The organism is Microbacterium sp. B35-04 (assembly GCF_010634885.1).
Lineage (GTDB): Bacteria > Actinomycetota > Actinomycetes > Actinomycetales > Microbacteriaceae > Microbacterium.
In genome coordinates this window covers 1-43,218 of the sequence record NZ_MWLP01000048.1, presented here as the reverse complement: position 1 = coordinate 43,218, position 43,218 = coordinate 1, and the positions used below count along the sequence as shown (strand labels likewise).

The 43,218-nt window shown below is 69.3% G+C and carries 48 protein-coding genes and 1 tRNA gene; 30 read left to right on the top strand and 19 right to left on the bottom strand.

The features are described 5' to 3' along the window. Window positions 1–35: 35 nt before the first annotated feature. Complete coding sequence (locus tag B1729_RS12715) at window positions 36–911, bottom strand: PAC2 family protein (RefSeq protein WP_163617064.1); 876 nt, start codon at window positions 909–911, stop codon at window positions 36–38. A gap of 92 nt (window positions 912–1,003) precedes the next feature. Here B1729_RS12715 and B1729_RS12710 point away from each other — a divergent pair, with 92 nt between their 5' ends. The 9 genes from B1729_RS12710 (at window position 1,004) to lnt (ending at window position 11,063) form a co-directional block, all read left to right on the top strand. Beyond that, entirely contained in the window at window positions 1,004–1,717 is a 714-nt protein-coding gene (locus B1729_RS12710; RefSeq protein WP_204318916.1) for an HAD family phosphatase, read from the top strand. Next, window positions 1,714–2,730 carry a tRNA (adenine-N1)-methyltransferase gene (locus tag B1729_RS12705; protein ID WP_163617065.1) on the top strand — a complete coding sequence of 339 codons (1,017 nt, stop codon included), beginning with the start codon at window positions 1,714–1,716 and terminating at the stop codon, window positions 2,728–2,730. The genes B1729_RS12710 and B1729_RS12705 overlap by 4 nt, the downstream gene beginning before the upstream one ends. 9 nt (window positions 2,731–2,739) lie before the next feature. Then, the gene (locus tag B1729_RS12700; protein ID WP_163633045.1) at window positions 2,740–3,702 is read left to right on the top strand and encodes an FKBP-type peptidyl-prolyl cis-trans isomerase; all 963 of its coding nucleotides are present in this window, start codon (window positions 2,740–2,742) and stop codon (window positions 3,700–3,702) included. A 46-nt stretch (window positions 3,703–3,748) separates the two neighbouring features. Beyond that, entirely contained in the window at window positions 3,749–4,744 is a 996-nt protein-coding gene (locus B1729_RS12695; RefSeq protein WP_163633043.1) for a WYL domain-containing protein, read from the top strand. Between the two features lie 16 nt (window positions 4,745–4,760). Further along, window positions 4,761–5,723: a WYL domain-containing protein gene (locus tag B1729_RS12690; RefSeq protein ID WP_163617068.1), complete on the top strand. Its 963-nt coding sequence runs from the start codon at window positions 4,761–4,763 to the stop codon at window positions 5,721–5,723. Between the two features lie 66 nt (window positions 5,724–5,789). After that, window positions 5,790–6,038, top strand: a complete 249-nt coding sequence (tatA, locus tag B1729_RS12685) for a twin-arginine translocase TatA/TatE family subunit (protein WP_163617069.1) — start codon at window positions 5,790–5,792, stop codon at window positions 6,036–6,038. 66 nt (window positions 6,039–6,104) lie between these two features. Beyond that, the gene (gene tatC / locus B1729_RS12680; RefSeq protein WP_163633041.1) at window positions 6,105–6,872 is read left to right on the top strand and encodes a twin-arginine translocase subunit TatC; all 768 of its coding nucleotides are present in this window, start codon (window positions 6,105–6,107) and stop codon (window positions 6,870–6,872) included. After that, complete coding sequence (locus B1729_RS12675) at window positions 6,869–9,409, top strand: DEAD/DEAH box helicase (protein ID WP_163633039.1); 2,541 nt, start codon at window positions 6,869–6,871, stop codon at window positions 9,407–9,409. The genes tatC and B1729_RS12675 overlap by 4 nt, the downstream gene beginning before the upstream one ends. Window positions 9,410–9,479: 70 nt before the next feature. Further along, window positions 9,480–11,063 carry an apolipoprotein N-acyltransferase gene (gene lnt, locus B1729_RS12670; protein ID WP_239539626.1) on the top strand — a complete coding sequence of 528 codons (1,584 nt, stop codon included), beginning with the start codon at window positions 9,480–9,482 and terminating at the stop codon, window positions 11,061–11,063. A gap of 24 nt (window positions 11,064–11,087) precedes the next feature. Here the strand turns inward: lnt and B1729_RS12665 are convergent, their stop codons facing one another. From B1729_RS12665 to B1729_RS12650, 4 genes are all read right to left on the bottom strand, one after another. After that, window positions 11,088–11,471, bottom strand: a complete 384-nt coding sequence (locus B1729_RS12665; RefSeq protein WP_163617072.1) for an RNA polymerase-binding protein RbpA — start codon at window positions 11,469–11,471, stop codon at window positions 11,088–11,090. Between the two features lie 126 nt (window positions 11,472–11,597). Further along, complete coding sequence (locus B1729_RS12660; protein WP_163633037.1) at window positions 11,598–12,374, bottom strand: glycerophosphodiester phosphodiesterase family protein; 777 nt, start codon at window positions 12,372–12,374, stop codon at window positions 11,598–11,600. After that, window positions 12,371–13,384 carry an SPFH domain-containing protein gene (locus B1729_RS12655; protein WP_239525725.1) on the bottom strand — a complete coding sequence of 338 codons (1,014 nt, stop codon included), beginning with the start codon at window positions 13,382–13,384 and terminating at the stop codon, window positions 12,371–12,373. The genes B1729_RS12660 and B1729_RS12655 overlap by 4 nt, the downstream gene beginning before the upstream one ends. Continuing rightward, on the bottom strand, window positions 13,381–13,875 hold the full coding sequence (locus B1729_RS12650; protein WP_204318914.1) for an NfeD family protein: 495 nt from the start codon (window positions 13,873–13,875) through the stop codon (window positions 13,381–13,383). The genes B1729_RS12655 and B1729_RS12650 overlap by 4 nt, the downstream gene beginning before the upstream one ends. A gap of 42 nt (window positions 13,876–13,917) precedes the next feature. Between B1729_RS12650 and B1729_RS12645 the strand changes: the two genes are divergently transcribed. Together B1729_RS12645 and B1729_RS12640 are read left to right on the top strand one after the other, a co-directional pair. Further along, the gene (locus B1729_RS12645; RefSeq protein WP_163617074.1) at window positions 13,918–14,691 is read left to right on the top strand and encodes an SDR family oxidoreductase; all 774 of its coding nucleotides are present in this window, start codon (window positions 13,918–13,920) and stop codon (window positions 14,689–14,691) included. Window positions 14,692–14,694: 3 nt separating this feature from the next. Then, window positions 14,695–16,680 carry a S9 family peptidase gene (locus B1729_RS12640; protein WP_163617075.1) on the top strand — a complete coding sequence of 662 codons (1,986 nt, stop codon included), beginning with the start codon at window positions 14,695–14,697 and terminating at the stop codon, window positions 16,678–16,680. Window positions 16,681–16,749: 69 nt separating this feature from the next. Here the strand turns inward: B1729_RS12640 and B1729_RS12635 are convergent, their stop codons facing one another. Beyond that, window positions 16,750–17,307, bottom strand: a complete 558-nt coding sequence (locus tag B1729_RS12635; protein ID WP_163617076.1) for a DUF308 domain-containing protein — start codon at window positions 17,305–17,307, stop codon at window positions 16,750–16,752. A 183-nt stretch (window positions 17,308–17,490) separates the two neighbouring features. On the opposite strand from B1729_RS12635, the gene B1729_RS12630 reads away from it, so the two are divergent. Genes B1729_RS12630 through B1729_RS12620 form a run of 3 tightly spaced genes read left to right on the top strand, consistent with a single transcriptional unit; the run spans window position 17,491 to window position 19,075 of the window. Then, window positions 17,491–18,084: a sulfite oxidase-like oxidoreductase gene (locus tag B1729_RS12630; protein WP_163617077.1), complete on the top strand. Its 594-nt coding sequence runs from the start codon at window positions 17,491–17,493 to the stop codon at window positions 18,082–18,084. Next, window positions 18,081–18,806, top strand: coding sequence for a ferredoxin reductase (locus tag B1729_RS12625; protein ID WP_163633035.1), 726 nt, complete (start codon window positions 18,081–18,083; stop codon window positions 18,804–18,806). The genes B1729_RS12630 and B1729_RS12625 overlap by 4 nt, the downstream gene beginning before the upstream one ends. Beyond that, window positions 18,806–19,075 (top strand): DUF6510 family protein, encoded by a 270-nt coding sequence (locus tag B1729_RS12620; RefSeq protein WP_163617501.1) that lies wholly within the window; start codon window positions 18,806–18,808, stop codon window positions 19,073–19,075. Before B1729_RS12625 ends, B1729_RS12620 begins: the two co-directional genes overlap by 1 nt. A 16-nt stretch (window positions 19,076–19,091) precedes the next feature. Here the strand turns inward: B1729_RS12620 and B1729_RS12615 are convergent, their stop codons facing one another. After that, a complete protein-coding gene (locus tag B1729_RS12615) occupies window positions 19,092–20,012 on the bottom strand; it encodes an AEC family transporter (RefSeq protein ID WP_163633033.1) in 921 nt (306 codons plus the stop codon). A gap of 88 nt (window positions 20,013–20,100) precedes the next feature. Here B1729_RS12615 and B1729_RS12610 point away from each other — a divergent pair, with 88 nt between their 5' ends. Next, complete coding sequence (locus tag B1729_RS12610) at window positions 20,101–20,550, top strand: pyridoxamine 5'-phosphate oxidase family protein (RefSeq protein ID WP_163633031.1); 450 nt, start codon at window positions 20,101–20,103, stop codon at window positions 20,548–20,550. 721 nt (window positions 20,551–21,271) lie between these two features. On the opposite strand, the gene B1729_RS12605 is transcribed toward B1729_RS12610, so the two are convergent. Both B1729_RS12605 and B1729_RS12600 read right to left on the bottom strand, forming a co-directional pair. Continuing rightward, on the bottom strand, window positions 21,272–21,997 hold the full coding sequence (locus tag B1729_RS12605) for a Type 1 glutamine amidotransferase-like domain-containing protein (RefSeq protein ID WP_345770815.1): 726 nt from the start codon (window positions 21,995–21,997) through the stop codon (window positions 21,272–21,274). Window positions 21,998–22,167: 170 nt separating this feature from the next. Then, window positions 22,168–22,635, bottom strand: a complete 468-nt coding sequence (locus B1729_RS12600) for an NUDIX domain-containing protein (protein WP_275575848.1) — start codon at window positions 22,633–22,635, stop codon at window positions 22,168–22,170. A 130-nt stretch (window positions 22,636–22,765) separates the two neighbouring features. On the opposite strand from B1729_RS12600, the gene B1729_RS12595 reads away from it, so the two are divergent. Further along, window positions 22,766–23,098 (top strand): metalloregulator ArsR/SmtB family transcription factor, encoded by a 333-nt coding sequence (locus tag B1729_RS12595; RefSeq protein ID WP_163617082.1) that lies wholly within the window; start codon window positions 22,766–22,768, stop codon window positions 23,096–23,098. Next, window positions 23,095–23,757, top strand: a complete 663-nt coding sequence (locus B1729_RS12590; RefSeq protein ID WP_163617083.1) for a cation transporter — start codon at window positions 23,095–23,097, stop codon at window positions 23,755–23,757. Before B1729_RS12595 ends, B1729_RS12590 begins: the two co-directional genes overlap by 4 nt. A gap of 51 nt (window positions 23,758–23,808) precedes the next feature. Here B1729_RS12590 and B1729_RS12585 read toward each other — a convergent pair whose 3' ends face one another. Next, entirely contained in the window at window positions 23,809–24,168 is a 360-nt protein-coding gene (locus B1729_RS12585) for a DoxX family protein (RefSeq protein WP_163617084.1), read from the bottom strand. A gap of 37 nt (window positions 24,169–24,205) precedes the next feature. Here B1729_RS12585 and B1729_RS12580 point away from each other — a divergent pair, with 37 nt between their 5' ends. Then, complete coding sequence (locus tag B1729_RS12580) at window positions 24,206–24,730, top strand: TetR/AcrR family transcriptional regulator (protein ID WP_163617085.1); 525 nt, start codon at window positions 24,206–24,208, stop codon at window positions 24,728–24,730. Between the two features lie 41 nt (window positions 24,731–24,771). Continuing rightward, window positions 24,772–25,479, top strand: a complete 708-nt coding sequence (locus B1729_RS12575; RefSeq protein WP_163633029.1) for a GNAT family protein — start codon at window positions 24,772–24,774, stop codon at window positions 25,477–25,479. Window positions 25,480–25,527: 48 nt separating this feature from the next. Here B1729_RS12575 and B1729_RS12570 read toward each other — a convergent pair whose 3' ends face one another. Continuing rightward, the gene (locus B1729_RS12570; protein ID WP_163617087.1) at window positions 25,528–25,791 is read right to left on the bottom strand and encodes a DUF6458 family protein; all 264 of its coding nucleotides are present in this window, start codon (window positions 25,789–25,791) and stop codon (window positions 25,528–25,530) included. A 270-nt stretch (window positions 25,792–26,061) separates the two neighbouring features. Here B1729_RS12570 and B1729_RS12565 point away from each other — a divergent pair, with 270 nt between their 5' ends. The 3 genes from B1729_RS12565 to B1729_RS12555 all read left to right on the top strand — a co-directional run bounded on the left by B1729_RS12565 (window position 26,062) and on the right by B1729_RS12555 (window position 29,213). After that, complete coding sequence (locus B1729_RS12565; RefSeq protein ID WP_239525731.1) at window positions 26,062–27,360, top strand: MFS transporter; 1,299 nt, start codon at window positions 26,062–26,064, stop codon at window positions 27,358–27,360. Between the two features lie 102 nt (window positions 27,361–27,462). Then, window positions 27,463–28,377: a pseudouridine-5'-phosphate glycosidase gene (locus B1729_RS12560; RefSeq protein WP_163633027.1), complete on the top strand. Its 915-nt coding sequence runs from the start codon at window positions 27,463–27,465 to the stop codon at window positions 28,375–28,377. Beyond that, window positions 28,377–29,213, top strand: coding sequence for a PfkB family carbohydrate kinase (locus tag B1729_RS12555; protein WP_163633025.1), 837 nt, complete (start codon window positions 28,377–28,379; stop codon window positions 29,211–29,213). Before B1729_RS12560 ends, B1729_RS12555 begins: the two co-directional genes overlap by 1 nt. Window positions 29,214–29,243: 30 nt before the next feature. Here B1729_RS12555 and B1729_RS12550 read toward each other — a convergent pair whose 3' ends face one another. Beyond that, window positions 29,244–29,690, bottom strand: a complete 447-nt coding sequence (locus B1729_RS12550) for an SRPBCC domain-containing protein (RefSeq protein ID WP_163617091.1) — start codon at window positions 29,688–29,690, stop codon at window positions 29,244–29,246. Further along, complete coding sequence (locus B1729_RS12545; protein WP_163617092.1) at window positions 29,683–30,075, bottom strand: metalloregulator ArsR/SmtB family transcription factor; 393 nt, start codon at window positions 30,073–30,075, stop codon at window positions 29,683–29,685. Before B1729_RS12545 ends, B1729_RS12550 begins: the two co-directional genes overlap by 8 nt. A 90-nt stretch (window positions 30,076–30,165) precedes the next feature. On the opposite strand from B1729_RS12545, the gene B1729_RS12540 reads away from it, so the two are divergent. Beyond that, window positions 30,166–30,741, top strand: a complete 576-nt coding sequence (locus tag B1729_RS12540; RefSeq protein WP_163633023.1) for a dihydrofolate reductase family protein — start codon at window positions 30,166–30,168, stop codon at window positions 30,739–30,741. Between the two features lie 16 nt (window positions 30,742–30,757). Here B1729_RS12540 and B1729_RS12535 read toward each other — a convergent pair whose 3' ends face one another. From B1729_RS12535 to B1729_RS12525, 3 genes are all read right to left on the bottom strand, one after another. Continuing rightward, window positions 30,758–31,519, bottom strand: coding sequence for an SGNH/GDSL hydrolase family protein (locus B1729_RS12535; protein ID WP_204260007.1), 762 nt, complete (start codon window positions 31,517–31,519; stop codon window positions 30,758–30,760). A 78-nt stretch (window positions 31,520–31,597) separates the two neighbouring features. Beyond that, window positions 31,598–32,950, bottom strand: a complete 1,353-nt coding sequence (locus B1729_RS12530) for an MFS transporter (RefSeq protein WP_163617094.1) — start codon at window positions 32,948–32,950, stop codon at window positions 31,598–31,600. Window positions 32,951–33,016: 66 nt separating this feature from the next. Then, window positions 33,017–34,060, bottom strand: a complete 1,044-nt coding sequence (locus tag B1729_RS12525; RefSeq protein WP_163617095.1) for an LLM class flavin-dependent oxidoreductase — start codon at window positions 34,058–34,060, stop codon at window positions 33,017–33,019. A gap of 89 nt (window positions 34,061–34,149) precedes the next feature. Between B1729_RS12525 and B1729_RS12520 the strand changes: the two genes are divergently transcribed. Continuing rightward, the gene (locus B1729_RS12520) at window positions 34,150–34,782 is read left to right on the top strand and encodes a phosphoribosyltransferase family protein (protein ID WP_163617096.1); all 633 of its coding nucleotides are present in this window, start codon (window positions 34,150–34,152) and stop codon (window positions 34,780–34,782) included. Window positions 34,783–34,899: 117 nt separating this feature from the next. On the opposite strand, the gene B1729_RS12515 is transcribed toward B1729_RS12520, so the two are convergent. Both B1729_RS12515 and polA read right to left on the bottom strand, forming a co-directional pair. Beyond that, complete coding sequence (locus tag B1729_RS12515; RefSeq protein WP_163617097.1) at window positions 34,900–36,573, bottom strand: DUF885 domain-containing protein; 1,674 nt, start codon at window positions 36,571–36,573, stop codon at window positions 34,900–34,902. A gap of 76 nt (window positions 36,574–36,649) precedes the next feature. Further along, the gene (gene polA / locus B1729_RS12510) at window positions 36,650–39,307 is read right to left on the bottom strand and encodes a DNA polymerase I (protein WP_163633021.1); all 2,658 of its coding nucleotides are present in this window, start codon (window positions 39,305–39,307) and stop codon (window positions 36,650–36,652) included. Window positions 39,308–39,385: 78 nt separating this feature from the next. Here polA and B1729_RS12505 point away from each other — a divergent pair, with 78 nt between their 5' ends. Beyond that, window positions 39,386–39,823, top strand: a complete 438-nt coding sequence (locus B1729_RS12505; RefSeq protein ID WP_163617099.1) for a hotdog fold thioesterase — start codon at window positions 39,386–39,388, stop codon at window positions 39,821–39,823. Between the two features lie 65 nt (window positions 39,824–39,888). On the opposite strand, the gene B1729_RS12500 is transcribed toward B1729_RS12505, so the two are convergent. Beyond that, window positions 39,889–40,509, bottom strand: a complete 621-nt coding sequence (locus tag B1729_RS12500) for a response regulator (RefSeq protein ID WP_056368239.1) — start codon at window positions 40,507–40,509, stop codon at window positions 39,889–39,891. 50 nt (window positions 40,510–40,559) lie between these two features. Here B1729_RS12500 and B1729_RS12495 point away from each other — a divergent pair. The 5 genes from B1729_RS12495 to B1729_RS12475 all read left to right on the top strand — a co-directional run bounded on the left by B1729_RS12495 (window position 40,560) and on the right by B1729_RS12475 (window position 43,102). Next, window positions 40,560–40,645 (top strand) — tRNA-Leu (locus tag B1729_RS12495). 159 nt (window positions 40,646–40,804) lie between these two features. Continuing rightward, on the top strand, window positions 40,805–41,164 hold the full coding sequence (locus B1729_RS12490; RefSeq protein WP_163617100.1) for a PadR family transcriptional regulator: 360 nt from the start codon (window positions 40,805–40,807) through the stop codon (window positions 41,162–41,164). A 2-nt stretch (window positions 41,165–41,166) separates the two neighbouring features. Continuing rightward, window positions 41,167–41,532, top strand: a complete 366-nt coding sequence (locus B1729_RS12485; protein WP_163617101.1) for a DUF1048 domain-containing protein — start codon at window positions 41,167–41,169, stop codon at window positions 41,530–41,532. Further along, entirely contained in the window at window positions 41,529–42,344 is an 816-nt protein-coding gene (locus B1729_RS12480; protein WP_163617102.1) for an ATP-binding cassette domain-containing protein, read from the top strand. The genes B1729_RS12485 and B1729_RS12480 overlap by 4 nt, the downstream gene beginning before the upstream one ends. Then, window positions 42,341–43,102, top strand: coding sequence for an ABC transporter permease (locus B1729_RS12475; protein ID WP_163633019.1), 762 nt, complete (start codon window positions 42,341–42,343; stop codon window positions 43,100–43,102). Before B1729_RS12480 ends, B1729_RS12475 begins: the two co-directional genes overlap by 4 nt. Window positions 43,103–43,218: the final 116 nt, after the last annotated feature.

Sequence of the window (43,218 nt, the reverse complement as noted above, 5' to 3'; positions counted from 1 at the left end):
GCTCGCTCAACGACCGATAGCGCCGCGGATGCCGCTCAGCGGCGCGGGTCGTCGCGGCCCGGCTTGTTCGGCCCTTCGCCCGGCTTGCCGTCGGAGCGGCGGAGGTAGCGCTCGAACTCCTGCGCGATCGCGTCGCCCGAGGCCTCGGGCGAATCCCACGTGTCGCGCGTGCGCTCGAGCTGGCGGATGTAGTCGGTCATCTCCTCATCGTCCGCGGCGGCCGCGTCGATGGATGCCTCCCAGGCCGCAGCCTCGGTCGCGAGGTCGCCGCGCGGCACCGGCGCGCCGGTGAGGTCTTCGAGCTTGTCGAGCAGCGCGAGCGTCGCCTTGGGCGACGGGGTGTGACCGGCGACGTAGTGCGGCACGCTGGCCCAGAGGCTCGCCGTCGGGATGCCGGCGCGCTCCGCCGCATCTCCGAGCACGCTGAGGATTCCGACCGGCCCCTCGTACGAGCTGCGCTCGAGCTCGAGCGTGGTGCGGAGGTTCTCGTTGTCGCTGCCGGCAAACACCGAGATCGGGCGCGTGTGCGGCACGTCCGACATCATCGAGCCGATCGCGATGAAGCCGGTGATGTCCTCCCGCAACGCGATGTCGATGAACTCGGACGAGAACGCCTGCCAGGCGCGGGCCGGCTCGACACCCGTGAGCAGCCACAGCTGTGTGCCGCGGGTCGCGCGAGCGGGGCGGAGCAGCGAGGCCTCGGGCCAGCGGAGAGCGCGTCGGCCGTCGCCGTCGGCGGCGATGTGCGGACGCGTGTACTGGTAGTCGAAGTACAGCTCGGGATCCACCGAGAACACGGTCTCGTACGAGCCGCCCTCGCGCAGCTGCGTGATCGCGGAGGACGCGGCTTCGCCCGCGTCATTCCATCCGTCGAACGCAGCGACGAGAACACGACGACCCAGTCCGTCCACGGGACCCCCTCCGCCCGCATCGGCCGCAGGCTCCCTCCAGGATATGCCCCCCTCTCGACGGAGGGCCGGAGACCCGTCGGTAGGATTGCACGGTGAATGCGCCTCCTCTTGCCGCCGTCCTCTGGGACATGGACGGAACCCTGGTCGACACCGAGTCCTATTGGATGGCGGCGGAGACGACGTTGGTCGAGAGCTTCGGCGGCACCTGGTCGCACGAGCAGGCGCTGCAGCTCGTCGGTGCGGGACTGGAGGACTCGGCGAGCATCTTCCAAGCCGAGGGTGTTCGCATGGGCGTCCGCGACATCGTCGACCATCTGACCGACGATGTGATGCGCCAGCTGGCCACCACGGGCGTGCCGTTCCGCCCCGGCGCTCGCGAACTACTGGCGGATCTGCGCGCGAACGGCGTGAAGACGGCGCTGGTGACGATGTCGCTGAGTCGGATGGCGCGGGCAGTCGTGGATCTGATCGACTTCGACGCTTTCGATGTCGTCATCGCCGGCGACGACGCGACGCGCCCGAAGCCGTTCCCCGATGCCTACCTGCAGGCGTGCGAACTCCTCGGGGTCAGCCCGGGAGACGCCGTCGCGATCGAGGACTCGTCGACGGGCGTGCGCGCGGCGGTCGCATCAGGTGCGTCGGTGATCGGCGTGCCGCTCATGGTGTCGCTGACCGGGGCCGGCGCACACGCGGTGTGGGACACCCTCGACGGGCGAACCGTCGACGACCTCGCCGCCTTCCACCAGTCGCACCGCGCGCGGTTGCGCGCCGGCGGCGCCAACGACGTCGAGGAGAATGCGCGATGACCGACGAGATCACCCGACCGAGCGGCCCGTTCCGCCTCGGCGATCGCGTGCAGCTCACGGGCCCGAAGGGCCGCCTGCACACCATCACGCTGCGCGAGGACGGCGAGCTGCACACGCATCACGGCGTGCTCAAGCACACGCAGCTCATCGGCCAGCCGGACGGCTCCGTGGTCGCCAACAGCGGCGGCCACGAGTATCTGGCGCTGCGCCCGCTGCTGCGCGACTTCGTGATGTCGATGCCGCGCGGCGCCGCGATCGTGTACCCGAAGGATGCCGCGCAGATCCTCGCCGAGGCCGACATCTTCCCGGGGGCCACGGTGGTCGAGGCCGGCGTCGGCTCCGGAGCGCTGTCGCTGTGGCTCCTGCGGGCGATCGGCGCCACCGGGCGCCTTGTGTCGTTCGAGCGCCGAGACGACTTCGCAGCCGTCGCCCGCGCGAACGTCGAGACGTTCATCGGAGAGGTGCCCCCGAACTGGGACGTGGTCGTCGGCGATCTGGCCGAGGAGCTGACCGATGCGGTGGCCGCGGCATCCGTCGACCGCGTCGTTCTCGACATGCTGGCGCCGTGGGAGTGCATCGATGCGGTCGCCGATGCCCTCACACCCGGCGGCGTGGTGGTCTGCTATGTCGCCACCGCGACGCAGTTGAGCCGCGTCGCGGAGTACATCCGCGGCACCGGGCTCTTCACCGAACCCGACGCGAACGAGACCATCGTCAGGGGCTGGCACGTCGAGGGACTCGCGGTGCGTCCCGACCACCGCATGGTCGCGCACACCGGCTTTCTCATCTGGGCGCGCCGGCTGGCGCCGGGCGCCGTCGCCCCCGAGGTCAAGCGCCGGGCGTCGAAGTCGAGCTACGGCGACCAGGACGTCGAGCTCTGGACGCCCGGCGCGGTCGGCGATCGGCAGATCACCGACAAGAACCTGCGCAAGCGCGTCCGCGAGGCGGAGCGCGCGGCCGAGGGCGCCCGCCAGGCGGCTGGGCGTTCAGACGCCCCCGACGAGTCCGCCTAAACTGATCCGGTGCGCAAGATCCCCGCTGCCCTCGTTGTCCTGGGACTGGTGACCGTCGGCCTGACCGGATGCTCGCTGCCCGGCTCGTCCGACTGCTCCCGTCCCGCTGTCTCCGACGCCGACGTGATGGAGCTCATCGACGTCACGGGCGACAGCAGCGACCAGCCCGAGGTCGACATGTACACGCCGCTGCACGCGCCGCAGCTGGCCTACGAGGACGTGGTGACCGGCGAGGGCACCGCGATCACCGTGCAGAACCAGCTCATGGTCGTCGACGTCGCCCTGTTCAGCGGTGCCACCGGCGAGCCGATCGTCGCCACCGCCTACGACGGCGATCTGTCGACCGTCTCGTCCCCGTCGCAGTGGACCACGAACTTCCCCGGCTTCGAAGACGCGCTGCAGTGTGCGACCGAGGGCTCGCGTGTCGCGGTCGCCCTCTCACCCGACGACATGGCGGAGGGCGTCGCGCAGGGGTTCGGACTGACGGAGGATGACACCGCGGTGGCGGTCATCGACGTCCGCAAGGTCTACCTCGCGGCCGCCGACGGTCAAAACCAGTTCAACAGCGGATTCGGGCTGCCCAGCGTCGTGCGCGCGCCCGACGGCCGGCCCGGCCTGATCATCCCCGATGGCGCCCCGCCGGAGGACGTGGTCGTCCAGACGCTCAAGAAGGGCACCGGTGAGACGGTGACCGGTGACCAGCCGGTGCGCGTCCACTACACCGGCGTCGTCTGGGGCGAGGACGAGGCCTTCGACAGCAGCTGGGACGGCGAGCCCGCGTCGCTGACGCTCGACGGCGTCGTCCCCGGCTTCGCCCAGGCCCTCGAGGGCCAGACGGTGGGTTCGCAGGTCATGGTGGTGGTGCCCCCCGACCAGGGATACGGCGATCAGGCGCAGGGCGCGATCCCGGCGGACTCGACGCTCGTGTTCGTGATCGACATCCTCGGTCTGGACGTCGCACCCGAGGAGTGACCCGGGGGTTCGGCTGCCGTGCCGCGCGCGGCCCTAAGATAGCTGGGTGCCCGCCACTGCCGCCGCGAAGATCCCACCCGAGGAGCGCCTCGTCAACCTCGTGGTGGCCCTCATCGCGACCGACCAGGGGCTGACGAAGGACACCATCCTGACCTCCGTCGCGGGTTACCGCGAGCAGAGTGAGGCCGGGGCATCCAAGGATGCGCTCGAGAAGATGTTCGAGCGCGACAAGGAGTCGCTGCGCGGTCTCGGCGTGCCGATCGAGACGATCGGCGACTGGGTCGACCCCGACGACCTGCGCGAGGCGCGATACCGCGTGCCCACCGCCGAGTATGAGCTTCCCGAAGACATCGAGTTCACTCCTGCCGAGCTGGCGCTGCTGACCCTTGCGGGCGGGGTATGGAGTCAGAGCTCCATGTCGGACGACGCGCGCGGCGGGCTGCGCAAGATCCGGGCGCTCGGCGACCTCGTCGACGAGCCGATCATCGGCTTCTCACCCCGCCTCAGTCTGCGCGATCCCGCCTTTCCCGCGCTGCAGCAGGCGATCGAGTCCAGCCGCGTCGTCACCTTCCCGTACCTCAAGCCGGGGGAGGACGCGCCGCGCACGCGCCGCATCCAGCCACTGGCGCTGATCGAGTACGAGGGCCGATGGCACGTGTTCGGCATCGATCTCGACGTCCACGCCGATCGCACCTTCCTCCTCCAGCGCATCGTCGGGCCGGTCTCGCTCACGCGCGCGTCGTTCGACCCTGCGCTCCGCGAGGGAGCCGGAGACCGCGCCCTCGCCGGTCTCGACGAGGTCGCCGCGCGCAACTCCGCCCTCCTGGAGGTCAACCCCGGCACCGAGGCTGCACTGCGGCTCGCCCGCCGGGCGCAACCGGCCGAGCAGGGAATCCGCGTGCCGTACGTCGATGCCCACATCTTCGCCGACGAGCTCGCCTCGTACGGGCCGGAGGTGCGCGTCGTCGCACCGGTGGAGCTGCGCGATCGCGTGATCGATCGCCTCGCCGCCACCCGTGCGCTGCACGAGGGGGCGGCATGAACGCGGGGAGCCTGTCATGACCGCGAAGCGGCCGCTCGTCGCGACTGATCGCGCCGCCCTCATGCTGCAGCTCGTGCCGTACCTCATCGGCAAGGGGGAGGTCTCGCTCGCCGATGCCGCCGCCGAGTTCGACGTGTCACCCGAGCAGATGCGCTCCATGGTCGAGAAGCTCACCGTCATCGGCCTGCCCGGTGACCGGGGCTACTGGCAGATGTCGAACGACCTGTTCGACATCGACTGGGACCTCCTCGACGAGCGCGACCTCATCGTCATCACGAACGCGGTCGGTCTGGAGCGGTCCCCGAAGCTCACCGCCCGCGAGGCGGCCGCGCTGCTCGCGGGGCTGCAGCTGGCTCGCTCCATCCCGGGCGTGGGCGACACCGAGCTCTATGCCGCTCTCCTCGCGAAACTCTCTCGCGGAGCCTCCGGCACCCCTGCCGAGGTGATCCTCGCCCCGGAGCCGGTCGACGCGGTGCGCGACCTCGTGGCCGACGCCCTGAGGCGGGGTGTTGCGGTCTCCTTCACGTACAAGGCCCCCGATGCCGGTCCCACAACCCGCACCGTCGATCCCGTCAAGGTGCACATCGCCAGCGGGCAGTGGTACCTGCAGGGCTGGTGCCATCTCCGAGAGGCGATGCGCACGTTCCACCTCGATCGGGTGAGCGACCTGGAGCTCACCGGCATCCCGAGCACTCACGCGGGGGAGCAGGCGCCGGACTGGTTCGACACCGACGCCGGCGACGTGGTCGCCCGCATCCGCTTCGCGGAGGATGTCGCACCGCTGCTGGGCGACTACCTCGACCGCGCGACGCTCGCGACATCCGACGGCGTCACGATCGCGACGATGCGCGTCGCGGACGAACTGAGCCTGCGGCGCCTCGCCGCGCGCCGGGGCGGCGCCGTCGAGGTGCTCGAACCCGCCGCCGCGCGACGTGCGGTCGCCGACTGGGCCGAAGCCGGATTGGCGCAGTACCGGTGAGCGCGGCTCGGAGCCGTCGCGACAGGGTTACACTGGACCACATCCGCACCGACAAGGAGACTCCGCATGGGCGCATTCGGATGGCCGCATCTTCTGATCATCCTCGCGGTGATCCTGCTCCTCTTCGGGGCTGCGAAGCTCCCGGCCCTCGCCAAGAGCGTCGGTCAGTCCGCCCGGGTGTTCAAGGGTGAGATGAAGGCGATGAAGGACGAGGACGCCTCGGGCAAGCCGAAGGCCGAGAATGTGGCGTCGGAGACCCCGAAGGCCGACATTCCCGCGAGCCCGAGCAGCAGCACCGCAGACCCGTCCTCCTGACCCGGCGTGGTCACCACGGAGCCACCGCGCATCGGGGAGCCCGAGCAGCCTCGGCGCGATAGGCGCATGTCGCTCGGCGGGCACCTGCGCGAACTGCGGAAGCGATTCTTCATCGCTGCGGCCGGCCTCGTCGTCGGCATGGTCATCGCCTTCCTCATCAGCGGCTGGGTGATCGACCTGCTCGCGCAGCCGATCGTGCAGATCGCAAAGGAGCGGGGCGAGCAGGACATCGCCCTCAACTTCACGACCGTCGCGAGTGGTTTCGACCTGCACATGCGGATCGCCTTCGCGATCGGCCTGCTGATCTCGGCGCCGGTGTGGCTGTGGCAGATCTGGGCGTTCATCATGCCCGGGCTCACCCGCAAGGAGGTCCGCCACACCATCGGCTTCCTCGGGGCCGCGATCCCGCTGTTCATGGCCGGCCTCTACGTCGGCTGGCTCATCATGCCGCACATGGTCGTGCTGATGGCGAACTTCGTGCCCAACGACCAGGGCATCGCCCAGTTCTACGACTACGCCACGTACTACGACTTCGTCTTCAAGCTGCTGCTCGTGATCGGGGTGTCCTTCGTGACCCCGGTCTTCCTGGTCGCCCTGAACCTCGCCGGGGTTGTGTCGGGCCGCGACATCCTCAAGGGGTGGCGCGTGGCGATCATCATCATCACCGTCTTCGCGGCCATGGCGACCCCTGCCGCCGACGTCACCTCGATGCTGCTTCTCGGCGGCATCCTGTGCGTGCTGTACTTCGCCGCGGTCGGCCTGTCCATGCTGTTCGACCGGCGCAAGGCGAAGCGCGACAGGGCCGCAGGGCTCCTTCCGCCCAAGGTGTCGTGAGCGACCCCGCTCCCGCTGAGCGCTACGCGCGCGCGAGCGACGCCGCCCGGCTCGACCGCACGCACCCGCTCACGGCCGCGTTCGCGGCGGCGCAGCGGTTCACGCTCGACCCGTTCCAGATCGAGGGGTGCCGCGCGCTCGAAGACGGCCGCAGCGTGCTGGTCGCCGCGCCCACCGGCGCGGGCAAGACCATCGTCGGCGAGTTCGCCGTGCACCTGGCGATGCAGACGCCCGGAGACAAGGCGTTCTACACGACGCCGATGAAGGCGCTGTCGAACCAGAAGTTCCGTGAGCTCCAGGACGTCTACGGGCCCGACGATGTCGGCCTCCTCACCGGCGACACGAACATCAACGGCAACGCGCGCATCGTCGTCATGACGACCGAGGTGCTGCGCAACATGCTCTACGCCGATTCCCCGGCGCTGCGAGGCCTGAGGTACGTCGTCATGGACGAGGTGCACTACCTCGCCGACCGCTTCCGCGGCGCCGTGTGGGAGGAGGTCATCATCCACCTCGCGCCGAGCGTACGGCTGGTGTCGCTGTCGGCGACCGTGTCGAACGCCGAGGAGTTCGGCGACTGGCTCGACACGGTGCGCGGGGGCAGCGACGGCAACCCCGCGGTAGAGGTCATCGTCTCCGAGACGCGCCCGGTGCCGCTCGAGCAGCACGTGCTCGTGAGAGGCGACCTGCTGCCGCTGTTCGACGACCGCGCCGGCATCGCGACCGCGCAGGTGAACCAGGAGCTGATGCGCATCCGGTCGTTCAAGGGCTCGAACTTCGAGAACAACCGGCGCGCGCAGCAGCTGCGCAGCAGCGACCGCGGCGAACGCGCTCACTACGCGGGCGGCGGATACGAGGCATCCCGTCGTCGTCCGAGCCGCGGCAACAAGCGCCCGGTGCGCTCGGCGAACGTGCAGCGCATCGAGCGGCTCGATCGCCCCGACGTCGTCGAGCTGCTGTCGCGGGCGAACCTGCTGCCCGCCATCTTCTTCATCTTCAGCCGGGTCGGCTGCGACGCGGCCGTGCAGCAGGTCCGGCGCGCCGGCGTACGGCTGACGTCGCAGGACGAGCGGCTCGAGATCCGGGCCGTCATCGAGGAGCGCACCCGCAGCCTGCTCGAAGAGGACCTCGCGGTGCTGGGCTTCTGGGAATGGCGTGAGAACCTCGAGCGCGGCGTCGCGTCCCATCACGCGGGGCTGCTGCCGGCCTTCAAGGAGGTCGTCGAGGAGCTGTTCCAGCGCAAACTCGTGAAGGTCGTGTTCGCCACCGAGACGCTGGCGCTCGGCATCAACATGCCCGCCCGCACGGTCGTGCTGGAGAAGCTCGAGAAGTTCAACGGCGAGGCGCGCGTCGCGATCACCTCGGGGGAGTACACCCAGCTCACCGGACGCGCCGGACGCCGGGGCATCGACGTCGAGGGTCACGCGGTGGTCCAGTGGACTGAGGCCCTCGACCCGCAGGCCGTCGCCGCGCTCGCGTCGCGGCGCACCTATCCACTGAACTCCAGCTTCCGCCCGACGTACAACATGGCTGTCAACCTCATCGACCAGTTCGGCCGGGCGAGAGCCCGCGAGATCCTCGAGTCGTCGTTCGCGCAGTTCCAGGCGGATCGTGCCGTGGTGGGGCTCGCTCGGCAGGTGCGCGAGCAGGAGGAGTCGCTCGCCGGGTACGAGAAGGCGATGACGTGCGACCGCGGCGACTTCGCGGAGTACTCGGGCATCCGTCGTGAGCTGAGCGACCTCGAGAAGGTGAACCGCAAGGACGTCAGCGCCGCACGGCGCACCCGCGACGAGCGGCAGCGCCGCATCGCGAGCCTGCGCAAGCGCATGCTGCGGCATCCGTGCCATCAGTGCCCCGATCGGGAGCATCATGCGCGGTGGGCCGAGCGCTACTGGAAGCTCAAGCGCGAGATCGACAAGATCCGCCGTCAGATCGATACCCGCACCGGCACGGTGGCGCGCATCTTCGATCGTGTTGTCGATGTGCTCGCCGCACTCGAGTACGTCGCGGTCGCCGACGACGGGGCGACGACGCTCACCCCATCGGGGCGCACGATGCGCCGCATCTACGGGGAACGCGATCTGCTGGTCGCGGAGTCGCTGCGCCGCGGGATCTGGAAGGACCTGGATGCCGCCTCCCTCGCGGCGCTCGCCTGCTCGCTGGTGTACGAGCCGCGGCGGGACGACGCCGGTCCGGGGGAGCGGGGTCTGCCTCGCGGCGCCTTCCGGCCCGCCTTCGACGCCACGATCTCGCTGTGGCAGGAACTCCAGGACCTGGAGGAGGAGAACCGCCTTCCCGGGACCGAGCCGGTCTCGGCCGGTCTGGCGCTCGCGATGCACTCCTGGGCACGCGGCGGCACGCTCGACCGGGTGCTGACCGAGGCCGACATGGCGGCGGGAGACTTCGTGCGCTGGGCGAAGCAGACGATCGACCTGCTCGACCAGCTGTCGATCGTCGCCGACCAGCCGATCGCCGGCACGGCACGCAGGGCGCTGGATGCCGTACGGCGGGGCATCGTCGCGTACTCCACCGTCTAAAGCCCTTCGACAAGGTCAGAGACCGGGTACGGGCAAAGGGTCGCCGTCAGGCTCGCCTAGGGTGGAATCCGTGCCACCCGACGCGCCGTCCCGTCCGCCGCTGCCGCGCCCGCTGCTGCCTCTCTGGGCCGCCGTGGCGGTATCGGGGATCGGCGGGGCGCTCTTGGACGTCGCCCTCCCGTCGCTGGCGTGGTGGCCGATGGCGTGGGTGTCCGTTGCGCTGGCGCTGGTGGCACTCGTCGGCCGACGCGTCGGCGCTGCCTTGCTCACCGGCCTGGTCTTCGGCCTCGCTTTCTACCTGCTCAACCTCGACTTCACGGCGGCCTGGGTCGGGCCGATTCCGTGGCTGGCGCTGTCGGGCTTGGAGGCGCTGATCGTCGCCGGCGGCGCGGTGCTCATCGCCTTGGCCTATCGGTGGGTGCCGCGAGCGGTGCCACGCCGGGGCCGGGTGCTGGTGACATCTCTCCTGGTCGCGGGGCTGTGGACCGCGCGGGAGGCGGTGACCGGCGGATTCCCCTACGGAGGCTTCCCCTGGGGACGGGTGGGAACCTCACAGGTGAACGGTCCCTTTGCAGAGGTCGTCTCGTGGACGGGCACCGCGGGCCTGACGTTCCTCGTGACAGCCGTCGTCGCGGCCGCGGTGGAGCTGGTCCGTGCGCCCCGGCGCAGAGGCCGCAGTATCCGGTGGCTCCTGCCGGTCGCCGTGCTCGCGCTGGTCGCCACGGCGATGCTGGTCGTCCCGGCCTGGGCGACCACGCCGGCCGGCACCATGCGCGTGGCCAGTGTGCAGGGCAACGGCCCGGCAGGCTACTTCGACGTGCGCGATGCGGGCGACGTGCTGGAGTCGCAGTACGACGCGACCAAGCCGCTGTTCGGCTCCGAGGACGTCGACGTCGTGCTGTGGCCGGAGGGAAGCGTCGACCTCGACCCCGAAGGCTCGGTCGCCGCCGCGGCTGCGCTGGACCGGGTCACGCGGCAGCTGGGAGCGCCGCTGGTGGCGAACCGGGTCGACCAGCGCGGCGAGGAGGAGTACTTCAACATGTCGTTCCTGTGGCGGGACGGCACAGGGATCGAGCAGACGTACGACAAGCGCAATCCCGTGCCCTTCGGCGAGTACGTGCCGGATCGCGAGTTCTACGACGCGATCGCCCCCGACCTCATCGGCATGATCGGCCGAGACTACACGCCGGGCACCAACGCGCCCGTCTTCGACATCGACGGCACCATCGCGGGTCTGGCCATCTGCTTCGACGTGATCTACGACGCGCTCGTCTGGGAAGGCGCCGCGGAAGGCGCCGAGGTCTACCTGTTCCAGACCAACAACGCCGACTTCCGCGGCACCGACGAGAACTTGCAGCAGCTCGCCGTCGCGCGGCTGCGCGCCATCGAGACCGGTCGCGCGGTCGTGAACCTCTCGACGGTCGGCACGAGCCAGGTGATCGCACCGGACGGCACCACCATCGACGGGCTCGTGGCGGATGCGCCCGGGCACATGCTCACCGACGTGCCGCTGCGGACCGGCCTCACGCCCGCCGTGGTGATCGGGGCATGGATCAACGCCACCTTGTCGTGGGGCAGCGTGATCGTGCTCGCCGGCCTCGGGGTGTTCGCGCGCCTTCGCCCCCGCGGGGACACGAAAACGCCGGCCCCGTAGGGCCGGCGTCGCGTGGATCGCGGCTCAGGCGCTGAGCTTGTCCGCCGTGACGTTCTCGCCTGCTCCGCGGCGGGCACGGACGTAGGCGAGGCGCTCTTCCAGGAGCTCTTCGAGCTCGGGAAGCGTGCGGCGCTCCAGCAGCATGTCCCAGTGGCTGCGCGGGGTCTTGTCGCCGGAGTGATCGACGGTCGCGGTGCCGTCGCCCACGCGCAGCAGCGCCTCGGCGCCGCACGTGCGGCACTCCCAGGCGGGCGGAACCTCGGCGTCGGCCGCAAAGGTCAAAGTCGTGTCACGTCCACACACGGTGCAGGTGTACATGTGCTGTGCGCGTTCATGGAACACGACGCCCTCTTCGCTCTGTAGGCTCTGGGCGCCGAGTCGGATGCCGCGCAGACTGCGGTCTGCCATTTTGTGGTCCTCTCGTCGCTGTATAGGTATAACGAAGTGACCTGAGCGGATCATCCGAAGCACCCCCGTTCATCGACCTTTCACAGTGGATGCACAGCGGGGCAGACGCCCGGCCACCGGGTCGTGCTAGGTGAGTGCGGCCAGCGCGACGTCCGCCCGGTCGGTGACGATGCCGTCGACGCCCATCGCGACGAGTCGGCGCATGTCGTCGGGCTCGTTGACGGTCCAGACGTGCACTTCGACGCCGTGCCGATGGGCGGCGGCGATGAGCCTGGGCGTGACGATCCGCAGGCGCCCCTGGCGCTCCGGAACCTGCAGCGCGTCGATGCCGGCAAGGGCATGGGCGACGAGCCGGTCCGACCGCGCCGCGACGGCCGCGAGCACGCGGGCGATGGCGCCACGACCGCCGGAGGTCGCGGGGCGCACCGTGCTGTTGGTGGCGGCCGCCGCGAGCAGCGCGGCTCGCCGACGTTCGTCCGAGAAACTCGTCACCAAGACGCGATCGGCGAAGGGCGCGACAGTCGTGCCGACGGCGGATGCGGCATCCGTCGCCTTCACGTCGAGGTTGAACCTCAGAGTCGGAAAGGCGTCGAGAGCCTGCGCCAGCGTGATCAGTCCGCCGCGGCCCGTCATGAGGTGTTCGAGCTCGCGCGCGGAGACGTCGGCGACCTTGCGCGGGTCGCCCGTCACGCGCGACAGATCGTCATCGTGGAAGAGCACCACCGTGCCGTCGGCGGTGAGGTGGCAGTCCGACTCCACATAGAGAGCGCCGGCGGAGTGCGCGGCGGCCACGGCGGCGAAGGAGTTCTCGACGACGCCGCTGTGCGCGGCCTCCGGCGTGACGAGCCCGCGGTGCGCGAGAACGCGCGGCGTCGCGACGCCGGCGAACCACGGGTGGGTCACGGGGTGGGCGGGGTGACTGCCGGCGGCGGGCCGCCCAGTGCAGGACCACTCGAGGCGGCACCGCTAGACGCGGCACCCGTGGACTGCCCACGACCCTTGGCGGCGGCATCCGTCATCACACCGGCGAACGACCCCGTCAGACCTTTGAGCGCCTCGGTGAACTCGCTCGGGATGATCCAGAGCTTGCTCGACGCGCTGTCGGCGATCTTCGGCAGGGTCTGCAGGTACTGGTATGCCAGCAGCTTGTCGTCGGGGTTGCCCGAGTGGATCGCGTCGAAGACGGTCTGGATCGCCTCGGCCTCGCCCTGCGCGCGCAGCACCGCGGCCTGCTTGTCGCCCTCGGCCTTGAGGATCTCGGCCTGCCGGCGGCCCTCGGCCTCGAGGATCTGCGACTGCTTCGAGCCTTCGGCGGTGAGGATCGTCGCGCGACGCTCACGCTCGGCGCGCATCTGCTTCTCCATCGAGTCCTGGATCGAGTGCGGCGGGTCGATCGCCTTCAGCTCCACGCGGGAGACGCGGATGCCCCACTTGCCCGTGGCCTCGTCGAGCACGACGCGCAGCTGCCCGTTGATGTTGTCGCGGCTGGTGAGGGCCTCTTCGAGGTTCAGCCCACCGACGACGTTGCGGAGCGTCGTGGTGGTGAGCTGCTCGACGGCACCCAGGTAGTTCGCGATCTCGTAGGTGGCGGCGCGGGCGTCGGTGACCTGGAAATAGACCACGGTGTCGATCGACACGACGAGGTTGTCCTCGGTGATCACCGGCTGTGGCGGGAACGAGACGACCTGCTCGCGCATGTCGATGAGCGGGCGCAGCCGGTCGATGAAGGGGACGAGCAGGTTGAGGCCCGGCATGAGGGTCTTGTGATAGCGGCCGAGGCGCTCGACGACGCCGGAGCTGGCCTGCGGGATGATCCGGATGGAGCGGAAGATCACGACCAGCACGAAGATGAAGACCGCGATCGCGAGAATCCATCCGATCGCGGTGGGGATGACCGAGCTGACGTCGTTCATGCGAGCGGGTCCTCAGGTGTGGGGGGAAGGGGAGTGGGGGAGTCGGAGCGGACCACCGCCGTCGCGCCCTCGATGCGGTTCACCCGCACAGGCGTGCCGGGGTCGAGGTCGCCGGACTCGGTCCGGGCGGTCCAGATGTCGCCGTTGGCGAGCTTGACCTGCCCGCCGTGTGCGCCGATGGAGGAGATGACGGTGCCCCGCAGGCCGATGAGGGCATCGATGTTGGACGGGGTCGGGTCCTCCCCGCGTCGGAGCCGCCGCAGCAAGGGGGGCCGCAGCACGAGCAGGAGGATCGCGGAGACAGCGGCGGCGATGATCACCTGCAGCCAGATCGGTGCTCCCAGCAGGTCGGCGACCAGGCCCGCCAGCCCGCCGATGCTCAGCATCAGGAATGTGAAATCGAGCGTCAGCATCTCGATCACGAGGAAGACCAGGATCAGCACCAGCCAGCCGATCCACGCCCACTGTTCGACGGTCTCGATGAGCTCCACGATGCGCCTCCTGAGCTCGAACCTAGCAGGTAGTGTCTACACGTGACTGAGACATCCACACCGCTTCCCGAGAGCTCGCTGAGCGGCAAGACCGCCCTCGTGACAGGCTCGTCCCGCGGCATCGGAGCCGACACCGCGCGCTACCTCGCGCAGGCAGGCGCGAACGTCGTCATCAACTACCGCAACAAGGCGCCGCGGGCCGAGAAGCTCGCGACGGAGCTGCGCGACCTCGGCGTGCAGGTGCTGGTGGTCGGTGCAGATCTCACGGATGCGGCATCCGTCCAGGCGATGATCGACGAGGTCGCCCGCACGTTCGGCACCCTCGACATCCTCGTGCTCAACGCGTCAGGCGGCATGGAGTCCGGCATGGCAGAGGACTACGCGCTGCTGCTCAACCGCGATGCGCAGGTGAGCGTCCTCGAGACCGCGCTGCCGCTGCTGGGTGAGGGCTCGCGCGTCGTCTTCGTGACGAGTCACCAGGCGCACTTCATCCGCACGACGCCGACGATGCCCGAGTACGAGCCGGTCGCGCTCTCCAAGCGCGCCGGCGAGGACGCACTGCGCGAGCGCATTCCGGCGCTGACCGAGCGCGGTGTCGAGTTCGTGGTCGTCTCGGGCGACATGATCGAAGGCACCATCACCGCGACGCTGCTCGAGCGTGCGAACCCGGGTGCGATCGCCGCCCGTCGCGAGGACGCGGGCAAGCTCTACAACGTGTCGGAGTTCGCCGCCGAGGTCGCCCTCGCCGCGCTCGAGCCGGTGCCCGCCGACAACACGCGTCTGGTCGGCGACGTCGCGTCCTTCGGGACGGAGTGATCGGTGCGGGCACAGGACATCGAGACCCTGGTCTCCGTCGGACGCCCCGAGATCGCCGCTGACGGCTCGTTCGCCGTCTTCGCTTCGTCTCGCCCCGACATCGCCGCCAACCGGGCCGTCGGCCAGCTCTGGCGCGTCGATCTTCCGGACGCCGCGCCGCGCCGCCTCACCCGCGGCATCGCCGACGGCTCTCCGAAGCTGTCGCCCGATGCCTCCCGCATCGCGTTCGTGCGCGGCGACGCCAAGGGCAAGCCTCAGGTGCACGTCGTCGCGGCGGCCGGCGGCGAGCCGGTGCAGGCCACGGATGCGGTGCTGGGCGTCGAGGACTTCGCGTGGTCGCCCGATGGCGAGACGATCGCCTATCTCGCGCGCGTGCCCGAGAAGGGCCGCTACGGCAGCGTGGAGGGGATGGATGCCTCGGCCGAGGCGCCCCGGCACATCACGGGTGTCCGCTGGCACGCGAACGGCCTCGGCTACCTCGGCGACCGGCCCGCGCACGTCTTCGTGATCGCCGCGCCGCAGCCGGACTCGGAGCCGTTCTACGAGCCCGCGGCGGCCGTGCGCCCCGACGACGAGACGCCGCCGAAGAAGCCCGTGGTGGCCGCCGAGCCGCGCGGGTTGACCGACGGCGCCACCTCACACAGCGGCCTGGTGTTCACCGCAGACGGTCGCGAGGTGCTGACCGTGCCGGACGAGATCGAGCCCGACCGTCGTGACCTCCGCAATCGCGTCATCGCGGTGGCAATCGACGGCTCCGGCGAGCGTGAAGTGCTGTCGGCGGACGCCGGCCTGTCGCTGTCGGCGCTGGACGTCGCTGAGGACGGCACCATCGCCCTGCTGGCCAGCGAGGTGGGGGAGGGCGTCGACTTCGTCGCACCGGGCGTCGGCCTGTGGCTGCTCGAAGAGGGCAGCCCGGTGCGTCTCACGGATGCCGACGAGATCGACCTCGGCGAGGTCGGCAGCCATGTCACCGCCGTCGGCGATGCCTTCCTCGTGCAGGACCGCACGCGTGGGCGTGTGCGGCTGATGCGCGTCGCCCGCGACGGCGCCATCTCGGAGATCCTCGGCGGCGACCTCGAGGTCAACGGCCACGCCGCCGTCGGCGATCGCGTCGTCGCCGCCGTGGCGCGCCCCGACTCCTTCGGCGAGCTCGTGCTCGTCGAGAGCGGGGTAGCGCGAACCCTGACGTCATTCGGTGCGCGGGCCGCGGCATCCGGCATCGCCCTGCCGCGCGAGCTGACCGTGACGGGTCGCGACGGCTACCCGGTGCACGGGTGGGTCGCCACGCCGGAGGGCGACGGTCCGTTCCCGGTCATCCTGCAGATCCACGGCGGTCCGTTCGCGTCGTACGGCGTGCACCTGTTCGATGAGACGCAGGTGCTGGTGGATGCCGGCTACGCCGTGGTCTACTCGAACCCCCGCGGCTCGGCGGGATACGGGCGGGCCCACGGGCGCAGCATCCGTCAGCAGATGGGCACCGTCGACTTCGCCGACGTCATCGACTTCTTCGAGGGGGCCATCGCTTCCGACGAGCGATTCGACGGCGACCGCGTCGGCGTGCAGGGCGGCTCGTACGGCGGGTACCTCACCGCCTGGGTGATCGCGCACGACCACCGCTTCGCCGGCGCGATCGTCGAACGGGGCTTCCTCGAACCGGTGTCGTTCCAGGGCACGAGCGACATCGGATCGTTCTTCGGCGACGAGTACGTGGGCATCTCGGCCGACGACATCGCGCGGCAGAGCCCCATGGCCGTCGTGAGCCAGGTGACGACGCCGACGCTCGTGATGCATTCCGAGCTCGACTTCCGCTGCCCGCTCGAGCAGGCGACGCGGTACTACTCGGCGCTGAAGCGCCAGGGCACCGAGGCCGAGCTGCTCGTGTTCCCCGGCGAGAACCACGAGCTCACGCGATCGGGCCAGCCGCGCCACCGCGTCGAGCGGTTCGCTGCCGTGCTCGACTGGTGGCGCCGCTACCTGCCCGTCGATTGATACGAGCAGAGAATGATGACGGCCCCGGGAGCGATCGCTCCCGGGGCCGTCATCGTGGGTGACGTCTGATCAGATGTCGCCCTTGAAGGTGAACGCACGCACGATGTTGATGATGCCGAGGACGATGAGCGAGATGCCCAGGATCCACCAGAGCACGATGACGCCCCAGACCGGGGCGAACAGCACGATGATGCCCGCGATGATGCTCAGGATGGCGAAGAAGATCGACCAGCCCTTCGAGGCGGCGTCACCGAGCGTCGACAGCGCGACGATGCCCTCGACGATCCACATGATGCCGATCAGGATGCCGAGGAACAGTGCGAGCCACGCGGTCGTCTGACCGATGTTGAACAGCGCCACGACGCCGGCGATGATGAACAGGATGCCGAGCGCGATGTGGCCGACACGAGCCCAGCCGCCCTTCGTTTTCGAGAAGATCCCGAGCCCGGCGTAGACGAGCCCGGCGGCGATCGCGTAGATCGCGATGATGACGGTGACGACGGCTGCGGTCTTGCCGGGCCAGACCAGGATCAGGATGCCGACGATGAGCGCGAGGACGCCGCCGACGCCCAGCGCCGTGCGGATCCCGTTGACGGCCGACTTCTCGGCTTCGGATGCAGTAGACATGGGGGCCTTTCTGAGAGTTCCCTGTATGCGGTGCGGCTAAAGCTTAGACCCGTCGTCGAACTTCGCAACGAGCGTGAACGTGTGTTGCCCAATGCCCATCGCACCGCCGGGGTGCGGCGCGCTACCGTGAGCGTGCGTGACCGTGAGTATGTGCGCTCCGCAGGGCGCAGGAGGAGGGTTTCGATGGCCGTCGTTTCGAGGGGATTCGGAGCACGGCGTCGCGAGAGCGATCCGCGGCTGCCGCCCGGTCAGTATCTGACGGAGGACTTCCCGGTGCTGTCGGCGGGGCCCACGCCCCGCATCGACCTGGATGAGTGGCGCTTCGGCATCCGCACTGAGACCGGCAACGCGGTCTCGTGGACGTGGGAGGAGTTCCAGGCTCTCCCGATCGAGGATGTCGACACCGACATCCACTGCGTCACACGGTGGTCGAAGCTCGGAACGTCGTGGCGCGGCGTCTCGCTCGACACGCTTCTCGAATCGGTCGAGTCCGAGGCCGAGTACGCCATGGCTCACTCGTACGGCGGCTACACGACGAACATCCCGCTCGACGAGCTGCGCGACGGCCAGGCGTGGGTCGCGTTCGAGTTCGACGGCGCGCCGCTCGACCCCGAGCATGGCGGTCCCGCCCGGCTGCTCGTCCCGCACCTCTATTTCTGGAAGAGCGCGAAGTGGGTGCGTGGCCTCACCCTGATGGGTGACGACGAGCCGGGTTTCTGGGAGCAGAACGGCTACAACATGCACGGTGATCCCTGGACCGAGGAACGGTATTGGTGACGGTCGGGGGCTGGCAGCCCGCTCGCGTGGTCGAGGCCGTCGGCGTGACGCCGTCGGCTCGCCTACTGCGTCTTCAGGTGCCCGGGTGGCCGGGGAACGACGCCGGCCAGCATGTCGACATCCGGCTGACCGCCGAGGACGGCTATCAGGCGGTGCGGTCCTACTCGATCGGGTCGTACGGGCCGGGTGAGACCATCGAGCTCGCGGTGGACGAGATCCCCGACGGCGAGGTCTCGCCCTACCTGGTGCGGGATGTGCTGCCCGGCGACGAGCTCGAGGTCAAGGGTCCGCTGGGCGGCTATTTCGTGTGGCGGCCCGGGGGAGCGGCGCCCGTGCAGCTCATCGCGGGCGGTTCGGGCATCGTGCCGCTGATGGCGATGGTGCGGGCGGCGACGGATGCCGGGGCTGCGGCATCCGTCCGCCTGCTATATTCGGTCCGAACCACCGAAGACGCGATATATCGTGATGCGCTGGCGCGCACGGCCGGCGATGGGGGAGTGGGGCTGACCTGGCGATTCACGCGTGCGGCGCCGAGCGGCTGGACAGGACACGTGGGGCGGGTCGACGACGACCTGCTGCGCGCGGCCGTCTGGGAGCCCGGACGGGAGCCCATCATCTTCGTGTGCGGCCCGACGGGCTTCGTCGAGCACGTCGCCGACGCGCTCGTCGGGTTGGGGCATCCGTCCGCCCGGATCAGGACCGAACGCTTCGGAGGTGCATGATGCGCGCTGAGATCGCGACCAGTACGGTCGACGGCAACGCCGCCGCAGGTCTGCTGTGGGATGTGTTCGAAGCCGATGTCACCGCGTTGATCGCGGTGTGCGGCGGGTGTCACGAGGGGGCGCCGGTCGCAGAGGCGGTCGTCGAGATCGATGACACGGCCGCCATCGTGCGCTGCCGCGCCTGCACGCACACGCTCTTCACCGTGCTCCGGCACGAAGGGGGCGTGCGGCTCGTGATCGGCACGCTGCACGAGATAGTCCGGCCCTGACGGGGGAGTATCCGGCCTATCCCAGCAGCAGTGTCACCAGGATGAGCACGGGCACGCACCCGATCGTGGTCAGGAACACGGTGTCGCGCGAGATCGTCTCGCCCACGTCGTAGCGCTGCGAGTAGTTGAAGACGTTCTGCGCGGTGGGAAGCGCAGCGAGCACCGTCACCACCAGGACGTCGTGTGCGGTGAGGCCGAAGACGAACTCGGCGACCGCCCAGGCGATCACGGGCATCGCCACGAGCTTCAGGCTGCTCGCGAGCACGATGTCGCGCCGGCGACCCGATGGCCCGAGCACGCGCTGCCCGTGCAATGAGATGCCGTACGCGATCAGCAGGATCGGCACGCACGCGTTCGCGATGAGGACGGCCGGCTCCATCACGATCGGCGGCAGCTGGATCCCCGATACCGAGACGATCGTGCCCAGCAGCGAGCCGAGCACGATCGGGTTCGTCACCACGCGCCCGATCGCACGCCAGAGCGACGCGCGGGCGGTGGTGACGGCATCGAGGATCGCCATCGTGATGGGGGTGAAGACCAGCAGCTGCAACAGGATCACCGGCGCGGGATACGCCGCGCTGCCGAGCAGGTACAGGGACAGCGGGATGCCGATGTTGTTGGAGTTCACCTGGCCTGCACTGAGGGCTCCGATCACGGTCTCGCCGACCGAGCGCTTCCAGGCGACGCGTGCGATGAGCGTGTAGACGAGGATGACCGCGACGGCCGCGATCGCCGACACGGGCAGGAGTGCCGAGAACAGTGTGCGGACGTCGGCCTGCGCGAGCACGACGAAGAGGAGGAACGGCGACAGCACGAAGAACGTCAGCCGGGCCAGAACGGGGCGCGCGTGCTCGCCGAGGAGATCGATGCGGCCGAGGATCCATCCCACGAGGATCGCCACGCCCACCACGACGAACCCGGTGAGCGACTCCAGCATGCTCCGAGCCTAGGAAATCGTTCTCTCGGGGGCCAATCGCGCGTCGCCGTCTGACAGACTGGCACGCGCTGAACGAAGGGAGCCACGGATGCCGGAACCCCGTGACCGCGCGACTCGCAAGGCGGATCTGCTCGCCGTCCTGACCGCGCCCGCCGCCGACGTCTGGGTGGCGACCGCGTCGCCCGAGGCGGCGCCGTACCTGGTGCCGCTGTCGCTGGCGTGGATCGACGACCGTGCGGTCATCGCACTCGAGGAGCGCTCGGTGACGGCCCGCAACATCGCTGCGTCGGGTGTCACGCGCCTCGCGGTGGGTCCGACCCGCGATGTCGCACTGATCGACGCCGTGCTCGAGCGGTCGGCGGGCGTCGACGACGACGATTCGCTGGGAGAGCCATACGCGGCGCAGGCGGACTGGGACCCGCGGGGAGCTGCGGGATACGTCTTCCTCGTTCTGCGGCCGACACGCATCCAGGCCTGGCGCGAGTCTAATGAGCTCGCCGGACGCGTCCTCATGCGCGACGGCGCCTGGCTCATCTGATCCCGGCCGCCTGCGCCAGGCAGGTGCGGCGAGCGCGTCGTCGGTGTGACTTGGCTTTTCTTTTACAAGCGGCGCTGTTCGGCGGTGCGGCGCGGTGGATGTTGGGAAGTGGCTCCGGTCAGGCCATCTCTCGCGCGGACTCCCGCGCGGAATCGTCCGGGATGCGCTGGGCCGTGGGTGCTTGGTGACTGCGCCGATAATGCACATTATGTCAGCTTGTAGAGACTCTCTGTGCGAGGTTCGCGCAGAGCGAAAACGGATGCCGAACCGCGCTCCCCTCAACCCGGCTGTTGGCTTGGGGTTCTTGCCCTCGGCTTCCTCGAGGCTCAGCCAGCCGCATCGACCATCCGCGGCTACGACAGCTTCCGGGGACTTGAACCCTGGTTCTTCAAGAATGAGCAGGGCTTCCACTGCTTCATGCTGATCACTGGTCCCGCCACGGTGGACGGAGCCAATTGCGTGCCACCCGGAGTGGATCTGTTCGCAGACATCAGCTCTTGGCGCCAGTTGGTCGACGAGAACAATAAACCACTCCCTGCGGGGAGCATGATCCGATTTCATTACCGCGAGGACCGCGTTGATGTGTACGTCTACCGGTATCCCAGACCGAGTGAACGTCGTACCCACCACTCCCCCGCACGTGAAGTTCAAGGGTGGTTCAGTGTCTCCCGGAGCTTGGCGGCGAGGGCCTGGGGCTGGCCGACGTAGTCGAACTCGCCACTCATGAAGCCTCCGTGGATCGCTCGCGGGCAGGTTGCGACGAAGTCAGCCGCCCTGGCTGATTGGGAAGTACTTCCACTGACCTTCTGTGATGACCTTCATTCCGTCGGCGGTCACCAGGAGGCCGTCTGGTCGTCGATGGCGTATGCGAGTAGCGGATGCCGGCAGCCCAATTCTCCGCTGCGGCGAGGGAGTTGCCGGGTTCACCGTCGGCCGCAAGGTGCGGGCAGATCGAGAAATCGACGATCCCGAGCGCGCTGTCATCGCCGGTCGGCGGCTTCCAGCCCACGAACTCCCGGCCGATCTGCGGTGTCATCACCATGCTTCCCGCGCTCATTCCCAGCCACACCGTCTCCGCCAGCGACGGGAACATGTCGGCAAGTCTCGACTCCCGCAGCCAGTGGCTGAGGTAGAGCGCGTCGCCGCCGGCAGCCAGCAGCGCGTCGGTCTCGAGTACGAGCGGCTTCCAGCGCTCTTCATCGATGCTCGGCAGCGCGGTAAGCTCCAGCACTCCGACGGACTTCCAGCCGAGATCGACCATGGGATTCTCGGATCTTCCGCTGATGAACTCCCATGCCTTGATGCCGGGTCCCAGCCAGGGGTGACCGTACTGGGCGGTCGGTATGCACAGTGCGCTGGACTCGCTGATCGGCTTGCCGAGCAGGTCCTCGAGTGCGTGACGGATGGTCGGATTGGTGACGCCCGCCGACGTGAGAAGAAGCTTCATGATCCCTTCCCGGCGGCCTGGACGCGTCGCGCCCGGCTCGATGGTCCTCGTTGCGATGACTGCCGTCCATCGGATCCGGCCAGCCTAATCGCCGGGCCCCCGTCGGCGCCTGGGGTTTCGCGGCCTCGGTGCGCCCTGTCGGCGCGAGCGCGAGCGCGAGATTTCGCGGCTCAGGTTCGCGGCAGTGAGAAGCCCACGTCGAGCAATCCGACAGAGTCGTTTTCGCGGAGCCACACCAAGGCGGCGCGTTCGTAGGCCGGAATCTGCGGGGGCAGGTCCGTCAGATCGAACCACCGCAGTTCGGCGCACTTCTCCGGCTCCATGATCGAGGGCTCGCCGCTCCACGACGCGCAGGCGAAGAACCAGTCGACGCGTTGCTCCCTCGGATTGGACGTTCCGTCCGTACGCTGCATGACGGCTGAAGGAACAAGCTCACTCGCCGACACGCTGAGGCCGAGCTCCTCAGAGAGCTCCCGAGTGGCCGCCTGCACTGCGGTCTCCCCCGGTTCCAGGTGGCCCGCTGCGCCAGCGGTCCAGAAGCCGTCCATGTATCCGGTGTTGCGGCGCAGCTGCAACAGCACCCTGCCGTCGCGCACCATGTAGACATACGCCGCGGGAATCAAGCTGTAACGAGTCACCGGACGACCATAGCGGCCCGAGAGAGGACGCCGGCCAGCCGATCCCCCGCATGTCCCTCCGAAACGCGAGGACGATGTGGCAGTTGGTTCAGAGTTTCGTTGATTCACGCGTCCATGTACTATCCCACTCATGGCAACCGCGACCGTCACCCACACCGCCGCGCTGGCCAGGCTCGGCTATGCCCTGTCCGATTCCACACGCACCGGCGTACTGCTCGCGCTGCGCAGTGGACCCGCCTACCCGTCCGACCTCGCCGACGCCATCGGCGTTTCCCGACAGGTGATGTCGAATCAGCTGGCCTGCTTGCGGGGATGCGGACTGGTCGAGGCCGTTCAGGAAGGGCGTCGGTCCTCCTATCGGCTCGCTGACGAACACCTCGCGCCCGCTCTCGGCGAACTCCTGCAGCTGGTGCTGTCGGTCGACCCCGAGTGCTGCACGGATGAAGGCTGCAGTTGCGCATGACTGCGTCACTCATCCCTGAGCGTCGAGAGACGCTGCAGCGTCGGATCCGCTGGATCGTCGCCGTCACCATCGGCTACAACGTCATCGAGGCGGTGGTCGCCATCACCGCGGGTACCGTCGCATCCTCCGGCGCACTCATCGCGTTCGGGCTGGATTCCACCATCGAGGTCGTCTCCGCGGCCGCCGTCGCCTGGCAGTTCACCCGCCGTAACCCGGAACGCTGGGAGAAGCCCACACTCCGCGTCATCGCAATCGCCTTCTTCGCCCTGGCTGCCTACGTCATCTCCACGTCGCTGCTCACGCTTATCGGCCGGGTGGAGGCCGAACACAGTGCCCTCGGCATCCTCATCACCGCGCTCAGCGTGATCATCATGCCGCTCTTGTCCCTCGCCGAGCGGCGCGCGGGCCGCGAGCTCGGCTCCGCCACCGCGGTCGCCGACTCCAAACAGACCCTGATCTGCACCTACCTCTCGGCCGCCGTACTGATCGGGCTTCTCCTGAACACCGGCTTCGGGTGGTGGTGGGCCGACGCGATCGCCGGCCTCGTCATCGCCGGATTCGCCGTCCGCGAGGGCAGAGAAGCGTGGCGCGGCGATGCCTGCGCCACCTCGGTCGGCATGCTCCTCGAGGACGAGCCCGACGACCACGTCGCGCGTTGAGCAGCCGACGCATCGTCCGCCGAGTTCTCGTGGGAGTCCATCCGTCGAGGGCTAGACCAAGAAGCAGAACACACCTGTCGCGAGGCAGAGGACGAGCATCCCCGTCGCATTGACGAAGAGGTTGCGGCCGAAATCTCGGGCGCGAATGTGCATGCCGATCGCGAACAGGAAGTACGCCACCAGGCACGCTGTCGTGAGCGCCGCGAGTCCAGGAACAAGGATCCCCAGCAGCAGTCCCCCGGCGGCCGCGAATTTGATCGGCGGCATCAGCCACCACAGCCGCCGTGGCCAGCCCACATCCTCGAAGCATCTCGCTATGAAGCGCACGGGCTTGAGGCAGAGCACACCGTCGATGAACGAGATCGCCGCGAGGACGATCACGGGCCAGACGGGATCCGGCAGGAGCGTCATTCGCCGACCATACCATACGGTTTGGTATGGTGGGTTCATGTCGAATGAGCGGTGGATCGACGAGGGACTCCGAGTCCTTGCCGACGAGGGAATCTCAGGGGTCAGGATCGATCGGATCGCGGCGCGCGTGGGGCTGAGCAAGGGCTCGTTCTTCCACCATTTCGCGAACGCCACCGCGTATCGGGCCGCGCTCCTCGACGCATGGCGCACGCGCACCCTGGATCAGATCGGCGATGCGCCGGCGCTGTCGGACCTCGCTGAGCTCGCGACCCGCCTCGATGCGCCGATCGATGTCGATCTCGAACGCTCGATCCGTGCGTGGGCCTCACACGATGAGTCCGCTGCCGTCGCGCTGGAACAGGTCGACCGCGCGCGTCTGGCGGCGCTTCAGCATGCGTGGGCCGGGCGCGTCGCCGATCCCGATCGTGCGAGGGTGGCGGCACTGGTCCCCCATCTGGTCGTGATCGGTGCGACGGTCGCGTATCCCGCGACGACCGCCGACGAGCTCGCGGCCGTGTTCCGGCTGCTTGCCGACCTCATCCCGGCCGTTCCCGAGTCCTGATCCGCCCACCGGCTGCCCAGAGACTCTGGCAGACTTCCGGGATGCCGCACTCCGACGCGCTCGCCCGGCTCTGGCCCGCTTCTGCCGTACGGGTGCGTGCCGGCGACCTGGAGCTGCGCTGGATCGACGACGACCTCCTGGTCGAGCTGTCCGATCTGGCCGGGCGCGGCATCCATGATCCCGACCAGATGCCGTTCGAGCACCCGTGGTCCCGCGGCTCCGCCGACGAAGTCGCGCGCAGCGTGCTGGCGTACCAGTGGGGCATCCGCAACCGGCTCTCGCCCACGGAGTTCGTCCTCGAGCTCGCCGTGGTACACGAGGGAGTCCCCGTGGGAATCCAGGGCATCACCGCGAGAGACTGGTCCGTGCTGCGGCGAGTCACGACCGGGTCGTGGCTCGGACGAGAGCACCAAGGACGCGGAATCGGCACTCGCATGCGGATGCTGGCACTGCACCTGGCGTTCGAGGGTCTGGGCGCGCGCGAGGCGACGTCCGGGGCGTTCGCCGACAACGTCTCGTCCAACGCCGTTTCGCGGCGCGTCGGCTACGACTCCGACGGCGCGCTCCACATCGCGCGCGAGGGCGAGGCGGCGCTTCATCGTCGATACGTCATGTCGCGCGAGCGCTGGGAGTCGCTCCGCGCCGACCATGTGACCCGGCTCGGCTCGCCGATCGAGCTTCAGGGGGTCGACGGCCTCCTCACGCAGCTCGAGACGCCTCCATCGGCGCCCGAGTCCCCAGACGCCTGACCGCGGGCGCCGAGGCGCCCGCGGTCAGAGGTTTCGTCAGGGGGCTGGTCAGAGTCCGGCGGCGTCGTCCGTCGTGCTCGTGCTGCGGCGGGTCACCTGCTCGTTGACGTTCGGGTCGACCGCCGTGTGGGTGACGGATTCCGACCGGCGCCGGCGCGCCAGTAGGACGATGCCGACGATGAAGATGACGGCTCCGGCACCCATGAGGATGTAGCCGATCATGTCGAGATTCACCCACTCGACCTCGACGTTCACCGCGAAGGCGAGGATGGCGCCGATGGCGAAGAGGGCAATGCCTGCTCCGATACTCATGCGAGGTGTCCTTTCCGGGGCGCGGCGGTCAGCCCTCCCCTGTTCTGGGACGCGGGGTCCCACAGTCACCTTTCCGCATCCCCGGTGGTCGGAAGAGGGGGTTGACAGATGACGGATGCCTTCCCCGCCGCCGCCGGAACCGCTTGGCGACGTGCGATCCACCCCCATCGCGGGCGTCGATCAGCCGGGGCCTGCGGCCGCGGGATCCGTCGCCGTGACTACTGTGGAATGGTGCCCAGCCTGTCCCGTCCCCGTGTGACGGGGCCGGGAATGCGCGCCTGGTTGATCTGGACGGTCGGCGTCGCCGCATATGTCCTCGCGATCACGAACCGCTCGTCGCTGAGCGCCGTCGGCGTCGATGCCGCAGCCCGGTTCGACGCGGACGCGGCCACCCTGTCGATGTTCGCCGTCGTACAGCTCGCCGTCTACGGCGGCATGCAGATCCCTGTCGGGGTGCTCCTCGACCGTTACGGGGCACGGCCGATCATGACGGTCGGGATGCTGCTCATGGCGTTGGGGCAGGTGACCATGGCATTCTCCCCCAGCGTCGGCATCGCGATCCTCGCCCGCATGCTGCTGGGTGCCGGCGACGCCGCCATCTTCCCCGGGGTGCTGCGCCTCATCGCGACGTGGTTCCCCGCGCAGCGCGCACCCGTCATGGTGCAGCTCACCGGCATCGTCGGGCAGGCAGGACAGCTGGTCGCGCTGCTCCCCCTCGCCGCGCTGCTGCACGCCACCTCGTGGACGATCACGTTCGGCAGCATCGCCGGGCTCGGGGTCCTGTTCGCGATCCTCGTGTTCCTCCTCATCCGCAATCACCCGCCGGACCGCGACGAGGATGTGTCGGTCGACACCGACACCGGGGCGATCCGGGTCGTGACGTCATCGGTCGACACCGGGGTCGGCATCCGTGCCGCGTGGGCTCATCCGGGCACCCGCCTCGCCTTCTGGTCCCACTTCACGACGCCGTTCGCGGGGACCGCGTTCGTGCTGCTGTGGGGCATGCCCTTCCTCACTGCGGGCGAGGGGCGCACGACGGCCGAGGCCGCCTCGATCATGTCGCTGTACGTCGTGGTGGGCATGGCGCTGGGGCCGATCATGGGCGAGCTCTCGCGACGGGTGCCGCACCTGCGCTCACGCGCACTGGTGCTTCCTACCGTGGCGGTGCAGGCGGTCGCCTGGCTCGCCGTCATCGCGTATCCGGGGCCGGCGCCGCTCTGGCTGCTGCTGGCGCTGGCCGTCGCGCTGGCCACCGGCGGACCCGCCTCGATGATCGCGTTCGACCACGCGCGCACCCACAACCCCTCCCACCGCCTCAGCACCGCCACCGGCGTGACGAATGCCGGGGGCTTCCTCGCGGCGCTTCTGGCGATCCTCCTCATCGGTCTCGCTCTCGATCTGCAGGGCGCCGGCACCCCGGCGACCTACAGTCTCGACGCCTTCCGCATCGCCTTCCTCATGCAGGTGCCGCTGTGGCTCCTCGGCAGCGTGTTCATCGTGATCGAGCGCAAGCGCACCCGCATTCGCCTCGGAATGGATCCCCCGAGGGCTCGGCGTCCCCGGCGCTGAGCGCCCTCGAGCGCCGAACCGGGCAACTCGGCGCGTTGCGGCATCCGATCGGTACTGTGAGCGTATTCGGTGCGTCAGCTGCGCCGGATCGAAAGGATTCCCGTGTCCGCTCCCCTCGTGATCGCCGCCGAGGTCCGGGACGCCGTCGCGAGCGGCGAGCCGGTGCTCGCGCTCGAGTCCACGATCTTCACCCACGGCCTCCCACGCCCACGCAACCTCGATGTCGCCCTCGAGGCCGAGGCGCGCGTGCGCGCACTCGGCGTCGTGCCGGCGACCATCGGCGTCATCGACGGCCGGGTCACCGTCGGGCTCTCCCCTGACGAGATCGAACGACTCTCGACCGTCGACGGCGTCGTCAAGGCGAGCGTCCGCGACCTTCCCGTCGTCGCGGTGAAGGGGCTGAGCGCCGGCACCACGGTGGCGGCGACGGGCTACCTCGCGGCGCGCGCCGGGGTACGGGTGTTCTCGACCGGCGGCCTCGGCGGCGTGCACCGCGGTGCCGCGCAGACCTTCGACGAATCGGCCGATCTCCCGACCCTCGCCGGCCTGCCGCTCGTCGTGGTGAGCGCCGGCGTCAAGTCCATCCTCGACATCCCCCTGACGCTGGAACGGCTCGAGACGCTCAACCTCGCCGTCGTCGGCTACCGGACCACCGACTACCCCGGCTTCTACATCGCCGATTCCGGCCACGACATCGAGTACTCGGTGGACTCGCCCGCCGAGATCGCGGCGATCGCGCGCACGCGCGACGGCCTCGGCATCGCTTCCACGCTGCTCGTCGCGAACCCCGTCGCCGCCGATCATGAGCTCGACCCGGCCCTGCACGATGCCGTCCTCACGCGGGCGCTGTCGGCGGCGGAGGCGAACGGCGTCTCCGGCCACGACACGACGCCGTTCCTCCTCGATTTCCTGCAGCGCGAAACGCGCGGACGCAGCCTCGACGTCAACGTCGAGGTGTACCGCGGCAACGTCGCTCTCGGTGCACGCATCGCCGTGGCCCTCGCGGGCACGGCCTGATGCTCGTCGTGATCGGTGACCTCGTCGCCGATCTGATCGTGCTCGGCGGCGCGGCGCTCGAGCGCGGCACCGACAACCCGGCCGAGGTGCGCCTCACCCGGGGCGGGAGTGCCGCGAATGTTGCGGCGGCGGCGGCGCCGCGGCATCCCTCACGCTTCATCGGCCGTGTGGGAGACGACCCGCTCGGGCACGCACTGGTCGGCGAGCTCGCGGCGGCGGCAGTCGACGTCAAGGTGCAGCGCGGCGGTCGCACCGGGTCGATCGTGGTCCTCGTCGACGCCGTGGGCGAGCGCACCATGATCACCGACCGCGGCGCCGCCGCGGAACTCGCATCGATCGACCCGGGGTGGCTCGCCGGCGCCGACTGGGTGCATCTGCCGCTGTACGGCTTCGCGTCGACGGGCTCGCGACGGGCGGTGACGGATGCTGCGGCCCGCGCCGCTGCGGACGGTGCGCGCGTCAGCCTCGACCTGTCGAGCGTGGCGACGCTGCGTGAGCTCGGCGGCGCGGATCTGCGGCGGATCCTCGCAGAGATCTGCCCGGACGTCGTCTTCGCGAACGAGGAGGAGGCGCGTACGGCGTCCGAGCTCGACGTCGCGCCGGAGGGCGTCTACGTGATCAAGCGCGGGCCCGAGCCGGTGCTCGTCGGCGTGGACGGGCAGACCTCCGCCGTGCCGGTCGACAGGGTCGACGACGTGCTGGACTCGACAGGAGCTGGTGACGCCTTCGCAGCCGGCTTCATCGTGGCCGCGCTCGGCGGCGCCGGCCCCCGTGAGAGCGCCCGGGCGGGCAGTGTGCTCGCGATGAGTGCGCTGCGCCGCCCGGGCGCTCTGTGATCAGACCGCTGTGCGCGGGCGATCTGAGAGTCAGGCGGTCTGGAGGTGCTCCAGCACGTCTTCGATGTCGTCGATGAAGGCGTTGTAGCCGGCGATGGTCGCCGCGACCTGCTCGTCGGTGAAGTCGCTCCGGTCCTGACGGATGGTGAGCACCGTGCCGTCGCCGGTCTCTTCGAGGTCGAACAGCACCGGCAGCCCTGCATCGTCGCCGGGCTGGTCGGTCAGCGTCATCGCGAGGTGCGACGGCGGGTCGACCACCTTGTACTCCCCCGCCCAATCGATGCGGTTGCCGTCGGGCAGCAGCATGACGGCACGGAAGGCGCCGCCCGGGCGCACCTCCATCGTCAGGCTCTCCTGCGGCACCTCCACGGCCGCCGTGCCGAACCACACGGCGAAGTGCTCGGGCTTGGTCAGCGCCTCGAACACCAGTTCGCGGGGCGCTCGCAGGGTGCGTGTGACGGTGAAGTACTCAGTCATGGTCATTCTCCTTCTCGATGGATGCGGTGGCGTCGCCACCCGTCGGTGTGCTGGTGGGGGCGCCCAGCTGCTGCAGGGCGTTGAGGTAGTGGTCGAGGGCGCCGAGACTGTCGTCCCAGAACTGCGCGTAGCCGCCGATCCAGTCGGATGCGGCCGCCAGCGGTCGTGCGTCGAGCCGCGCCGGACGGTACTGCGCGTTGCGGCCCCGCGTGACGAGCCCCGCCCCCTCGAGGACGCGGAGGTGCTTCGACACGGCGGCGAAGGTCATATCGAACGGTGCGGCGAGCTCCCCCACCGTCGCCTCGCCGTGGCTCAGCCGCGCGAGGATGGCACGTCGCGTGGGGTCGGCGAGGGCCGAGAACGTCGCACTCAGTGGATCGGCCATCTCTTCCCTCCTTATTCAACTGATTAGTACAGTACCGATCGGTTGAATGAGTGTCAACCGTCTGTCCGACGTCCGCGCTACGGTGGCGGCATGCCTCGTGTGATCTTCTATACGGCCACCACGCTGAACGGCTTTCTCGCCGACGACCACGACTCGCTCGAGTGGCTCTTCGCTGCTTCGGGAGGCGAAGGCGGTGATGACGACTTCCAGCGCTTCCTGTCCGGCATCGGCGTGCTCGTCCAGGGCTCCTCCACCTACCGATGGGTGCTCGAGCATGAGGATCTCGTCGCACACCCGGAGAAATGGCCGTCGTACTACGGCGAGCGTCCGACGTGGGTGTTCTCGAGCAGGGAGCAGCCGGTCGTGCCCGGCGTCGACATCCGTTTCGCATCCGGGAGCGTCGGCGACGTCTGGCCGCAGATCCGTGACTCGGCCGGCGACGGCGACGTCTGGGTCGTGGGAGGCGGCGATCTCGCCGGCCAGTTCGCCGATGCCGGTCTGCTCGACGAGATCCGTGTCTCGATCGCACCCGCGACTCTGACCTCGGGCAAGCCGCTCCTCCCCCGCAACCTCGGCCCCGACCGGCTGGAGCTGACCTCGGTTCGGCAGGCCGGCGCGTTCGCCGAGCTGACTTACGCGGTGTCCGGCGGAGCGCGCCCAGCGTGAGGTGGCTCGGCGTCGCTCAGCTCTCGCGGGGGGCGAACTCGCTCCACTGAGCGAACTTCGGCTCGCGTCCGTCGCCCGATGAGGTGCCCGTGAGTCGCCGGCGCACCCAGGGACCGACGTGCTCTCGGTAGTAGGCCGCGCCCCGCGCGCCCATCGGCGGCAGCGGCGGCAACGACCACCATGCCGGCGGCGGCTCGACGCCCAGCTCGGTCAGCACGCGTGCAGCGACGCGGTGGTGGCCCCGCGAGTTCATGTGCAGACGGTCCTCCGACCAGAACGGCGGGCTCGCGAGCTCCTCGTCGAACCAGTTGTACGCCTGCACGACGTCGGTGCGCGACGCCAGACGCTTCTCGACAGCGTGAGACAGCAGGTCGCCGCGGCGCTGGATGACTCGACGCAGGGGCAGCTGCCGCGTCGGGTTCGCCCCCGACAGCACGATGAGCTGCACGCCCTCCTCGTCGCAGCGACGCAGCACGGTCTCGAACGCGGCCACCACGTGCGCGAGGCTCGTGCGAGGCCGCAGCATGTCGTTCCCGCCGCCGTTGAACGACAGGTGGGTCGGCTTCAGCGCGAGCGCCGGTTCGAGCTGCTGTTCGACGATGGGCCACACGAGCTTGCCGCGGATCGCGAGGTTCGCGTACTCGATCGACTCGCCCCGCGCGTCGGCCCAGCCCTGCGCCACGAGATCGGCCCAGCCGCGCATGTGGCCGTCGGGAAGCTCGTCGCCCACGCCCTCGGTGAAGGAGTCGCCGATGGCGACGTATCTCACGGGTGCCACGGGTCGATCAGCTGCCTCGGGTCGAACGGATGCCACAGACCCCAGCCTATGTGCGGTGCGGCGAACGCCCGGCCCCGCTCAGCGATCATCGAGCGCTGCGCCCCGGCGGTCGACCAGCCCCCACGCGGCCGCCGCCGCCACGGCGAAGAACACCGCGAACACGACGAACAGCACCGGTGCGCCGCCCGCGATCAGCAGCGGCGGCACCACGAGGGGTGCCACGATCGATGCGATGCGGCCCACGCCCGCCGCCCATCCGGTTCCCGTAGCGCGGAGCGACGTCGGATACATCTCGGGGGTCACCGCGTACAGCGCGCCCCAGGCGCCGAGGTTGAAGAACGACAGCGCCATCCCGGCGGCGATGATCGCTCCGGGGCCGCTCGCCGTGCCGAAGAAGATCGCCGAGACGGCGGAGCCGACCAGGAATACCGAGAGCGTCGCCCGGCGTCCCCATACTTCGATCAGCCACGCGGCGACCGCGTAGCCCGGCAGCTGGGCCAGCGTGATCACCAGGGTGAAGCCGAAGGAGCGCACGAGGTCGTACCCCTGCGCGACCAGGATCGACGGGATCCAGATGAACGCGCCGTAGTACGAGAAGTTGACGCAGAACCACACCAGCCAGAGGCACGCCGTGCGCACCCGGAACTCCTTCGCCCAGAGGGCACCCAGGCGCTGACCGAGGGAGGTCGCCGCCGCGGGCGGGACGTCGGCGCGTGTGGGCGCGGCCGCGGGGACGGTGCCGGCGGCGTCCTCGAACCTGCGGACGACGGACTCCGCCTCGGCGAAGCGTCCGCGTCGCTCCAGCCACCGTGCGGACTCGGGCAGACCCCAACGCACGACGAGCGCATAGGCAGCGGGGATCGCCCCGAGCGCGAATGCCCACCGCCAGCCGTCCTCGGATGCGGGGATCACGAAGTACCCGATGAGCGCGGCGAGCGTCCAGCCCACAGCCCAGAAGGCCTCCAGGATGACGATGAGCCGTCCGCGAATGCGCGCCGGAGCGAACTCGCTGACATAGGTGCTGGCGACGGGCAGTTCGGCGCCGAGCCCCAGGCCGACGAGGAAGCGCAGGATGAGCAGGGCCGTCAGCCCGCCCACGAGGGCGCTCGCCCCAGTCGCCGCGCCGTAAACGAGCAGCGTGAGCGCGAACACCTGCCGCCGGCCGAAGCGGTCCGCCAGCAGACCGCCCACGCTGGCGCCGATCGCCATCCCCACGAAGCCGATCGACGCGATCCACGCCGTCTCACTCGGCACCAGGTCCCACTGCGCCGCCAGCGCGGCGATCACGAACGAGATGAGCCCGACGTCCATCGCGTCCAGGGCCCAGCCGATCCCTGAGCCCGTGAGCACCCGCAGGTGCGGGCGGGTGAACGGCAGGCGGTCGAGGCGCTCCGAGAGCGTCGACGAGACTCGGGTTCCGGCATCCGTCATAGCGTCATGCTACGGATGCTGGAGCGGCCGCGGGCGCCACGACAGCATGTCGCGCCCGTGACGGCGCTACGACAGCATGTCGCGGACGCGCGGGGCGACTTCGGTGCCGAACAGCTCGATGGATCGCAGCATCCGCTCGTGCGAGAGCGTGCCGGTCGAGAACTTCATGTCGAAGCGTGAAGCGCCCAGCGTCTGGACGGTGTCGGCGATCTTGCGGGCGACCGTCTCGGGCGAGCCGACGTACAGCGCGCCCTCCGGGCCGACGTCATGCTGGAAGCGGAGCCGGTTGTAGGTGGGCCAGCCGCGCTCGCGGCCGATCGAGTTGTTCATCGCCTCGAAGCCCTCGTACGCCTCATCCCACGCCTGCTGGTCGGTCTCGGCGATGTGGCCCGGCGAGTGCACCCCGACCGGGAGCTGCGGCTGATCGAAGGTATCGAGCGAGCGGCGGTACAGGTCGGCGAACGGACGGAAGCGCGCCGACGGGCCGCCGATGATGGCGAGCATGAGACCGTAGCCGTAGCGTGCGGCACGCACCGCCGACTCGGGCGTGCCACCGACGCCGACCCACGCGCGCAGCCCGTTCTCGGTCTTGGGGAAGACATCGGCGGCGTCCAGGGAAGCGCGCAGGTTGCCACTCCAGGTGACCGGCTTCTCCGCGAGCAGCTGGGAGAAGAGATCGAGCTTCTCGTCGAAGAGGGCCTCGTAGTCGCGCAGGTCGTAGCCGAACAGCGGGAACGACTCGATGAACGATCCACGTCCGAGGATGACCTCGGCGCGGCCGTTCGACACCGCGTCGAGCGTCGAGAACCTCTCGAACACGCGCACCGGATCGTCGCTCGAGAGCACGGTGACGGCAGTGCCGAGGTGGATCTGCTCGGTGCGCGCGGCGGCGGCGGCCAGCACGATCTCCGGGCTCGACACGGCGAACTCCCGCCGGTGGTGCTCCCCCACGCCGAAGAACGACAGCCCCACGCGGTCAGCGAGCACCGCCTGCTCGACCACGTTGCGGATGGTCTGCGCACCGCTGACGAGCTCGCCGGAGGCAGCGCGTGTCACGTCGCCGAAGGTGTCGAGACCGAGTTCGAGGGTCAGGGGGTCGATGGAGGTCATGGCGTGCTCCTTCTATTCGGTTGAATGAACCGGCGGAGCCGACGCGGCATTCCCGAGACGCGCGGTCGTCGCGAGCGTAGCGTGGAGGCATGGCCCTCTTCGCGGATCGGCGGGCCGCCGGCCGAGAGCTCGCCGTAGAGCTCGCAGACTGGCGGGGAACCGATGCTGTGGTCCTCGGCATCGCGCGCGGCGGTGTCGTGGTCGCGGCCGCGGTGGCGGAGGCGCTGGGGCTCGACCTGGATGCCGTGGTGGTGCGCAAGCTCGGAGCGGCCGGCCACGAGGAGTTCGCCGTCGGAGCGATCGCCGACGGTGTGCGGATCGTCACGCCCGAGGCCATGCGCTGGGCCGGCATGTCGTCGCAGGACCTGGAACGCGTGGAAGCCGCGGAGCGCGACGAGCTGGCCCGGCGGACGGTCGTGTACGGCCCGCACAGCCGGGAACTGACCGGGCGCCCCGCGCTCGTGGTCGACGACGGTGTGGCGACGGGTGCGAGCGCGGTGGCCGCATGTCGGTCCGTGCGTGCCCGCGGCCCGGCTCGCGTCGTGCTCGCGGTCCCCGTCGCTCCGGACCGGTTCGTCCCACCGGCGGACGTGGTCGACGACTACGTCTGCCCGCACCGCGAATCCGACTTCTGGGCGGTCGGCGAGTACTACGACCACTTCGGGCAGACCGGCGATGCGGAGGTCCTGCGACTGCTGGGCGCCGCCGATCCCGGTCGTTGAGCGAGCGAGCGCCAGCGACCGAGACGAAACGCACCGGGCCGACGGGCTGCCCCGGGTGAGGGGCGTTCCGTCTCTGCGTTTCGACTCGCGAGCTCGCTCAACAACCGGGCCGCGGGGTCAGTGCGCGAGCGCCATGCGCAGCGTGTCGAGGCCGACACCGCCGATGTCGAGAGCGCGCTTGTGGAACTGCTTGATCGAGAAGGCGTCGCCTTCGCGCTCGGCGACCTCGTCGCGCAGCTGTTCCCAGATGCGCTGGCCCACCTTGTACGACGGCGCCTGCCCCGGCCAGCCGAGGTAGCGGTTCACCTCGAACTTGACGAACTCTTCCGGCATGTTGACATTGCGCAGCATGAAGTCGAGCGCGAAGTCGGCGTCCCACGTGCCCTGACCATCGGGGCGTGGCTTGCCGAGGTGCACGCCGATGTCGAGCACGACGCGCGCGGCGCGCATGCGCTGACCGTCGAGCATCCCGAGCCGGTCGGCCGGGTCGGACAGGTAGCCGAGCTGCTCCATCAGCCGCTCCGCGTACAGCGCCCAGCCTTCGGCGTGACCCGACGTCCCGGCGAGCAGGCGACGGTAGGTGTTGAGCTGTGCCCGGTTGTACACCGCCTGCGCGATCTGCAGGTGGTGGCCCGGGACGCCCTCGTGGTACACCGTCGTGAGCTCGCGCCACGTGTCGAACTCCTCGACGCCCTCCGGCACCGACCACCACATACGGCCCGGGCGCGAGAAGTCGTCGGTCGGGCCCGTGTAGTAGATCCCGCCTTCCTTGGTCGGCGCGATCATGCACTCGAGGCTGCGGATCGGCTCGGCGATGTCGAAATGGGTCTTGCCGAGCTCGGCGATCGCGCGGTCGCTGGTCTCCTGCATCCACTTCTGCAGCGCGTCCGTGCCGTACAGCTTGCGGCTGGCGTCCTGCTCGAGGAAGGCGACGGCCTCTTCGACGGTGGCGCCGGCCTTGATCTCCTGCGCGATCGACTCCTGCTCGGCGACCATGCGGGCGAGCTCTTCGACGCCCCAGTCGTACGTCTCGTCGAGGTCGATCGTCGCACCCAGGAACCGGCGCGAGTGCAGGGCGTACAGCTCGCGGCCGACGGCGTCCTCTTCGGCTGCGGCGGGTACGAGTTCTGCGGTGAGGAAGGCCGCCAGCTCGTCGTAGGCGACCCGTGCCGCGTTGGCGTTGTCGGCCAGGTCGCGGGCGAGCGACGCCGGCAGCTGCCCCTCTTCGGGGGTCGCCTCCGCGGCGAACGTCGAGAAGAACCCGCCGTCGGCGGTGTAGCGGGCGATCTGGGTCGCGACCTCGGTCACCTGGCGGCGCGCGGGGACGACGCCCTGGGAGATGCCTTCGCGCAATGTGGCGACGTAGCCGTCGATCGCGCCGGAGACGGCGCCGAGGCGCGTCGCGATGACCGACCAGTCGTCGGCGGTCGCCGTCGGCATGAGGTCGAACGCGGAACGGATGTCCTGGGCGTGCGAGGCGATCACGTTGATGTCGCGCAGATGCCACTTCGCATCGTGCAGGTCGAGCGCGAGCCGGATCTCGCGCGAGAGGTCGTCCTTCGTCACGGCGTCGACGTCGTCGGCGGCGGCCGCGGCGTCGAGGGCGGCGAGGGTCTTGCGGCCCGCGTCGGCGAGGGCCTCCTGCCCGGCCGGGCTGTAGTCGCCGAACCGGTCGTTGTACTCCGACCGACCGATGTAGGTCGCGAGCGTGGGCTCGAGTTCGGCGAGGGTGTCGACCCACGCATCAGCGATCTTGTCGATCTGCGTGGGCGTGCGGGTTTCGTCTGTCATGGCTCCGAGCCTAGGCATGAGACGCAGTGCCGACAAACGAGAGTCCCGGTCCGAGCCTCGGATCGCTCAGGACGACTCAGTGGCCGGCGGCGTTCCAGTCGTCGCCGCGGCCGATCTGGACGTCGAGGGGCACTGTGAGCTGCGCCGCGTCGCCCATGCGCGCGCGGACGATACGCTCCGCCGCATCCCACTCCCCTGCGGCGACTTCGATCACGAGCTCGTCGTGGATCTGCAGCAGCACGCGCGAACGCAGCTGCTCGACGGCGAAGTCGTCGTGGATGTGGAACAGCGCGATCTTCATGATGTCGGCGGCACTGCCTTGGATGGGCGCGTTGAGCGCCGCCCGTTCGGCGTTCTCCCGCAGCACGCGGTTCGGGCTGGCCAGGTCGGGGAACGGACGCCGGCGACCGAAGATCGTCTCGGTGTAGCCGTCGATGCGGGCCTGCTCGACCGACGAGCGGAGGTAGTCGCGCACGGCGCCGAAGCGGGCGAAGTACTCCATCATGAGCTGTTTGGCCTCGGCCTGCTCGATGCGCAGCTGCTTCGACAGCCCGAACGCGGAGAGGCCGTAGACGAGACCGTACGACATCGCCTTGACCTTGGTGCGCATGGCCGGGGTGACGTCCTCGGGAGCGACCCCGAACACGCGCGAGCCGACGAAGCGGTGCGTGTCCTCTCCGGAGTTGAACGCCTCGATCAGGCCGGGATCCTCCGAGAGGTGCGCCATGATCCGCATCTCGATCTGCGAATAGTCGGCGGTGAGCAGCGTCTCGTACCCCTCGCCCACCATGAAGGCGGAACGGATGCGGCGGCTCTCCTCGGTGCGGATGGGGATGTTCTGCAGGTTCGGGTCGGTGCTCGAGAGTCGGCCGGTCTGGCTGCCGGTCTGGACGTACGTGGTGTGGATCCGGCCGTCAGCCCCGCTCGTCCGATCGCCGCCGATGGCGCTGTCGAGCGACTCGATGATCTGCCGGAGCTTGGTCGCCTCGCGGTGCTGGAGCAGCAGGTCGAGGAACGGATGCGGGTTGGTCTCCTGCAGATCGGCCAGGACCGCGGCATCCGTCGAATAGCCGGTCTTGGTCTTGCGCGTCTTCGGCAGCTGCAGCTCTTCGAACAGGACCTCCTGCAGCTGCTTCGGCGAGCCGAGGTTCACCTCGCGGCCGATCGCCGCGTACGCCTGCAGGGCGAGGGTGTCCGCCCGGGCGGCGAGTTCGCCGGAGAACGCCGACAGCCGGTCGTGCGAGACCGCGACACCGGCGAGCTCCATGTCGGCGAGGGTGTGCAGCGTCGGCAGCTCGATGTCGGTGAGGACTGCCGAGACGCTGTCGGGCAGCTCGGCCCGCACCGCACGGACGACGCGCACCAGGTACCACGACAGCTGGCCCGTGGTGGCGCCCTCGGTCTCGGGCACCAGCTGGGCGGGGTCGGCCTCGGGAAGCTTCTCGTCGAGGTAGCGGTCCACCAGATCGGCGAGCGTCTTGTCGGGGAAGCTCGGTCGCAGCAGCCAGCCGGCGATGATCACGTCGAAGGCCAAGCCGCCCACCCGCAGGCCGGCGCGGCGGAGCGCCTTCACCTGCGGCTTGGCGTCGGCCAAGGCCTTCGGCGCGTCGGACGCGAGCCAGGGCTCGAGCGCGGCGGCGAGCTCCGGGGTCCAGGATGCCTCGGCCGCAGCGTCGAGCGTCGCCACGCCGATGCGCGACGGAAGGCCGCCCTCGACGGCGATCGTGACCCCGACCTCAGCGGTCTGGCCCTCGAGCCACGCGGCGAAGTCCGCCGGGGCGAGCTCGGCGGCGACCGGCGCGAGCTCGGCGGCGGCGGATGACACCGCCGCCATCTGCTGCTCGATGCCCGCGAGCTCGGCGACGCGCGGAATGAGCGTCTTGAACTCGAGCCGCGAGAAGATGTCGCGCACGGCCTGCGCGTCCATCGGCTGCACCTCGAGGTCGTCGGGGCCGAGCGGCAGCTCCACGTCGGTCATCAGCCGGTTCAGGCGACGGTTGCGGCGCACATCTTCGACGTGGTCGCGCAGGTTGCCGCCCACCACGCCCTTGATGGTGTCGGCGCCGTCCAGGAGCGCGTCCAGCGAGCCGAACTGGTTCAGCCACTTCACCGCGGTCTTCTCGCCCACCTTCGGCACGCCGGGCAGGTTGTCGCTCGTCTCGCCGACGAGCGCCGCGACGTCGGGGTACATCTCGGGCGGCACGCCGTAGCGCTCGATGACGGCGTCGCGATCGTAGCGCTTGAGCTGCGAGACGCCCTGCACGTTGGGATAGAGCAGCACCACGTCGTCGTTGACCAGCTGGATGGTGTCGCGGTCGCCCGAACACACGAGCACGCGGAAGCCCTTAGCGACGCCCTGCGTGGCGAGGGTCGCGAGGATGTCGTCGGCCTCGATGTCCTCCTGCTGGAGGATCCGGATGCTCATGGCCGCGAGGCAGTCCTGCAGGAGCGGGATCTGGCCCTTGAACTCGGACGGCGTCTCGGAGCGGTTGGCCTTGTACTCGGTGTACTCGCGGGTGCGGAAGGACTGGCGGGACGTGTCGAAAGCCACGGCGAGGTGGGTCGGCTTCTCCGCCTTGATCAGGTTGATCAGCATCGCCAGGAACCCGTAGATCCCGTTCGTGTGCTGCCCGTCCTTCGTGGAGAAGTTGTCGACCGGGAGGGCGTAGAAAGCCCGGTAGGCCAGCGAATGGCCGTCGACGACGAGAAGGGTAGGCTTTGCGGAGTCCGTCACCCTGCAAGCCTAGCCAGGGCAGACGACAGCCGATTTCCACGCAGCACCCCCGGCTGCCGCCCCATGCGAAGGTGTGCCATGCCCGACCACTCCCCCGTCGCCGTCGACGGAATCGAATGGGCGCGGGGCCGTGGGCTCGGCGCTCTCGCCGAGAAGATGGGCTTCGAATGGCTCGAGTTCACGCCCGAACGCGCCGTGGCCCGCATGCCGGTCGAGGGCAACACGCAGCCGGTCGGCTTGTTCCACGGCGGCGCTTACGTCGTGCTGGGTGAGTCGCTCGGGTCGATGCACGCGAACTTCCACGCCGGCCCAGGACGCCTCGCGGTCGGCGTCGACATCAACGCCACGCACACGCGCTCGGCGACCTCCGGCTATGTCACGGGGGTGTGCACGCCGATCCACCTCGGTCGCAGCCTCACCGTGCACGAGATCGTCGTGACCGACGACCAGGGCCGCCGCTGCTCGACCGTGCGCATCACGAACCACATCAAGGCGCTGCCGACCCCTGGTCGCTGAGCCTGTCGAAACGAGAAGCGGATGCCTCCGGTGGAGGCACCCGCTTCTGGAAACTCGTGAGGCAGTCAGCCCTTCTTGGGGGCCAGCTGCTCGATGATCGCCTTGGCGACGTCCTGCATGGTGAGCCGGCGGTCCATGGACGCCTTCTGGATCCAGCGGAACGCCTCGGGCTCGGAGAGGCCCATCTTCTCGTTGAGGAGGCCCTTGGCGCGGTCGACGAGCTTGCGGGTCTCGAAGCGCTCGACCATGTCGGCGACCTCAGCCTCGAGCGTGATGATCTGCTCGTAGCGGGCGAGGGCGATTTCGATGGCCGGCAGCAGGTCGTTCGGGGTGAACGGCTTGACGACGTAGGCGAGGGCGCCCGCCTCGCTCGCGCGCTCGACGAGCTCCTTCTGGCTGAAGGCGGTGAGCAGCACGACGGGGGCGATGTGGTTCTTGCTGAGCTTCTCGGCGGCCGAGATGCCGTCGAGCTGCGGCATCTTCACGTCCATGATCACCAGATCAGGACGCAGCTCCGTGGCCAGGGCCACCGCCGTCTCACCGTCTCCGGCCTCTCCCACGACGTCGAATCCGTTGTCGCGGAGGATCTCGACGATGTCGAGCCGGATGAGCGACTCATCCTCCGCAACGACGACTCGACGGGGGGTGGATGCCGTCGATGCGGCGGTCTGCTCCTGCTCAGTCACCATTGAATCCTACGGTATGGTCGTTCGCGGACGCGCGGCATGCCGCGCGGGCCGGTGTGGCGGAATGGCAGACGCGACCGACTCAAACTCGGTTGCCCGCAAGGGCGTGTGGGTTCGACTCCCACCACCGGCACCAAGAAACATCCCCAAGGAGCGGATGCCTCATGAGAGGCATCCGCTCTTCGTCTTTCCGGGCTCCGCGAAAAAGCTCGGTATTCGGTGTTGCTAAGTACTGGTACCTAGTGTTACTGTCTACCGGTAGTCAACATCACTGAGTAGATCAAGGAGGTGCGCGATGGGCAAGCAGGAGACCGAGATGCTCAAGGGCACGCTGGAGGGCATCGTGTTGGCGATCCTGTCCGGCCGATCCGCCTACGGGTACGAGATCACCTCGTGGCTGCGCGACCAGGGCTTCTCCGACATCGCCGAGGGCACCGTGTACGCCCTGCTGGTCAGGGTCGAGCAGCGTGGCCTCGTCGACGTCGAGAAGGTTCCGTCGGAGAAGGGACCGCCTCGCAAGGTGTACTCCCTCAATGCGCAGGGCCGCGACCAGCTCGCGGAGTTCTGGAGGACGTGGACCTTCCTCGCAGAACGCATCGAACAGCTTCACCACCAGAACGCAGACAACAACCCCACCCCCAAGGAAGAGGACTGATCATGGCCGCCAAGTGGTACGAGATCGTCACCGGCTCGCTTGAGCAGAAGAAGCAGTACCGCCAGTACAAGGCCCGCATCGAGGCTCTCCCCGAGCCCTACCGCGCGGCCGCGAAGGCGCTGGACCGCTATTTCATGTACTCCGGCGGGATGACCGACGGCGAGACGATGATCCAGATGCTCAGCGACTCCGCCGACCTCTGGGAGCGCGCCGCCGCCGACGGCACGCCGGTGCGCGACATCGTGGGCGACGAGCCCGCGACGTTCGCCGAGGAGTTCACCGCCGCATACTCCGGCAAGCAGTGGATCGACAAGGAGCGCGCTCGCCTCAACAAGGCGATCGACGAGGCAGAAGGAGAGCAGAGATGACCACCGACACCGCCATCAAGGTTCAGGGGCTCGAGAAGTCCTACAAGGACCTCCACGTGCTGCGCGGCGTCGACTTCGAGGTGGCGCGAGGGAGTATCTTCGCGCTCCTCGGGTCGAACGGCGCCGGCAAGACCACGGTCGTGCGGATCCTGGCGACGCTTCTCAAGGCGGATGCCGGCACGGCAGCCGTCGCGGGGTTCGACGTCGTCGCCCAGTCGCAGAAGGTGCGCGAGACGATCAGCCTCACCGGGCAGTTCGCCGCCGTCGACGAGGTCCTGACCGGACGCGAGAACCTGGTGCTCATCGCCCAGCTGCGGCACCTTCCCGACCCCGGCGGGATCGCCGACGGGCTCCTCGCCCGCTTCTCGCTCATCGAGGCCGGCTCCCGCAGGGCGTCGACCTACTCCGGCGGCATGCGCCGTCGACTCGACATCGCGATGAGCCTCATCGGCAACCCGCCGGTGATCTTCCTGGACGAGCCCACGACCGGCCTCGACCCGGCGGCGCGCCTCGAGGTCTGGGATGCCGTCAAGGAGCTGACCCGCAGCGGCACGACCGTGCTGCTGACCACCCAGTACCTCGAAGAGGCCGAGCATCTCGCCGACCGCATCGCGATCCTGCACAAGGGACGCATCATCGTCAACGGCACCCTGCAGGAGCTCAAGCAGCTGCTGCCGCCGGCGAAGGTCGAGTACGTCGAGAAGCAGCCCAGTCTTGAGGACGTCTTCTTCGCACTCACCGGCGAGGAAGAGCCCGCAGAATCTGGAGACGCCGAGAGCGGCGCTCCCACGACACGGAAGGAAGGACGATGACCGCTCACACCATCCGCGACACCGCGGTTCTGACCAGCCGGTCGCTGCGCCACATCCTGCGCAGCCCCGACACCATCATCACCACCGCGGTCACGCCGATCGCCCTGATGCTGCTGTTCGTCTACGTCTTCGGTGGGGCGATCAACACCGGGAAGGGATCGTACATCGACTACATGCTGCCCGGCATCCTTCTCATCACGATCGCGTCCGGCATCGCGTACACGGCCTACCGGCTGTTTCTGGACATGCAGGGCGGCATCTTCGAGCGGTTCCAGTCCCTCCCGATCGCGCGATCGGGAGTGCTGTGGGCGCACGTGCTGACGTCGCTCGTCTCCATCCTCGTGTCACTCGCCGTCGTCATCGGCGTAGCGCTGCTCATGGGGTTCCGGACGGGGGCCGGCTTCGGCGCCTGGCTGGGCGTCATCGGCATGCTCGTCCTCTTCACAGTGGCCCTCACGTGGCTCGCGGTGATCGCGGGACTGTCGGCGAAGACGGTGGACGGCGCGAGCGCGTTCTCGTACCCGCTCATCTTCCTGCCGTTCATCAGCTCCGCGTTCGTCCCGACCGAGAGCATGCCGGGGCCTGTGCAGTGGTTCGCCGAGAACCAGCCGGTCACCTCGATCGTCGACTCGATGCGGGCGCTCTTCGCGGGCGAGCCCGTCGGCAGCGACATCTGGGTCGCGATGGCATGGCTGGTCGGCATCCTGATCGTCGCGTACGTCATCTCGATGTCGATCTATCGCAAGAAGATCAGCTGAGCGCTCACGCGCCGCACGGACAGCAGAGCGGATGAATAGAAACGAGGCAGCCGCTCGGCTGTTGTCGTCCGGCTACGCGCCGAAGTACTGGTTGCCCAGCGCCTGGCTCTTGAGGG

Coding starts and splice junctions, on each gene's coding strand:
- B1729_RS12705 (WP_163617065.1), top strand. CDS start 1,714: ATGACCGACGAGATCACCCGACCGAGCGGCCCGTTCCGCCTCGGCGAT.
- B1729_RS12690 (WP_163617068.1), top strand. CDS start 4,761: ATGACCGCGAAGCGGCCGCTCGTCGCGACTGATCGCGCCGCCCTCATG.
- tatA (WP_163617069.1), top strand. CDS start 5,790: ATGGGCGCATTCGGATGGCCGCATCTTCTGATCATCCTCGCGGTGATC.
- tatC (WP_163633041.1), top strand. CDS start 6,105: ATGTCGCTCGGCGGGCACCTGCGCGAACTGCGGAAGCGATTCTTCATC.
- B1729_RS12665 (WP_163617072.1), bottom strand. CDS start 11,471: ATGGCAGACCGCAGTCTGCGCGGCATCCGACTCGGCGCCCAGAGCCTA.
- B1729_RS12655 (WP_239525725.1), bottom strand. CDS start 13,384: ATGAACGACGTCAGCTCGGTCATCCCCACCGCGATCGGATGGATTCTC.
- B1729_RS12635 (WP_163617076.1), bottom strand. CDS start 17,307: ATGTCTACTGCATCCGAAGCCGAGAAGTCGGCCGTCAACGGGATCCGC.
- B1729_RS12630 (WP_163617077.1), top strand. CDS start 17,491: ATGGCCGTCGTTTCGAGGGGATTCGGAGCACGGCGTCGCGAGAGCGAT.
- B1729_RS12620 (WP_163617501.1), top strand. CDS start 18,806: ATGCGCGCTGAGATCGCGACCAGTACGGTCGACGGCAACGCCGCCGCA.
- B1729_RS12615 (WP_163633033.1), bottom strand. CDS start 20,012: ATGCTGGAGTCGCTCACCGGGTTCGTCGTGGTGGGCGTGGCGATCCTC.
- B1729_RS12610 (WP_163633031.1), top strand. CDS start 20,101: ATGCCGGAACCCCGTGACCGCGCGACTCGCAAGGCGGATCTGCTCGCC.
- B1729_RS12605 (WP_345770815.1), bottom strand. CDS start 21,997: ATGAAGCTTCTTCTCACGTCGGCGGGCGTCACCAATCCGACCATCCGT.
- B1729_RS12595 (WP_163617082.1), top strand. CDS start 22,766: ATGGCAACCGCGACCGTCACCCACACCGCCGCGCTGGCCAGGCTCGGC.
- B1729_RS12590 (WP_163617083.1), top strand. CDS start 23,095: ATGACTGCGTCACTCATCCCTGAGCGTCGAGAGACGCTGCAGCGTCGG.
- B1729_RS12585 (WP_163617084.1), bottom strand. CDS start 24,168: ATGACGCTCCTGCCGGATCCCGTCTGGCCCGTGATCGTCCTCGCGGCG.
- B1729_RS12580 (WP_163617085.1), top strand. CDS start 24,206: ATGTCGAATGAGCGGTGGATCGACGAGGGACTCCGAGTCCTTGCCGAC.
- B1729_RS12575 (WP_163633029.1), top strand. CDS start 24,772: ATGCCGCACTCCGACGCGCTCGCCCGGCTCTGGCCCGCTTCTGCCGTA.
- B1729_RS12570 (WP_163617087.1), bottom strand. CDS start 25,791: ATGAGTATCGGAGCAGGCATTGCCCTCTTCGCCATCGGCGCCATCCTC.
- B1729_RS12565 (WP_239525731.1), top strand. CDS start 26,062: ATGCGCGCCTGGTTGATCTGGACGGTCGGCGTCGCCGCATATGTCCTC.
- B1729_RS12555 (WP_163633025.1), top strand. CDS start 28,377: ATGCTCGTCGTGATCGGTGACCTCGTCGCCGATCTGATCGTGCTCGGC.
- B1729_RS12550 (WP_163617091.1), bottom strand. CDS start 29,690: ATGACTGAGTACTTCACCGTCACACGCACCCTGCGAGCGCCCCGCGAA.
- B1729_RS12545 (WP_163617092.1), bottom strand. CDS start 30,075: ATGGCCGATCCACTGAGTGCGACGTTCTCGGCCCTCGCCGACCCCACG.
- B1729_RS12540 (WP_163633023.1), top strand. CDS start 30,166: ATGCCTCGTGTGATCTTCTATACGGCCACCACGCTGAACGGCTTTCTC.
- B1729_RS12530 (WP_163617094.1), bottom strand. CDS start 32,950: ATGACGGATGCCGGAACCCGAGTCTCGTCGACGCTCTCGGAGCGCCTC.
- B1729_RS12525 (WP_163617095.1), bottom strand. CDS start 34,060: ATGACCTCCATCGACCCCCTGACCCTCGAACTCGGTCTCGACACCTTC.
- B1729_RS12520 (WP_163617096.1), top strand. CDS start 34,150: ATGGCCCTCTTCGCGGATCGGCGGGCCGCCGGCCGAGAGCTCGCCGTA.
- B1729_RS12515 (WP_163617097.1), bottom strand. CDS start 36,573: ATGACAGACGAAACCCGCACGCCCACGCAGATCGACAAGATCGCTGAT.
- B1729_RS12505 (WP_163617099.1), top strand. CDS start 39,386: ATGCCCGACCACTCCCCCGTCGCCGTCGACGGAATCGAATGGGCGCGG.
- B1729_RS12490 (WP_163617100.1), top strand. CDS start 40,805: ATGGGCAAGCAGGAGACCGAGATGCTCAAGGGCACGCTGGAGGGCATC.
- B1729_RS12485 (WP_163617101.1), top strand. CDS start 41,167: ATGGCCGCCAAGTGGTACGAGATCGTCACCGGCTCGCTTGAGCAGAAG.
- B1729_RS12480 (WP_163617102.1), top strand. CDS start 41,529: ATGACCACCGACACCGCCATCAAGGTTCAGGGGCTCGAGAAGTCCTAC.
- B1729_RS12475 (WP_163633019.1), top strand. CDS start 42,341: ATGACCGCTCACACCATCCGCGACACCGCGGTTCTGACCAGCCGGTCG.